This window comes from Pseudomonas sp. TAE6080, from assembly GCF_018732265.1.
GTDB lineage: Bacteria > Pseudomonadota > Gammaproteobacteria > Pseudomonadales > Pseudomonadaceae > Aquipseudomonas > Aquipseudomonas brenneri.
This window is the reverse complement of sequence record NZ_JAHIDY010000017.1, coordinates 1-55,092: the sequence shown is the minus strand read 5'-3', so window position 1 is coordinate 55,092 and position 55,092 is coordinate 1. Positions and strand designations below refer to the sequence as shown.

The following is a 55,092-nucleotide window of genomic DNA, read 5'->3' as shown; positions in this document are numbered from 1 at the left end:
GTCGTATCGGGCGCGAAGGTGAGCAAACGATGCTCACCACCACACAAGGCGTGAATACCCATCGTGGCGCGATCTGGGCCCTCGGCCTGCTGGTGGCTGCCGTCGCGTTGGACCCCACGTCCCGCAACGCCAGCGCCCTGAGCCTGCGCGCCGCGCGCCTGGCCCTGCTCAATGACCGCTATGCGCCGCAACCGTTGAGCCATGGCATGCAAGTCGCCCAGCGCTACGGCGCGCGCGGCGCCCGGGAAGAAGCGCAATTGGGCTTCCCTGCGGTGCTGCAACGCGGCCTGCCGCAACTGCACGCAAGCCGCGCGCAACAACAAGGCGAGCAGAACGCCCGCCTCGATGCGCTGCTGGCGATCATGACCCAACTGGCCGACACCTGCGTGCTCTACCGTGCCGGCACCGAAGGCCTGCAAGCCATGCAGTTGGGCGCCCAGGCTGTGCTCGATGCAGGCGGCAGCGCCAGCCTGGGCGGGCGCCGCCGGCTCAACGAACTGGACCAACAGCTACTGGCCCTGAATGCCTCCCCCGGTGGCGCCGCCGACCTGTTGGCCACCTGCCTGTTTATCGACCGCATCGAGTCTTGCGACGGAGCGTTTTGATGGAAACCCTATCTTTTGAATTCCCTGCCGGGCAGCGACCCAAAGGCCGTGCGCTGGTGGGTTGCGTCGGTTCCGGCGACCTTGAAGTGCTGCTGGAACCGGGCACTGCGGGCACCCTGGTGATCCAGGTACAAACCTCGGTCAATGGCGCCGAGCAGCGTTGGCACCACCTGTTCCAGAGGATCTTCCAGGAACAGACGCCACCGGCCTTGAACATTCAGATCCACGACTTCGGCGCTACCCCAGGCGTGGTGCGTTTGCGCCTGGAACAAGGTTTCGAGGAGCTGGGCCATGACTGACTTGCTCAACAAACACAGCTTCGTCGAACTCGGCGCGCGTCAGCGGGCCAAGGCCTTGCTCGACAGCGGCAGCTATCGGGAATTGATCGATCCGTTCCAGCGGGTGATGTCGCCGTGGCTGAGCCGCCAGGGCGTGGTCCCGCAAGCCGACGATGGGGTGGTGATCGCCAAGGGCACCCTCGATGGTTTACCCGTGGTGATCGCCGCCATCGAAGGCAACTTCCAGGGTGGCAGCCTCGGTGAAGTGGGCGGCGCGAAAATCGCCGGCGCCCTGGAACTGGCTGCCGAGGACAACCGCAACGGCATTCCCACCCGCGCCGTGCTGCTGCTGGAAACCGGCGGCGTGCGCTTGCAGGAAGCCAACCTTGGGCTGGCGGCGATTGCCGATATCCACGCTGCGATTGTCGACCTGCGCCAGTACCAGCCGGTGATCGGCGTGGTGGCTGGGAGTGTCGGTTGTTTTGGCGGCATGTCCATCGCCGCCGGCCTGTGCAGTTATCTGCTGGTGACCCGCGAAGCCCGCCTGGGCTTGAACGGCCCGCAGGTGATCGAGCAGGAAGCCGGCCTTGAAGAGTACGACTCCCGCGACCGGCCCTTTATCTGGAGCCTGACCGGCGGCGAGCAGCGCTTCAACAGCGGCCTGGCCGACGGCTATGTGGCGGACGATGTGACGCAGATCCGCGAGCAGATCAGTGCCCTGTTGCAACAGGGTTTGCCGGCCACTCAACGCAGTCGCCAGGCCGACTATTACCTGGCGCGCCTGGCTGAACTGGACGCCGCACCGCAGATCGAGCCGGCCACGGTTCGTGACCTGTATCAGGGAGAACGCTCATGAGAGGTTTGCAGTGGTTCAATGCATTGAGCGCTGGCGCAGCGCCGGTGGCGGGTTTGCCGGCGTCGTTGAAAGTGGCGGATGGCGTGCTGGGTGAGCTGGCCGTACGTTTTATCGCTGTGGTGCCGGATGCCGCCAACCGCTTCCCCCGCGCACGCCAGGGTGAGGTGGGGTTGCTGGAAGGCTGGGGCTTGGCCAAGGCGGTGGATGAAGCCATCGCCAGCGGCGATCAACGCCCGATCATTGCCATCGTTGATGTGCCGAGCCAGGCCTATGGCCGTCGCGAAGAAGCGCTGGGCATTCATCAAGCCCTGGCGGCGGCGGCGGACAGTTACGCCCGCGCCCGTCTGGCCGGGCATCCGGTGATCGCATTGCTGGTGGGCAAGGCCATGTCCGGTGCGTTTCTTGCCCATGGCTACCAAGCCAATCGCCTGATTGCCCTGCGCGATCCTGGGGTGATGGTGCACGCCATGGGCAAGGCCTCGGCGGCGCGGGTGACCTTGCGCAGCGTCGAAGAACTGGAAGCCCTGGCCGCCAGCGTGCCGCCCATGGCCTACGACATCGACAGCTACGCCAGCCTCGGTTTGTTGTGGGAAACCTTGACCGTCAGCCAGATTGAACAACCGACCGCCGACGACCTGGCGCGGGTCAGCGATTGCCTGGTGCAGGCGATCAAGGACGTACAGAACAGCGGCGTGCGGGATTTGCGGGGGCGCCTGGGCGCCCTCAACCGTGCGGCGTCCAGCCATGTACGCGAGCTGCTGCGGGAGCAATGGTGAACGCTCACGACTTGCTTTGGGGCATGACCCCGGCGCATCTGCCGGCTGACGCACCGGCCTGGGTGCTGGACGTGATCGGCGCGGGACACCCGGTGGTGGTACGCCGGGCGCAGGCTGAACCGGGCCATGTGGCGGTGGGTGTGCGCGGGCGTTTGCGTGAGCAGCGCTTTGCCGCCGTGATGCCGCTTGCGGCAGTGCGGCGGCGGGTGGTGCCCGAGGCACTGTGCGACGTGATCTCGCCCCGCAATCTGCCGGCGCTGCGGGCACTCGTGCAACTGCGACCAGTGCTGGCGAAGGAGATCTGGGGCGTCACTGGCAGTGCGGGTTTCGAGTTGGCTACGGGTATTGAAGCGCTGCATGCCCAGAGTGATCTGGATTTACTGCTGCGCACCCCCGAGCGTCTTGGGCGGGGCGATGCCGAAGATCTGCTGGCGATTCTGGACACGGCGCCGTGTGCCGTGGATCTGCAACTGCAAACGCCGTATGGCGCGGTGGCCTTGCGGGAATGGGCCGGCCCATCGCAGCGGGTTCTGTTGAAAAATGCCAGCGGCGCGCACCTGGTCGTCGATCCATGGCAGGCGGTGGCATGAGCAGCCTTTTGGTATTCCCGGGGCAGGGCGCCCAGCGCCCGGGCATGCTCCAGCAATTACCCGCCAGCGTCCTCGACGAAGCCAGCGATGCCTTGGCGCACGATGTGCGCCAGCTCGATTCGGCGCAGGCCCTGGCCAGTACCCGCGCCGTGCAACTGTGCCTGCTGATCGCCGGCGTGGCTCATGCCCGTCAGTTGCAACACACGCCGGACTACGTGGCGGGCCTGTCCATCGGCGCTTACCCGGCGGCCGTGATTGCCGGCGCCCTGGCGTTTGCCGATGCACTCAGGCTGGTCAGCCTGCGCGGTGAACTGATGCAGCAGGCTTATCCACAGGGCTACGGCATGACTGCGCTGATCGGCCTGGAGTTATCCACCGTCGAAAGCGTGCTGGCCGAGATCCATGGCCCTGATTCACCGGTGTACCTGGCCAATATCAACGCCGACAACCAGAGCGTGATCGCCGGCAGCGAGGTGGCCATGCAGAAGGTCGCCAACCGTATCAAGGGCAAGGGCGTGGCCAAGCGCCTAGCCGTCAGCGTGCCGTCCCATTGCGCGCTGCTGGAGGTGCCTGCGCAAACACTGGCCGAAGCCTTCGCCAAGATCACGCTCAAGGTGCCGGCCATCACCTACTTGAGCAGCACCCGTGCGCGGCCAATCCGTGATGTTGAACAACTGCGCGATGACCTGGCCTTCAACATGTGCCGCATCGTCGATTGGCGCGGCACCGTGCAAAGTGCTTATGAGCGCGGCGTGCGCCTGCAAATCGAACTGCCTCCCGGTGCGGTACTCACCGGCCTTGCGCGGCGGGTATTTGAACAAGGCACCGTGATTGCCTTCGACGGTGCGCGCCTGGACACCTTGCAGGCCCTGCTGGAACAGGAGGGCCGCCGCCACCGATAAAGCATGACCTTGGCTTTCGAAGCACAAAAACAACAATTTCGATCAAGCATCAAGAGGACAACCAGCATGATTATCTACGGTGTGGCGTTTCTGGCGCTGTGTACCTTGGCGGGCCTGTTTATCGGCGAGCTGTTGGGCAAATGGATGGGCATCCCGGCCAACGTCGGCGGGGTGGGGATCGCGATGTTGCTGCTGATCGGCCTGGGCAGTTACCTGGGCAAGCGTGGCCTGTTTACCGGCAAGTCGGAGCAGGGCGTGAGCTTCTGGGCGGCGGTGTATATCCCGATTGTGGTGGCCATGGCGGCCCAGCAAAACGTCTATGGCGCGATCAGCGGTGGCCCCATGGCAATCCTCGCCGGCACCTGCGCGGTGGTGGTGGCATTTGCCCTGGTACCGGTGTTGGTCCGCATCGGCAACCGTGAGCCGGATGCGGTCGTCACCACCAAGTCGGCAGGGTGAGCGCCATGTACGAATCCTTGATGAAAGTCATCACCGGTTACGGTCTGATCAGTGGTTTTGCGGTGATCGGCCTGACCATGTGGGTGTCCTACTGGATCAGCGATACCTTCACCAAAGGCCGCCTGCATGGGTCGGCTATCGCGATCCTGCTGGGGCTGGTTCTGTCCTATGTGGGGGGGGCGTTTACCGGCGGGTCCAAGGGCGTGGTGGATATCCCGCTGCTGTCGGGCATCGGTCTGCTGGGCGGGGCGATGCTGCGGGACTTCGCCATCGTCGCCACGGCGTTTGGGGTGAGTGTCGATGAGCTCAAGCGTGCTGGATATGTGGGGGTGCTGGCGCTGTTTGTCGGGGTCGGCTCATCGTTTATCGCGGGCGTCGGTGTGGCCATGGCCTTTGGTTATACCGATGCAGTGAGCCTGACTACCATCGGTGCTGGCGCCGTGACCTATATCGTCGGGCCGGTGACCGGGGCGGCGATTGGTGCCAGTTCCGAAGTGATGGCGCTGTCCATTGCGGCGGGGTTGATCAAGGCCATTCTGGTGATGGTGATGACGCCATTCGTGGCGCCGCTGATTGGCCTGAACAGCCCGCGCAGTGCGGTGATCTTTGGCGGGTTGATGGGTACTTCCAGCGGCGTGGCGGGCGGGTTGGCGGCGACCGATCCGAAGCTGGTGCCTTATGGCTGCCTGACGGCGGCGTTTTATACGGCGCTGGGGTGTTTGCTGGGGCCTTCGTTGCTGTTTTTGCTGATGCGGGGGTTGGTGGGCTGATTCGCTAATCTCGATTGAATGATCGGGCCTCATCGCAGGCAAGCCAGCTCCCACATTTTGATTTGTGAACACATTCAAATGTGGGAGCTGGCTTGCCTGCGATGGCGGTCTTTCAGACGGCCACCTGCCGATTGGCATACATCCGACATTCCGCCAACAACGCCAGCAGGTTCGGATCGCGCTCCTTGGCCTTCAAGAACACCACGCCAATGTGCTGCTGCAGCCGGTAGCGCGCCTGCAATGGAATCAGCTTCACCCGGTTCTCATACACCGCCGCAATCCTTCCCGGCAGCAATGCATATCCCACCCCCGAGCTGACCATGCTCAGCAAGGTGAAGATGTCGTTGACCTGCATCGCCACCTTCGGCTCGAAACCCGCCTGCTTGAACACCCGTGCGCCATCCTGGTGAGTGGCGAAGCCTTGGGTCAGGGTGATGAAGGTGGCGTCGCGCACCTGTGCCAGGTCGATTTCCTGTTCGCGGTCCAAGGGTGAGTCGGCGGGCGTGGCGAGGAAGATATCGTCGGAAAACAACTGGATCTGCGCGCAGTCCGGCTCGATGGCGTGTTCGTCGAGGGAGATCAGGATGGCGTCGACTTCCATGTTCTTGAGCTTGTACATCAGGTCGACGTTGGAGCCCAGGATCAGGTCGATATTGAGCTCGCTGCGGCGGATTTTCAGGCCCATGATCAGTTGCGGCACGGTCTTGACCGTCAGCGAATACAGGGCGCCGAGCTTGAAGCGTTCGGCGGAGAAACCAGCGGCTTCGCGGGTCAGGCGCACGCTATCGACCACGTCTTGTACCAGCTTTTGTGCGCGTTCTTCGAGTACGTAGGCGCTTTCCAGCGGGGTGAGGTTGCGGCCTTCGTGCTTGAACAATGGGCAGCGCAGGGCGTTTTCCAGGGAATGGATGGCCCGGTGCACGCTGACATTGCTGGTCTGCAACTCGGCGGCGGCGCGGGCCAGGTTGCCGGTGCGCATGAAGGCCAGGAAGATTTCCAGTTTCTTGAGGGTGAACTCTTCATCGATCTGCATGGCGATGACTCTTATTCGAATGCGTTCGATTGTGCCCTTAAAGCATCGCAAGCGTCATAACAGCCTTGCACTATCACGTGGCAGGCATGAGCCTTGTGGGCCAGCGCAGTGGTTTTTGGAGGTGGGCAACACATGTATCACGGTGAGCGATTCAACGCCTGGAGCCATTTGCTCGGCGCAGTGGCAGCCTTTATTGGCGCAGTGTGGATGCTGGTGGTGGCGAGCATGGACGGCAGCCCGTGGAAGATCGTCAGTGTGGCGATCTATGGTTTTACGCTGCTGGTGCTGTACAGCGCCTCGACGGTGTATCACAGCGTGCGCGGGCGCAAAAAAGAAATCATGCAGAAGGTCGATCACTTTTCGATCTACCTGCTGATCGCCGGCAGCTACACCCCGTTTTGCCTGGTGACCCTGAACGGTCCATGGGGTTGGACGTTGTTCGGGATTGTCTGGGGCCTGGCGGTGATCGGGATCCTGCAGGAGATCAAGCCGCGCTCCGAGGCGCGCATTTTGTCGATTGTGATCTATGCGGTGATGGGCTGGATCGTGCTGGTGGCGGTCAAACCGTTGATTGCCGCGTTGGGTACGGACGGTTTTATCTGGCTGGCGTCGGGTGGGGTGTTGTACACGGTGGGGATTATCTTTTTTGCCCTGGAGCATCGGCTGCGGCACTCCCATGGGATCTGGCATTTGTTCGTGATCGGCGGCAGCCTGCTGCACTTTGTGGCGATCATGCGCTATGTGCTCTGACAGACCACATGGAGCTGGCTTTTGTGTGGGAGCTGGCTCCTACAGGGTTCTGCGGTGTTTTAGAGGCGGTCTAGCTGCTCCTGGGCACGGCTGCCAAAGATCTCCAGCAGGCTGGCCAACATATGCGGCGGCGGTTCATCCGCGCGGGTCAGCGCATACAAGGTGATGGGCAGCGGCGGGGCCAAAGGGCGGATGCAGGTGCTGTCGGTGGCGGCGCCCAGTGCAGTGAAGGGGTCGATTACCGCCAGGCCGGCGCCGGACTCCACCATGGCCCGGGCCAGGGAGTAGGTCTGGACTGAAATGCGCACGCGCGGCGGCGGTTCGACGGCTTCCAGGTAACTGTCGAGTCGCGCCGACAGCGGGTCGGCGCTGGACAGGCCAATCAACGGTGCGCCCGCCAGGGCCATCAGGGGCAAGGGCTTGCCCAATTCAGCCTGTGCCCAGTAACCCCGTGGCGCCAGCGCGACCAACACGCCATGGGCCAAGGCCTGGGCCTTGAGCCCTGGATGGTCCGGGGACTTGAGCGTCAGCGCCACATCCATCTCGCGCATCAACAGGTTTTGCACCAGTTCGCGGCTGTGGGCGCTGGACAGTTCGCAGGCAATGTCCGGGTAGCGTTGGGTCCACTCGCCAATCGCCGGTGGCAACAATGACAAGGCCAGGGCCGGTGTGGCGCCGATGCGCAGGCTTTGGCCGGGCGCGCGCCGCAGGTTCTGGGCCAGGCGTCGCACGCCTTGCAGGCTTTCGCTGACCTTATCGACTTCGCGCTCTAGGGCCAGGGCTTCCGGGGTGGGCTGCAGTTTGCCGCGTATGCGCAGGAACAGCGGGAAGCCCAGTTGCAGTTCGGCGTGTTGCAGCACCTTGGTCACCGCCGGTTGCGAGACGTGCAGCAACTGCGCGGCGGCGCTGACGGAGCCGGTCTGGCGGATGGCCTGGAAGATTTCGATATGACGCAAGCGCATGACGAGTCCATAACCTTTGTTTATAGGTGGCCCATCTTTATTCATTGTCCGGCGCCTGTCACCTGCCCCTAGTCTTGGACGCTCATAACAAGCATCGAGAACGCACATGGCTCAGCAGGTTTGCATCATTGGCGGTGGGGTCATCGGTCTGGCGAGCGCCTATGCCCTGGTGCGCGCCGGCATGGACGTGACGGTGGTCGAGGCCCGCGACAGCCTGGGCAGCGAGACCAGTTTTGCCAATGGCGGCCAACTGTCCTATCGCTACGTCGCGCCGCTGGCGGACAAAGGCGTGCCGCTGCAAGCCATTGGCTGGTTGCTGCGCGGTGACTCGCCGTTGAAGCTGCGGCCCCGCCTGGACCCGGCGCAATGGCGCTGGATGGCCTCGTTCCTCGGCGCCTGCCGGGCTTCGGTGAACAAGCGCAATGCCAGCCACTTGCTGCGCCTGGCCACCTTGAGTCAGGGCATCTTGCAGCAATGGCGCGAAGAGGATGGGCTGGACGGCTTCGACTGGCAGCGCAACGGCAAGCTGGTGACGTTTCGCAGCCATCACACCTTCGAGCATGCCCGGGGCAAGGTCATGGACCGCCTGCAACAGCAGGTGTTGTCCGCTGCCGAGTGCACACGGCTGGAGCCGACCCTGGGTGCCCAGGATTTTGTTGGCGGGATCTACACGCCCAATGAAGAAGTGGCGGACTGTCATGCGTTTTGCCAACAATTAGCCGCGCGCCTGGAAGCGTCGGGCCGCTGCCGGTTTTTGCTGGGCCGCAAGGTCACCGGTATCCGCCATGCCAACGGCACGGTGCAGGCGATTGAGTTGGGCGGCGAGGTCATGCCGGTGGAGCACCTGGTGCTGGCAGCGGGGGTGCGCAGCCCCGAACTGGCCTTGCCGGGCATCGCCTTGCCGTTGTACCCGCTCAAGGGCTACAGCTTGAGCGTGCCGATCGGCGAGCAGCATGCAGCGCCAAGGATCAGCATCACCGACTATGACCGCAAGATTGTGTACGCACGTATCGGCGAGCAGTTGCGGGTGGCGGCAATGGTCGACATCGTCGGCTTTGATACGGGCCTTGAGCCCAAGCGCCTGGCCCTGATCAAGCGCCAGGCCAGTGAGACGTTCCCCCTGGCCGGCGATTACAGCCAAGCCATCGAGTGGGCCGGCATGCGCCCGGCCACCCCCAGCGGCGTGCCGCTGATTGGCGCCAGTGTGTACCGCAACCTGTGGCTCAACCTCGGTCACGGCGCCCTGGGTTTCACCCTGGCTTGTGGCAGCGGCCAGGTGTTGGCGGAACTGATCGGCCAGCACAGACCTTCCATTGATATGCAGGGCCTTGCGCCCCGCGCCGCTTAGGACATTGCAATGACCATCACCCGGATCAACAGCAACAGTCGCCTGTCGGGCGCCGTGACCTTCCAGGACCTGGTATTTCTCTCCGGCCAGGTGCCGGGCGAAGGCCAGGACGTCACCACCCAGACCCGAGAGGTGCTGGCCAAAATTGATGCGCTACTGGCCGAGGCTGGCAGCGACAAGGATCATCTGCTCAACGCAACCATTTACCTGAAGAACATCCAGGATGGCTTTGCGCCAATGAATGATGTCTGGTCCGCCTGGCTCACGCCCGGCCAGGCACCGACCCGCACCACCCTGCAGGCGGAACTGGCACGCCCGAGCGTGCTGGTGGAAATCAGCGTCATTGCTGTACGTCGTCCATAACAAGAAAACCAACGGAGAATAACAATGCACAAAATCACGTTGATCGGCACTGCACTGGGGCTGTTGTTGACGGCCCAGGCCCAGGCCAATGAAGCGCCGCTGACGGGCACCCTGGCCAAGGTCGCCAATGCCAAGAGCATCACCCTTGGATACCGCGATGCGTCGGTGCCGTTTTCCTATGTCGGTGACCACACCGGCAAGCCCATGGGTTACTCGGTGGACCTGGCGAGCAAGATCGTCGAGCGCATCCAGCAGAAGACTGGCGTGCCCCAGCTCAACGTGAAGTACAACCTGGTCACCTCCCAGACCCGCATTCCGTTGGTGATCAACGGCACCGTGGACCTTGAGTGCGGCTCCACCGGGGTCACGGCCGAGCGGCAGAAGCAGGTGGCGTTTTCCTATGGCTTTATCTACGTGAAGGGCCAGTTGCTCACGGCCAACGACAGCGGCATCCAACGCTTTGCCGACCTGCGTGGCAAGAATGTGGTGACCACCGCGGGTACCACCAACGAACGGTTCCTCAAGAGCTACAACCACGAGCACAAGTTGGATATGTCGGTAATCAGCGCCAAGGACCATGGTGAAGCGTTCCAGATGCTGCAATCGGGCCGCGCCGTGGCGTTCTATATGGATGACGCGTTGCTCTACGGCGAGCGCGCCAAGGCCAAGGACCCGCACAAATGGGTGGTGGTAGGCGAGGAGCAGTCGCGGGAAATCTACAGCTGCATGGTGCGCAAGGATGACCCGCAGTTTCTGGCGGTGGTCAACGAGACCCTGGGCGAGCTGTACAGCTCGGGGGAAATCAATGGGATTTACCAGCGCTGGTTTGAACAGCCGATTCCGCCGAAGGGCTTGAACCTGGAGTTTCCGATGACCAGTGAGCTGAAGGCGATCATTGCCAAGCCGGTGAGTGATCCGGTGGAATAAACAGGCGAGCACCCGATCAACACTGTAGGAGCTGGCTTGCCGGCGATGAGGCCCGCCAGTCTTGCGCAGACCTTGATGCCGCCATCGCAGGCAAGCCAGCTCCTACAGTTTGATTGGGTTTGCAAGGTGGGGTTAGAAGTCGCCCCAGAGTTGTTGAGCGACGGATAGCGCGACTACCGGTGCAGTCTCGGTGCGCAACACCCGCGGGCCCAGTCGTGCGGCGTGGAAACCTGCGTGTTGTGCGGTTTCTACTTCGCCATCGGTCAAGCCACCCTCCGGCCCGATCAAGAACGCCAGGCTCGACGGCTTGGCATGGCTCACCAGCGGTTCGGCCACCGGGTGCAGCACCAGCTTCAGATCGGCCTCGACCTGTTTCAGCCAGTCGGCCAGCAACAGCGGTGGGTGAATCACCGGCACCGTGGAGCGGCCGCATTGCTCGCAGGCGCTGATTGAGACCTGGCGCCAGTGCAGCAGGCGTTTGTCGGCACGTTCGTCCTTGAGGCGCACTTCGCAGCGCTCGCTGAAGATCGGCGTGATGGCGTTGACCCCAAGCTCGGTGGCCTTCTGGATCGCCCAGTCCATACGCTCGCCACGGGACAGCCCCTGGCCCAGGTGAATGTGCAGCGGCGATTCGATCTGGCCGGCGAAGGCTTCGGTCAGTTGCACGGTCACGCGTTTTTTCCCGACTTCCAGCAGGCTACCGCGAAACTCCTGGCCGGAGCCGTCGAACAGTTGCACGGCATCGCCTTCGTTCATGCGCAGCACGCGGCTGATGTAATGCGCCTGGGCTTCGGGCAACTCGTGGTCGCCAAGGCTTAGCGGGGTATCGGTGAAAAAGCGCGACAGTCTCATGGGTGTTCTCTGCAAATAATGTGTGTATTGCTATACGGCTGAGGTCAGCCAGGGTCGCGAAAGCCTGGGTGAAAGTCTTTCGGTACTGCCACGCTGACTTTGCTGTTGGTGGCGATATCAATGCCTTGCGTCGCCACTTCGGCCAGGAAGTCGATCTGCTCCGGGGTAATCACGTACGGCGGCAGGAAATACACCACGCTACCCAGGGGCCGCAGCAAGGCCCCGCGTTCCAGGGCGTGTTCGAATACTTTCAGGCCGCGCCGTTCCTGCCACGGGTAGGCCGTCTTGGTGGCCTTGTCCTGCACCATCTCGATGGCCAGCACCATGCCGGTCTGGCGCACTTCTGACACATGGGGGTGGTCCACCAGGTGCGCGGTGGCCGTGGCCATGCGTTGGGCCAGGGCCTGGTTGTTCTCGATGACGTTGTCTTCTTCGAAGATATCCAGGGTCGCCAGGGCCGCTGCACATGCCAGTGGGTTGCCGGTATAGCTGTGGGAATGCAGGAAGGCGCGCAGGGTCGGGTAGTCGTCGTAGAAGGCGCTGTACACATCTTCGGTGGTGACCACGGCCGCCAGTGGCAGGTAGCCGCCAGTCAGGGCCTTGGACAGGCACAGGAAGTCCGGGCGGATGCCCGCTTGCTCACAGGCGAACATGCTGCCGGTACGGCCAAAGCCCACGGCGATTTCGTCGTGGATCAGGTGTACGCCATACCGGTCGCAGGCTTCGCGCAGCAGCTTGAGGTACACCGGGTGGTACATGCGCATGCCACCGGCGCCCTGGATCAGCGGTTCGACGATCACGGCGGCGACGCTGTCGTGGTTGTCCGCCAGGGTCTGTTCCATGGCCTGGAACATGTTGCGCGAGTGTTCTTCCCAGCTCATGCCTTCGGGGCGCAGGTAGCAGTCCGGGCTTGGCACCTTGATGGTGTCCAGCAGCAAGGCCTTGTAGGTCTCGGTGAACAATGGCACATCGCCTACCGACATCGCGGCGATGGTTTCGCCGTGGTAGCTGTTAGTCAGGGTGACGAAACGCTTTTTGTTCGGCTGGCCGCGGTTGAGCCAATAGTGAAAGCTCATCTTCAGCGCGACTTCGATGCACGACGAGCCATTGTCGGCGTAGAAACACCGGGTCAGGCCTTCGGGTGTGATCTTCACCAGGCGCTCGGACAGCTCGATTACCGGCTGGTGGCTGAAGCCGGCGAGGATCACGTGTTCCAGTTGGTCCACCTGGTCCTTGATGCGCTGGTTGATGCGCGGGTTGGCGTGGCCGAATACGTTGACCCACCAGGAACTGACGGCATCGAGGTAGCGCTTGCCTTCGAAGTCTTCCAGCCACACGCCTTCACCGCGCTTGATCGGCACCAGTGGCAGTTGCTGGTGGTCTTTCATCTGGGTGCAGGGATGCCACAGCACCGCAAGGTCGCGCTGCATCCACTGGTTATTCAAGCCCATCTTTTAGTCTCCTCGAAGCGCTGCCACGGCCTGCGCAGGCAAAACAATCGCGCAAGCCTATGCAATGGCGGGCTGTGTCACAACCCATGAACGGTGAATTGGCAGTAAATGCAGGACGGTCTGTCACGTTTCTGCTGAATAGTCCTTAATCCCTGGTTAATTTAGTGTTCATAGTCTCAAGATCGGATTAATCGATCTTTCGAAGCGAAATTTTCCGCTTTATATCGATAGATAAATCGCTAGTCTTGGGCACAGTTCTTACGGGATTTGGGTAATGCAGCTACGAAACTCATCGACCCGCTACGGCTGGGTCAGCATTGTTATTCACTGGAGCGTGGCGCTGGTGGTGTTTGGTTTGTTCGCGTTGGGCCTGTGGATGGTCGGTCTCGACTATTACAGCGCCTGGCGTAAAGACGCACCGGATTTGCACAAGAGCATTGGCCTCACGCTGTTTGCCGTCATGTTGGTGCGTATTGTCTGGCGTCTGCTCAGCCCGCCGCCGCCAGCGTTGGCCAGTTATAGCCGCATGACGCGGATTGGCGCGGCATTTGGCCATGCTTTCCTGTATCTCGGGCTGTTTGCCGTGATGATTGCTGGCTACCTGATTTCCACCGCAGACGGTGTCGGGATCCCGGTGTTTGGTTTGTTTGAAATTCCTGCCGTGGTTTCCGGTCTACCGGACCAGGCAGACGTAGCTGGCCTGGTGCATTTGTACCTGGCCTGGGTACTGGTGGTGTTTGCCGGCCTGCATGGCGTGGCTGCCTTGAAACACCACTTTATTGATCGTGATGCGACCCTGGTGCGTATGCTGGGGCGCAAAGCCTGATGTTCAACCTCGACTCACAAGGAATAGAAAGCATGTTGAAAAAGACTCTCGCCGCTCTGGCACTCGGTTCTGCTCTGCTGTCTGCTGGTCAGGTGATGGCCGCTGATTACAAGATCGACAAGGAAGGCCAGCACGCCTTCGTCGATTGGAAAATCAGCCATTTGGGCTACAGCTTCATCCACGGTACGTTCAAAGACTTCGACGGTACCTTTAGCTGGGATGCCGCCAAGCCTGAAGCCAGCAAGATCGCGGTCGACCTGAAAACCAACAGCCTGTGGTCCAACCACGCTGAACGTGACAAGCATATCGCCAGCAAAGATTTCCTGGACGTTGCCAAGTTCCCTGAGTCCAAGTTCGTGTCGACCTCGGTTAAGTCCACCGGCGAAAAAACCGCTGACGTGACCGGCGACCTGACCCTTCACGGTGTGACCAAGCCTGTGACCTTCAAGGCCGTTTTCAACGGTGAAGGCAAGGACCCATGGGGCGGCGAACGTGCTGGCTTCAACGCCAAGACCACGCTGAACCTGAATGACTTCGGCATCAAAGGCCCAGGCCCGTCTTCCCAGACCCTGGACCTGGACATCTCGATCGAAGGTGTGAAGCAGAAGTAATTGTTGCGGGCATAAAAAACCGGATCGAGAGATCCGGTTTTTTTTAGCCTGGAACGCGGTCAATGTGGGAGCAGGCAAGCCAGCTCCCACAGTTGATCGATGCCCAGTCCATAAAAAATGCCCCGGATCTTTCGAACCGGGGCATTTTTCGTGGCGCTATGAAAATCAGCGGTTGCGAGTCAGCAACGCAGGTTTTTCACCACGAGGACGGCCTGGCAGTTGATCCAACTGTTCAGGTGTCAGGATCCGATCACTTTTCGATTCTTTGTGAATGATCTTCGGTGCAGGGCCGCCGCGCGGGTTCTGCACGGCCGGCTCTGACAGGCGCGGCTGCTCATCACGAGCCGGGCGACGGTTACGCGACTCTTCGCGACGGGCCTGGCCATCACGCGGTGCGCCGTTACGCGGACCACTGCGCTTGGCAGGTGGCGTGCCGGTGGTGCCACCGCTGTTGTTGCGCGGACCATTCTGGCGACCCTGTGGCTGGCCACCGGTGCGCGGAGTGCCTGCGCCAGCACCCGGTGCCGGGGCACCTGGACGACGACCACGGCCCTGGGCCGGCTTGGCCTGGGGCACGTAGTCAACGCGGTTACCGAAGTTATCCACATCGTCGTCGAGGAACTCGTCCGGTGCGCGGTCAGCGGCAGCACGTGGCGGCTGGCTCGGCTGGCGCTGTTCACGGGCTGGGGTGCCTTCGCGGGGCTTTTGCTCACGGGCTGGACGTTCGCCACGGCCGTTGGTTGGCGCTTTTTCCTTGCCGCCCTTGTCCTTGCCTTTGTCGCGACGACCACCGCCACCACCGCCGCCGTTCGGGCCATCGCCCTTTGGACCGCGTGGGTTGCGTGGGTTACGCACGTCCGGACGCTCGCGCACTTCCGGTTTTTCGGCTTCCACGGTGCTGGAATCGAAGCCCATCAGGTCGCCGTCGGCGATTTTCTGCTTGGTCATGCGCTCGATGCTTTTCAGCAGTTTTTCTTCATCCGGCGCGACCAGGGAAATGGCCTCGCCCGAACGACCGGCACGGCCAGTACGGCCGATACGGTGCACGTAGTCTTCATCGACGTTAGGCAGCTCGAAGTTGACCACGTGTGGCAGTTGGTCGATATCCAGGCCGCGTGCGGCGATATCGGTGGCAACCAGGATGCGTACGGAGCCGGCCTTGAAGTCGGCCAGGGCCTTGGTGCGCGCGTTCTGGCTCTTGTTGCCGTGGATGGCGACGGCGGTCAGGCCGTGCTTGTCCAGGTACTCGGCCAGGCGGTTGGCGCCGTGCTTGGTGCGGGTGAACACCAGGACCTGTTCCCAGGCGCCAGCGGTGATCAGGTGCGCCAACAGCGAGCGCTTGTGGCTGGCTGGCAGGCGGAACACCCGTTGCTCGATACGCTCGACCGTGGTGTTGGGCGGCGTGACTTCGATGCGCTCGGGGTTGTGCAGCAGCTTGCCGGCCAGGGCGGTGATGTCGTTGGAGAACGTTGCCGAGAACAGCAGGTTCTGACGCTTGGCCGGCAGGCGTGCGAGGACTTTCTTCACGTCATGGACAAAGCCCATGTCGAGCATACGGTCGGCTTCGTCCAGCACGAGGATTTCCACGTGGGACAGATCGACGCTGCCTTGGCCGCACAGGTCGAGCAAACGACCAGGGCAGGCGACAAGCACGTCAACACCACGGGACATGGCCTGGACCTGTGGGTTCATGCCGACGCCGCCGAAGATGCAGGCGCTGACGAACTTCAGGTCGCGGGCATACAGCTTGAAGCTGTCATGCACTTGGGCTGCGAGTTCGCGGGTGGGGGTCAGGACCAGTACGCGCGGTTGGCGCGGGCCGTGACGCTGGGATTTGTCCGGGTGACCGTTGGGGAACAACCGCTCCAGAATCGGGAGGGCGAAGCCACCGGTTTTACCAGTACCTGTCTGTGCCGCGACCATCAGGTCGCGACCTTGCAACACGGCGGGAATGGCCCGCTGTTGCACCGGAGTAGGCTCGGTATAACCCGCTGCCTCGATGGCGCGGACTAAAGCCTCGGAGAGACCGAGGGAAGCAAAGGACATGAGTAATCCTGTTTTAGTTAGGGCTTGGCCCAAAGGGATAATCTTGCCGGGCGCGAATGGCGCTTAGGGGAGCGCAATCCCGTCCGGTCCTGCTGCGTCTGGCGGGCACTCCACCGGCTCGCGCGGGCTGAAAAGCTGCGCTGTAGCGGGGTTGGGTGCCTTTTTCAAGACCTCAGCGGCCGGGCGTAAGCCTGGCGGAAAGGCCGGAGTATAACAGAGCAATCACTGCGCGCTGCTTTCCTGCTGCTCAACGGTGTCGTCCAGCCGCGCTGACGGGGCTATTTGTGCGTGTGAACCGGCATATTTTGCGCTCAAGGCCGCGTAGGCGGGCTCTTGCTTGAAGCGCTTGAGTTCGGCGGCAAAGCGCTGGACCAGCAAGTCCATGCCTGCGCCACGGCGTACGGCGAGGAATTGCTTCTGGCTGCTGATCACCGGCGGCGCCTGGGTGACCTGGTTTTCCAGGCCCAACGCCTTGAGCACATGTTGGCCGACCCGGCGGTCGGTGATCACCAGGTCAATCCGACCACGGGCCAATTTACCGAAGTTGGCTTCATGGCTGGGGGCCGGCTCACGGGTGAATCCCGTGGACTCGCTGAATTCACGGCCATACAGGTAGCCCGGCGAGGTGCCGATGGTCAGCCCCTTGAGGTCATCCAGGGTCTGGAACGGATGCGGGCGCTGGTTGGCGTAGAACATCACAAACTCAACCTGGGACAGCGGTTCGCTGGGGTAAAGCAGCGCGGCGTCCCGCTCATGGCTGTGAAAGATATCCAGCGCGCCATCGGCCAGGCCCTGGTCGAGCATGGCCAGGCAACGCTTCCAGGGCAGGAACTGCCATTGCACCTCGATCCCCAGGCGCTGGAACACGATGACCGTGGTCTCGTAGTCGAGCCCGCGCATCTGGCCGTTTTCTTCGTAGACGTAAGGCGCCCAGGGTTCGGTGACAATGCGTAATTTCTCGCCGTGGGCGGTCAGGCTCAGGCAAGTAAAAAGAACGGCGGTCAACAACTGGAGAATGACGGGCATACCCTGAGGTTACGACTGTCTCAGGTTAAAGAGAAGCTCTGGATCGGGGATCTTCAGGCAGCAAACCTGAACTTTTATTGTGCTGCCGACCCGCAAGGATTCCGGGCCGGCAGTACACGGGGCAGCCTCAGCGTGGCAGCTTGAGGTTGTTCCAGATCGCCAGGCTCGGGTCAGCCTGGTTCAGGGTGTAGAAGTGCAGCCCGGGTGCGCCACCTTGCAGCAGGGTCTCGCACATTTCACTGATGACCTGCTCGCCGAAGGCCTGGATGCTTTTGACGTCATCGCCATAAGCTTCCAGTTGCTTGCGCACCCAGCGTGGGATTTCTGCACCGCAAGCGTCAGAGAAACGCGCCAGCTTGCTGTAGTTGGTGATCGGCATGATGCCCGGCACGATCGGGATATTCACGCCCAGGGCCTGCACGCGCTCGACGAAGTAGAAGTAGCTGTCGGCGTTGAAGAAGTACTGGGTGATCGCACTGTTGGCGCCGGCATTGGCTTTGCGTACGAAGTTGTTGAGATCGTCTTCGAAGTTGCGCGCCTGGGGGTGCATTTCCGGGTAGGCGGCCACTTCGATGTGGAAATGGTCACCGGTCTCTTCCCGAATGAAGCTCACCAGGTCATTGGCGTAACGCAGCTCGCCGCTGGCGATACCCATGCCGGACGGCAGGTCACCGCGCAGGGCGACGATGCGCTTGATGCCGGCAGCCTTGTATTGGGTCAGCAGGCCGCGCAGGTCGTCCTTGCTGTCGCCCACGCACGACAGGTGCGGAGCGGCAGGCACTTTGACTTCGCTTTCGAGCTGCAGCACGGTGTTGATCGTGCGATCACGGGTCGAGCCGCCTGCGCCGTAGGTGCAGGAGAAAAAATCGGGGTTGTAGCTGGCCAACTGCTTGGCAGTCGCCATTAGTTTTTCATGCCCAGCATCGGTCTTGGTCGGGAAGAACTCGAAGCTGTAGCGACGGTCTTGGGACATGGTAATACCCTTGAAAACTCATAAAACCGGAAGACATACACCGTCAATGTGGGAGCGGGCTTGCTCGCGAATGCGGTGTGCCAGTCGTTACTGCTTTGACTGACACTGCGCATTCGCGAGCAAGCCCGCTCCCACACAAGCCCGCTCCAGCAGGGAGAGAGCCGGCTGCTTAGTAGCGGTAGGCGTGCGGCTTGAACGGACCTTCAACCGTCACGCCGATGTAGTCGGCCTGGGTCTTGGTCAGTTGAGTCACGACGCCGCCGAAGCCGCGGACCATTTCCAGGGCCACTTCTTCGTCGAGTTTCTTCGGCAGTACTTCCACGGTCAGGCGCTCGGCTTTCTGGGCGGGCGACAGGTCGGCGTATTTCTGGCCGAACAGGAAGATCTGCGCCAGTACCTGGTTGGCGAACGAGCCATCCATGATGCGGCTTGGGTGGCCAGTGGCGTTGCCCAGGTTAACCAGGCGGCCTTCGGCCAGCAGGATCAGGTAGTCGTCGTTCTGCGGGTCGAAATCACCGGCACCGGTACGGTGAACCTTGTGCACCTGAGGTTTGACTTCTTCCCATGCCCAGTTCTTGCGCATGAAAGCGGTGTCGATTTCGTTGTCGAAGTGACCGATGTTGCACACCACGGCGCGCTTTTTCAGGGCCTTGAGCATGTTGGCATCGCACACATTCACGTTACCGGTGGTGGTCACGATCAGGTCGATCTTGCCCAGCAGGGCCTTGTCGATGCTGGCTTCGGTGCCGTCGTTCTGGCCGTCGATGAACGGCGAAACCACTTCGAAACCGTCCATGCACGCTTGCATGGCGCAGATTGGGTCAACTTCGGAAACCTTGACGATCATGCCTTCCTGGCGCAGGGACTGGGACGAACCCTTGCCCACGTCACCGTAGCCGATCACCAGGGCTTGCTTGCCCGACAGCAGGTGGTCGGTGCCGCGCTTGATCGCATCGTTGAGGCTGTGACGGCAGCCGTACTTGTTGTCGTTCTTGCTCTTGGTCACCGAGTCGTTGACGTTGATGGCCGGGATTTTCAGCTCGCCCTTGGCCAGCATGTCCAGCAGACGGTGTACACCGGTGGTGGTTTCTTCGGTCACACCGTGGACGCGGTCCAGGATGGCCGGGTATTTCTTGTGCAGCAGCTCGGTCAGGTCGCCGCCGTCGTCGAGGATCATGTTGGCATCCCAAGGCGCGCCATCTTTCAAGATGGTTTGCTCCAGGCACCACTCGTACTCTTCTTCGGTCTCGCCTTTCCAGGCGAAGACCGGGATGCCGGCAGCAGCGATAGCCGCCGCGGCCTGGTCTTGAGTCGAGAAGATGTTGCAGGACGACCAACGCACTTCGGCACCCAGGGCAACCAGGGTTTCGATCAGTACGGCAGTCTGGATGGTCATGTGGATGCAGCCGAGAATCTTCGCGCCCTTGAGCGGCTGTTCAGCGGCGTACTTGCGGCGCAGGCCCATCAGGGCTGGCATTTCGGATTCGGCGATAAAGGTTTCGCGACGGCCCCAGGCAGCGAGGGACATATCGGCGACTTTGTAGTCGGTAAAACCTGCAGGCGTGTTGACAGCGCTCATGAAGAGCCTCCATTCGTAGTGTGCGAATGGGCGCCGTTGTGCGTTTAGTATCCAACCAGGACAACCCGGCTGGGCAACGCCCCATCCGAGCCTGACAGGCCAGGGCCTGCTGCAGCGCCCCTCGGACAGGTGGCGGGAGAACGGTATCAATCACAGATGACCGTTTTGAAACGGTGGCGATTATAGCCGCCTGCGCCCGACTTCCCAAGCCTTTCTGTCGGGCTCATGAAGATCGCTCATGGCTGTGATAGGCAATGGCTCATAGAGCTTGGGCCGGCGCTCTGCCATGATGTTGCCCATCATTTCGCAAGACGCTTTGGAGTGAACATGAACTTCCACACCCGCAAATGGGTAAAACCCGAAGACCTCAACCCCAACGGCACCCTGTTCGGTGGCAGCCTGTTGCGCTGGATCGACGAAGAAGCGGCGATCTATGCGATTGTCCAACTGGGTAACCAGCGGGTGGTGACCAAGTACATCTCCGAGATCAACTTTGTCAGCGCTTCGCGCCAGGGCGACATCATCGAACTGGGGATCACCGCCACCGAATTTGGTCGCACCTCCATCACCCTGACCTGTGAAGTGCGCAACAAGATCACGCGCAAGAGCATCCTGACCGTGGAAAAAATGGTCTTCGTCAACCTCGGCGAGGACGGCCTGCCGGCGCCCCATGGTCGTACCGAGATCAAGTATGTGAAAGACCAGTTCCAGGATGACAGCGAGTAACGATCCGCCGTGTAGCGGTGGTCATTGAACGCTCTTGAGGGCGCACGGGTCGTACCTGAAATCGCCCCCTCGTTCAGGTACGCCCATGGCCACGCAAAAAGACGGCAAGACTCCCAACCTGTCGCAGGAAGAACAGCACGACGTGGACAAAAACCAGCCACCCCGGGCGGCGGTGTTGCATGAAATCATCCGTACCCAGGGCGACCAGGAGCTGGAGCGCAGCGTAGCGGCGTTGTGGTGGTCTGCGCTGGCGGCCGGCTTGACCATGGGCCTGTCCTTGATGGCCATGGGGTTGCTCAACTCACGCCTGCCGGACGGCGAGGGCTTCAAGGTGATTGCCAGCCTTGGCTACTGCGCAGGCTTTCTCGCGGTGATCCTCGCGCGCCAGCAACTGTTCACCGAAAACACCCTGACCGCCGTGCTGCCGGTAATGAGCAAACCGACTCTGGGCAATGCCGGGCGCTTGTTGCGGTTGTGGACAGTGGTGCTGGTGGGCAACCTCTGCGGCACCTTGCTGGTGGCCTATGTGATGTTGCACTTGCCGATTTTTGATGCAAAGACCGACCTGGCCTTTCTCGACATCGGGCGCAAGGTCATGGAGAACGACACCGGCCAGATGTTCGCCAAGGGCATTGTCTCCGGTTGGATGATCGCCACCATGGTGTGGATGATCCCGTCCATGGAAAGCGCCAAGATGTGGATCATTATCCTGATCACCTACCTGATGGCGCTGGGCGACTTTACCCACATTGTGGTCGGCTCGGCGGAGGTGTCCTACCTGGTATTTGCCGGCGAGCTGCCGTGGAAGGACTTCTGGCTGGTATTCGCCGGCCCGACCCTGGCCGGCAACATCATCGGCGGCAGTTTTATCTTCGCGCTGATCAGCCATGCGCAGATTCGCAGCGAAAGCAGCTTGCCGGGCAAAAAGGCTGCGGATCCCAGGCATCCGCAGCCGATCGACAAGGATCAGTGACGCCAGGGTGTAGAGGGTGCGCCAGCGCGGTATTTGGTATAAATATGGGCTGACACATCACGAATCACTTATAGGAGGTTCCATTGCTTGCGACAGTCTTGGTACTGGTAGCGGCACTGTTGCATGCGACGTGGAACACCTTGATCAAATTCAGCGGCGAACGCCTGTTGGTGATCGCCTGCATGGACAGCGTTGCGCTGTTGTTTGTTCTGCTGGCGGTGGGGTTTGTGTCGCTGCCGCCCCTGGAAATCTGGCCGTGGATCATCGCTTCGGCCTTGTTCGAGTTGCTCTACCGTTACCTGTTGATCCAGGCCTATCGCGTCGGTGACCTGGGGCTGGTGTACCCGTTGATGCGTGGTTTATCACCGCTGGTGGTGCTGGCGCTGACCCTGGTGTTTGCCGGGGAAGTGCTCAGTACCCAGCAGATTGTCGGCATCCTGCTGATCCCGTTCGGCATGCTGTGCCTGTTGTGGCAGGGCGGTGGCGGGGATCGGTTGCCCTGGTCGATGTTGCCGGTGGTGGCGCTGATCGGCCTGTGCATCGGCTGCTATACCTTTCTCGACGGGCAGGCGCTGCGGCGCTGGTCGCACCCGTTGGACTACCTGGTATGGCTGACACTGCTCAGCGCCTGGCCCTTCCCGCTGTTGGCCATGGTGCGCAAACGTGCCGCGTTCAGCCTGTTCTGGCGAACCCAGTGGCGATTGGGGCTGAGCGTGGGGTTGTGCGTGTTGTTGAGCTACGCTCTGGTGCTTTGGGCCATGCAGTTGGGCTCGATTGCCGAGGCCGCCGCGCTGCGGGAAGTCAGCGTGATCCTGGTGGTGTTGTTCGGCATGCGTTACCTGAAAGAACCTTTCGGCCGCTCCCGGCTCTTAGCCTGTGGGTTGGTGTTGATTGGCATGCTCGTGATGAAACTCTAACCAGCGGATAAAACTAAAAAAGGAATGAGTGATGACTGTCGCTTTCTGGTGTGTGTTGATCGCAATTTTTCTGCCGTACCTGTGTACCGGCGTGGCCAAATTCAGTGGTGGCAAATTCGGGCCCCGGCAGAACCATGACCCCCGGGCCTTCCTGGAAACCCTGGAAGGCTTTGCCAAGCGTGCCCATAGCGCGCAGCTCAACAGCTTTGAAGTGACCCCGGCGTTTGCCGCCGCAGTGATCATTGCCCACATGGCAGGCAATGCGGAACTGGTGACCATCAACGTACTGGCGGTGCTGTTTATCACCAGTCGCCTGCTGTACATCATCTGCTACCTGGCAGACTGGGCGATCTTGCGCTCGCTGGTGTGGTTCGTGGGCATGGCGTTGATTGCGAGCTTCTTCTTCGTCTCGATGTAAGGTCCACCGCAGATCCAGTGTGGGAGCGGGCTTGCTCGCTCCCACATTCGCTCCTCAGCTTCCTGTCGGGGCGTCTGGCACTTTGGGTAGCGCTGCGCCCTTGGGCCACAGCATCCAGATCTGGCCCTGTTGCTTCATATTCCCGGCCAGCTCGCCTGCGGCATCTCCCGTGCCCCAGAACAGGTCCGCACGTACCTCACCGACAATTGCACCCCCCGTGTCCTGGGCCGCTACCGGTCGTACCACCGGCGAGCCGTCGGGCCGGGTTGTCGACAGCCACAACAGGCTGCCCAGCGGGATGACCTTGCGGTCCACTGCCACGCTGTAACCTGCGGTCAGCGGCACGTTCAGCGAGCCACGTGGGCCTTCATTGCTGTCGGGCCGGGTGCTGAAAAAGACGTAGCTGGGGTTGCTCGCCAGCAACTCGGGGATGCGCTCCGGGTGCGCCTTGGCCCAGGCACTGATCGCGCCCATGCTGACTTCTTCTTTCTTCAGCTCGCCTTGCTCCACCAGCCAGCGGCCGATAGGGCGATAGGGGAAACCGTTCTGGTCGGCGTAACCCACGCGCAGTTGGCGACCATCAGCCAGTTGGATGCGGCCAGAGCCCTGGATTTGCAGGAATTGCAGGTCCATCGGCTGGGTCAGCCAGGCAATCGGCTTGGCGCTGGAGCCTTGCTGGTTGATGGTGCCAGCATCGTCATAAGGCTTGAGTACCCGGCCTTCCAGGCGCCCACGCAGGCGTTTGCCCTTGAGTTCCGGGTAGATGCTTTCGAGGTTGACGATGATCAGGTCGTCCGGCACCCCAAACACGGGGACATGGGCGGTTTTAGTTTCGGTGAGGCTGCCTGGATAGACGGGTTCGTAGTAGCCAGTGATCAGGCCATTGGGCGTATCGTCCGCCGAGCGCAGGCCGTAGACGTCCAACTGTTGCTTGAGGAAGCTGCGGATGTCGCCGGCATTGCCCTGCACATTGGCCGCTGCAGCGCAGGTGGTGCCCCACACCGGATCGTTCTTCAGGCGTTGGCAGGCACTGCGCCAGGACTCGAAACCGGCTTGCAGGTCGCTGTCCGAAACCACGGGCAGGGCTTCCCAGGTGGCGCTGACATAGGTCGCCACGGCGTGAGGTTTTTCGGGCGCAGGCTTGGGGGCCGGAGTGTTGCCGCCATCGCATCCGGCGAGCAGCGCGATCATTGGCAGAGCCCACACCAGTCGGCGGCTCCAGGGGGTGAGGAGGTTATTCATGCAAGTAATTTCCAAGGCGATTGCCCGAGCCGGTCGCGGCGCAAGCATCCATATTATTAATAGGGCTATTGGTCTTTGCGGGCGGGGCGAGGATACTGGCCGCCGTTTCCCGTGACCCAGAGCCACCATGACTTTTAAAAAACTGACTGTTGTATTGCTGGCCTGCCTGACGCTGACCGCCTGCGGTGGTGTTGATCCGAATTCGCCGTTGGGCCAGCGCAAGGCTATCTTCAAGCAGATGCTCAAGACCGGCGAAGACCTGGGTGGCATGCTGCGTGGCCGTATCCCGTTCGACGGGGCGAAATTTGCCGAGGGCGCCGTCAAGCTTGACGCCCTGTCCCATGAGCCGTGGAAGCACTTTCCAACGGTGCGCGAAGAAGATCACACCAGTGCCAAGGACGATGTATGGCAGAAACAGGCCCAGTTCCAGGAACTGGCGCGCAACCTTGAGGCGGCCACCGGTGAATTGGTGATCGCCAGCCAGGTGCAGCCTTACAAGGCCAGTAACCTGGGGCCGGCCGTGCAGAAAGTCGAAGATGCCTGCAGCGCCTGTCATAAGCAGTTTCGCGACCATTGAGACTGATCGGCCAAGAAGACTGTATGCGTCTTACTTGTCCAGATCGTCGAGGGCTTCCTGCAACTCTTTGCGCGACTCGGCGAGCTTATCCTTACGCTTGTTGATCTTCTCGGAGTCGCCCTTTTTCATGGCCTTGTCGAGGTCGGCCTGACGGCGGCTGACTTCGTGCTTGGCATCCAGCACCTTGTTTTCGCGTTCCTTTTTCAGGGAGGCGTCGGTGCAGTGGGCGGTGACTTCGCTCAAGGCCTTTTCCAGGCCGGCTTGTTGCTCACTGTTGCCGTGGGCCTTGGCCTGTTCGATTTGCAGGCTGATGGCCTGGCGCTTGGCGGCGCAGCCGGTCAGCTGCGGGGCTGTCTCGGCAGCCAGCAATGGCGTGCTGAGGGCGCTGGTGAGGGTCAATAGGGCAAGCGGTGCAAGAAACTTCATGGAAACTCCAAAATAAACAAGATCGTTGTCAGGTGGGCAGGATGATTTCTGCCGGCACCGGTTAATGTAGTTGGCCCGGGACTAAAAGCCGTCGATCCCGGCAGCCCGTAGCGTTTCACTCATGGCCAGCACCTGAGGGTCGTGAAAAAAGGCGCTCAATTGTGCTGCACGTCCCGGACCGATTCCCGCTTCGGCCTGCCACGCTTGCGCGTCTCGGGCGGCCAGGGCCTGCCAGTCGCCTGCCAGGTTATTGCGTGCGCTGGGTGGTACACCCAGGGCCTTCAACCATTGAGCAAACGGTCGCTGGCGCGCAGTGCGCAAGCTGGCCTGCAGGCGCGCACTGCTGCGGTCACCGAACCCGTCAATGGTAGCAAGCTCTGTCTCATCAAGGTTCAACCAATCCACTAAACCACTGATTTGGCCGGCCTGGATCAAGTTGCTCCAGGTCTCGCGGCCGATGTGTGGCAGGTCCAGGCCCTGCTTGCCACTGAGCCAGGTCAAGCGGGCGAGTAACTGTTCTTCGCAGCCTGGGGCCAGTTGCCAGCAACTCAGGTGATGGAAATCGCTCGCGACAGGTACCGTGACATCAACACGGGGGTGGCTGCGCAGGATGACCTGGTCGAGCCTTGGGATCACCTGGCCAGCAAGGCTGATGGATACCTGGTCTCCAGGGCGGATATCCAGTGCCTGCCAGCGCTTCAGGGAGCCGACACTGACGCGCTTGATCTGTCGGTCGTCAAGCAACACCGGGTCGAGTTCCAGGATCGGTGTGATACGGCCGGTGCGGCCAATCTTGAAGCGGACCTGGCGCACATGGGCCAAGGCTTTGACGGCCGGATATTTCCAGGCGACGGCCCAATACGGTGTACTTGGTTGCCAGCGCTGGGCCGGGGCGCGCTGGCTTTGGTGCAGAACCACGCCATCGGTGGCGAATGGCAATGGCTGCCCATGCCAGAAGGCACGCCAGTGCCGGGCTTGTTCGAAGTCCTCGATGGGCTGGCTGTAGCGTTGGCTGTCGATAAACCCCCAGTGTGTGAGGCTGTCCAGTTGCTGCTTGAGGTCTGCCGGCCCTTGCGGCCAGGCCCAGACAAACAGGCCGATACCGGCGGCGTCGGCGTCACTGAGTTGTTGGCGGTTCATCAGCCCGGAGATTTTGCTGCGGGCATTCATGCCGCCCGTCTCCCCTTGTATGTGTGCGTCGAGGCGCCAATACAGTTCACCCTGCAAGAGCAGGTCGATGGCCTCGGGCAGCTGTTGCACGATACCGGGAATCCTGCGGGCCGAGGCGGTCCAGTCCTGGCCCAGCAGGCCATCACCGCGGCTGATGACCTGAGTCAGGCGGCCCGCACGATAGACCAGGGTAACGGCCACGCCATCGACCTTGGGTTGTATCCACAGGTCGCTGCGTGTACGGATCCAGTCATCCACGGCGCGGTCGTTGAGCAGTTTTTCAAGGCCGGTGTGCGGGATGGGATGGGCGAGGCTGCCCCGTGAGCTGGACAGGGGGTTGTCGGCTGGTGACGGCGCCTGTGCAAAGCAACCCCGCCATTGCTCCAGGCGCATGCGGGCCTGGTCGTAGAGTTCGTCGCTGATCAGCGATTGGCCGAGCCGGTGGTAGCTGTCGTCCCACAGGCCGATTTGCCGTTGCAGGGTGTTTATTTCGTCTTTGGCCTTGTCGGCTGGCCAGTCCGGGCAGCCCTGCGCCCAAGTGACGAAAGGGAAGAGCATCAACAGCAGGTAGGTCAGCAGGCGTGGCGTCATCATGAGCATCCTTGCTCTGAAGGGGCGCCCAGCCTAAAGCAAGCAAACGCCCATAAAAAAGCCCCGCAGGCGCGAGGCTTTTTACCGGGTGTTTCTGCTTACTTGAACAGACCGCCCAGGGCTTTCACGGTGTCGTTGCTATCAGCCTTGGCCTGCTGCTTTTGCGAGGCTTCGTCGAGCTTGCCTTGGGACTCACCGACTTTTTTGCAACCTTTGTTTACTTGGTCCAGTGCAGCCTGCATGGCCTTCACTTTCAGGTCTTCGCCATTGGCTTTGGCGGCATCGACCTTGGCTTGCAGTTCCTGGCTCTGTTTTTCGCAGTTGCCGGACGCGCCGCCCAGTTGGGAGGTCAGGGCGCCCGTCAGGCCGCTCAGGTCAGCAGCGTGTACTGGCAGGACGAACAGGCTGAGCAGAATGGCGGCAGGGGCGAAAGTTGCAATACGCATGAAAAACCTCAATGTTCGATTGCCTGCGCACTTGGCAATCCCGAGCAGGCGCAGTGCAGTATCCAATGTGGTTAAGGGCTCGGGAGGGGGCGGATTCTAGTGGGCCATCATTTGGCCTGCAAGGGTTGGATCCAATTAATGTGAGCTCGCGCCTACAACAAAGGCAATAAAAAGCCCTGCCGGGCAAACCGGGCAGGGCTTTGGGTGTTGCGTGCAGCGATTACAGGCCGGCGGCGGTCCGCAGGTCGTCAGCGCGGTCGGTTTTTTCCCAGGTGAACGTGGTGAAGGTGTCGTCGCCGACGGTCTTCTGTTCAGGGGTACGGCCGAAGTGGCCGTAGGCCGCGGTCTCCTGGTACATCGGGTGCAGCAGGTCGAGCATGGTGGTGATTGCGTATGGACGCAGGTCGAAGATCTCACGCACCAGCTTGACGATCTTGTCGTCGCTGATCTTGCCGGTACCGAAGGTATTCAGCGAGATCGACGTAGGCTGGGCCACACCGATGGCGTAGGACACCTGAATCTCGCAACGCTCGGCCAGGCCGGCCGCGACGATGTTCTTGGCCACATAACGACCAGCGTAGGCCGCCGAGCGGTCAACCTTGGAGGGATCCTTGCCGGAGAATGCGCCGCCGCCGTGACGGGCCATGCCGCCGTAGCTGTCGACGATGATCTTGCGGCCGGTCAGACCGCAGTCGCCCACTGGGCCACCAATGATGAACTGGCCGGTCGGGTTGATGTGGAACTGGGTGTCCTTGGTCAGCAGTTCGGCAGGCAGCACGTGCTTGACGATCAGCTCCATCACGCCTTCGCGCAGGTCTTTGTAGGAGACTTCCGGGTTGTGCTGGGTCGACAGCACCACGGCGTCGATGCCCACCACTTTGCCGCCTTCGTAACGGCAGGTCACCTGGGACTTGGCATCCGGGCGCAGCCAAGGCAGCAGGCCGGACTTGCGGGCTTCGGCCTGGCGCTTGACCAGTTGGTGGGAGAAGGTGATTGGCGCCGGCATCAGCACGTCGGTTTCGTTGCTGGCGTAGCCGAACATCAGGCCCTGGTCGCCAGCGCCCTGATCTTCCGGCTTGGCACGGTCGACACCCTGGTTGATGTCAGGCGACTGCTTGCCGATGATGTTCATCACGCCGCAGGTCGCGCCGTCGAAGCCAACGTCGGAACTGGTGTAGCCGATGTCGGTGATCACGTCACGGACGATCTGCTCCAGGTCGACCCAGGCCGAAGTGGTGACTTCACCGGCGATGATTGCTACGCCCGTTTTCACCAGCGTCTCGCACGCCACGCGGGCGAACTTGTCTTCAGCAATGATGGCGTCCAGCACCGCATCAGAAATCTGGTCGGCGATTTTGTCCGGATGCCCTTCAGACACGGACTCGGAGGTGAAAAGGGAATATTCGCTCATCTCGATGTTTTCCTGATATTTACCGATGGTGAGTGTCGCCAGATGGCCGCTGAAAGTGGCGGACCTGAATCTGGAAACCATTACGTAAGCCTACATAGAGGCTTTCCCCGGGAACGAGTCCCGCAGCGGTGGCCCAACGGGCCAGATCGTCCTGTTCAAACCCCAACCATAGATCACCGCAGGCCTCCCTGGCCCAACTCTGGTTGTGGCTGCATAAATCGGTGACCAACAGGCTGCCGCCCGGTTGCAGCAAACCGGCCATTTGCTTGAGGGCCTCGGCCGGGGCAGCGAAATGGTGCAGGACCATGTTCAGCACCACGCAATCGGCTTGCAGCCCTACATCATCCAAGGCATCGGCCAATCGCAGGCTGACGTTGCCCAAGTGTTCGCGCTCGCAGAGCTGGCGTGCCAGTTCCAGCATGGCCGGGCTGTTGTCCAGCGCCGTGACCTGGTGAAAGCGCCGTGCCAGCTCGGGCAGGAACCCACCGTCGCCCGGGCCGACTTCCAGCGCCGTGGCGCCTGCGTCGAAGCCCAGTTTGTCGAGCAGCGCCAACACGCTTTCGCGGTATTGCGCCAACCCGGCAATCAGGTCCTGCTGGGCGCGAAACTTGTCCGCCACCCGTGAGAAAAAGTCCTGGCTGGCGGCGGCGCGTTGCCCGTGGACCTGGGCGATGCGCGACTGCACATCAGCCGGCAGTGCCAGGTTATCCACCTCTTCCAGCAGCGCGGCGTGCAGCTTGCCACCCAGCAAATCGGTGTGGGGCAGGGCGCGACGATAAAAAATCGCATTGCCTTCACGGCGCGTAGCCACCAGATCGGCCTGGGCCAGCACTTTCAAGTGATGGCTCATGCCGGATTGGCCAATGGCAAAGATCCGCGCCAGTTCCAGCACGCCAAACGAGTCGTTGGCCAGGGCGCGCAGTACATTCAGGCGCAGCGGATCACCGCCGGCCTTGCACAGGGCCGCCAGCTCATCGCAGTCGTCGGGGCGAATGGAAGGCGCAGGTAAGTTCATAAGGCCAGCAGTCTAGTGATGAGGTGAAATCCTCGCAAGGCCAATATCAAAAAGTTTTGATATTGGTCGATAATCGGTGGTTATAAGCAGGCGCTATAACCTTTAGACGAACGGCGGGAAGTGTTCTTGCCGTCAATGCAGTCCAAACCACAGGAAAAACCTACATAAGTCGGTATCTGTCATTGCCCCTGAGGCCTTGGCTGAGGGAAAATGCCGATCCTTTTTTCCGTTTCTTTTACAAACCCCAGGAGATCAGCGATGCCCAGCCGTCGTGAGCGTGCCAACGCCATTCGTGCCCTCAGCATGGATGCCGTGCAAAAAGCCAACAGCGGCCATCCCGGTGCCCCGATGGGCATGGCGGATATCGCCGAGGTACTTTGGCGTGACTACCTGAAACACAACCCGAGCAATCCATCGTTCGCCGACCGTGACCGCTTTGTGCTGTCCAACGGTCATGGTTCGATGTTGATCTACTCGCTGCTGCACCTGACGGGCTATGACGTCACCATCGACGACCTCAAGAGCTTCCGTCAGTTGCACAGCCGCACCCCGGGCCACCCGGAATTCGGCTATACCCCAGGCGTCGAGACCACCACCGGTCCCCTGGGCCAAGGCCTGGCCAATGCCGTGGGTTTTGCCCTGGCAGAAAAAGTCCTGGCGGCGCAGTTCAACCGTCCTGGCCATAACGTTGTCGATCATCACACCTACGTGTTCCTGGGTGATGGCTGCATGATGGAAGGCATTTCCCACGAAGTCAGCTCCCTGGCCGGCACCCTGGGCCTGGGCAAGCTGATCGCTTTCTACGATGACAACGGCATTTCCATCGACGGCGAAGTCGAAGGCTGGTTCACCGACGACACGCCAAAGCGTTTCGAAGCCTACAACTGGCAGGTGATCCGCAACGTCGACGGCCACGATCCGGAAGAGATCAAGACCGCCATCGACACCGCGCGCAAGAGCGAGCAGCCGACCCTGATCTGCTGCAAGACCACCATCGGCTTCGGTTCGCCGAACAAGCAAGGCAAGGAAGACTGCCACGGCGCCCCACTGGGTGACGCGGAAATCGCCCTGACCCGCGAAGCGCTGAAGTGGAACCATGGCCCGTTCGAAATCCCGGCTGATATCTACGCCGAGTGGGACGCCAAGGAAGCCGGCCGCGCTGCGGAAGCCGAGTGGGACCAGCGCTTTGAAGCCTACGCCGCTGAATTCCCGGCATTGGCCATTGAGCTCAAGAGCCGCCTCAACGGTGACCTGCCGCTGGACTTCTCGGCCAAGGCCGACGAGTACATCGCCGAAGTGGCCGCCAAAGGCGAAACCATTGCCAGCCGCAAAGCCAGCCAGAATGCCCTGAATGCCTACGGCCCGCTGTTGCCTGAACTGTTTGGCGGTTCGGCTGACCTGGCCGGTTCCAACCTGACCCTGTGGAAAGGTTGCAAGGGTGTCTCGGCTGAAGACGCCAGCGGCAACTACATGTACTACGGCGTGCGCGAGTTCGGCATGAGCGCCATCATGAACGGCGTTTCCCTGCACGGCGGCCTGGTGCCTTACGGCGCGACCTTCCTGATGTTCATGGAATATGCGCGCAACGCAGTGCGTATGGCTGCGCTGATGAAGAAGCGTGTGATCCATGTCTACACCCACGACTCCATCGGTCTGGGCGAAGACGGCCCGACGCACCAGCCGGTCGAGCAACTGACCAGCCTGCGTACCACGCCGAACCTGGATTGCTGGCGCCCATCGGACGCGGTCGAGTCGGCCGTGGCCTGGAAGCACGCCATTGAGCGCAAGGATGGCCCTTCGGCGCTGATCTTCTCCCGTCAGAACCTGCAGCATCAGGTGCGTACCGACGCGCAGATCGCCGCTATCAGCCGTGGCGGCTACGTGCTCAAGGACTGCATCGGCGAGCCGGAGCTGATCCTGATCTCCACCGGTTCCGAAGTGGGCCTGACCGTTCAGGCTTACGACAAACTGACTGCCCAAGGCCGTAACGTGCGCGTTGTGTCCATGCCGTGCACCAGCGTGTTCGAAGCCCAGGACGCCGACTACAAGCAATCGGTCCTGCCGTTGCAGGTCAGCGCGCGTATCGCCATCGAAGCGGCTCACGCCGACTACTGGTACAAGTACGTGGGCCTGGAAGGCCGCGTGATCGGCATGACCACCTACGGTGAGTCGGCGCCGGCGCCAGCGTTGTTCGAAGAGTTCGGTTTCACCCTGGAAAACATCCTGGGTCAGGCTGAAGAGCTGCTGGAAGACTAAGGCTGTAGATTGGGGTGGTTGTACTGACGCCTTCGCGAGCAAGCCCGCTCCCACATTTGGAATGCATTTCAACTGTGGGAGCGGGCTTGCTCGCGAAGGCGGCGGTACATTCACCGCATCACCCAAGGTAATCGAGAACCCCATGCCTCAACCGCGTCCCTACAAAGTTGCACTCAACGGCTACGGCCGCATTGGTCGTTGCGTCTTGCGTGCTCTGTTCGAGCGAGGGGCGGCGGCCGGGTTTGAAATTGTTGCGATCAACGATCTGGCCGACATGGCCAGCATCGAATACCTGACACGCTTTGACTCCACCCACGGCCGGTTCCCCGGCGAAGTGCGGGTCGACGGCGATTGTCTGCATATCAATGGCAGCTGCGTGAAGGTCTTGCGCAGTGCTACCCCCGAAGGCATCGACTGGAAAGCATTGGGCGTCGATCTGGTGCTGGAATGCTCCGGTGTCTATCACACCCGTGCCGATGGCCAGCGTTTCCTCGATGCTGGCGCACCGCGCGTGCTGTTTTCCCAGCCGATGGCCAGTGAGGCGGATGTTGACGCCACCATCGTCTACGGCGTCAACCAGGACTGCCTGAGCGGTGATGAGTTGCTGGTGTCCAACGCCTCCTGCACCACCAACTGCGGTGTGCCGTTGTTGCGCCTGCTGGACCAGGCGATTGGCCTGGAATATGTGTCGATCACCACCATTCACTCGGCAATGAACGATCAGCCGGTGATCGACGCCTATCACCATGAAGACTTGCGCCGCACCCGTTCGGCGTTTCAGTCGGTGATTCCGGTGTCCACCGGCCTGGCCCGCGGTATCGAACGCCTGCTGCCGGAACTTGCCGGGCGAATCCAGGCCAAAGCAGTGCGCGTGCCGACGGTGAACGTGTCGTGCCTGGATATCACGATGCAGACCGTCAGTGATACCGACGCTGGCGAGGTCAACCGGATCCTGCGCGAGGCCGCCACCAGCGGCCCGCTCAAAGGTCTGTTGGCCTACACCGAACTGCCGCACGCCAGTTGTGATTTCAACCATGACCCGCATTCGGCGATTGTCGATGCCAGCCAGACCCGCGTTTCCGGCCCCAGGCTGGTGAACATCCTGGCCTGGTTCGACAACGAATGGGGCTTTGCCAACCGCATGCTCGACGTAGCAGAGCACTATCTGCACATCGCCACTCAACAACCTCAACAGTAATTCAGGAACTGCGACCCATGACCGTGTTGAAGATGACCGACCTCGATCTGCAAGGTAAGCGCGTACTGATCCGCGAAGACCTCAACGTCCCAGTCAAGGACGGTGTTGTCACCAGCGATGCGCGAATCCTGGCCTCGCTGCCGACCATCAAGCTGGCCCTGGAAAAAGGCGCGGCTGTAATGGTCTGCTCCCACCTGGGTCGTCCGACCGAAGGTGAGTTCTCCGCCGAAAACAGCCTCAAGCCGGTAGCCGACTACCTGAGCAAGGCCCTGGGCCGCGAAGTACCGCTGGTGGCTGACTACCTGGGCGGCGTCGAGGTCAAGGCCGGCGACATCGTACTGTTCGAAAATGTACGCTTCAACAAGGGCGAGAAAAAGAACAGCGACGAACTGGCTCAGCAATATGCTGCGCTGTGCGACGTGTTCGTGATGGACGCTTTTGGCACCGCGCACCGCGCCGAGGGTTCGACCCATGGCGTGGCCAAGTTCGCCAAGGTTGCCGCTGCTGGCCCGTTACTGGCTGCCGAGTTGGATGCACTGGGCAAGGCCCTGGGCGCACCGGCCCAGCCAATGGCCGCCATCGTGGCCGGCTCCAAGGTGTCGACCAAGCTGGACGTGCTTAACAGCCTGAGCCAGATCTGCAACCAGTTGATCGTTGGCGGCGGCATTGCCAACACCTTCCTGGCGGCTGCTGGCCATCCGGTAGGCAAGTCCCTGTACGAGCCGGATCTGCTGGACACCGCCCGTGCCATCGCCGCCAAGGTCAGCGTGCCACTGCCAGTGGATGTGGTGGTGGCCAAGGAATTCGCCGAAAGCGCCGAAGCCACCGTCAAGCTGATCGCAGACGTGGCGGCTGACGACATGATCCTGGATATCGGCCCGCAAACTGCCGCGAACTTCGCTGAACTGCTGAAAGCCTCCCAGACCATTCTGTGGAACGGCCCGGTCGGCGTGTTTGAGTTCGACCAGTTCGGCAATGGCACCAAAGTGCTGGCCAAGGCGATTGCCGAAAGCTCGGCATTCTCGATTGCCGGCGGTGGCGACACCCTGGCGGCCATCGATAAATATGGCGTAGCTGAGCAGATCTCCTACATTTCTACCGGTGGTGGCGCGTTCCTTGAGTTTGTCGAAGGCAAGGTCCTGCCAGCTGTTGAAGTGCTGGAAAGTCGAGCCAAGGGCTGAGACCCAGGGTCTGGAAAAGGAGCATTCCCATGATCAAGCCATTCGCGCTGGTGATTGCCGCAGGCCTGTTGGCCGGCTGCGGCAGTGCGCCCAAGGCGGCGCCCGAGACACAAGGTGCTGCGCCGGACAAGGGTTGCTACCAGTCCGACTGGCAGGCCGAGACCATGCCGGTGATCAACAAGCGCATAGGACCTGACAGGCTGGAGAAGTACGACTCCCCGCCCAAAGGTAAGGAACAGGGTTGCCCTTGATGGGTCTGATTCACTAACCGACAGCAGTGGCGGCCCCTGGCCGCCGTTCGAGGATTGGCAATGAAAGGCGTTATCGCCCTGGCAGCACTGGCTCTATTGGCCGGTTGTGCCAACCTGAACATGTTCAACAAGGCAGAGCCACAGCCAGAGACATGGACCACCTGGGTGTGTGACAGCCAGGCCCAGGTGAACTGGCGGTTTGTCGGTGCGGACCACAACCAGGTGGATGTACGCCTTGGCGGCTCCGACCAGGTGTATCGCCTCAAGCAAGAGGTGGCGGCTTCCGGCACGCTGTATAGCAATGACCAGTTGGCGTTTCACACAAAAGGTGAGGAAGGCCTGGTTTACTGGGTCGCCACTGACGATTTGATCGGCCGGGGCTGCAAGGCCCAGTAATACAGAACACTGAAGATCTCATGTAGGAGCGGTTCCAACCGCACCCTGCAATAACGATTCAGCAGGCCAAGGCCCAACCCCTTGATCTGCAATAACTTGAATAGCAGCCGCCGCTACGGCAGGCTTGCACGATTAACGACCCTCGACCGGGAGAGAGACACAATGGCACTTATCAGCATGCGTCAAATGCTGGACCACGCAGCCGAGTTCGGCTACGGCGTTCCAGCCTTTAACGTCAACAACCTTGAGCAGATGCGCGCCATCATGGAAGCCGCTGACAAGACCGACTCCCCAGTGATCGTCCAGGCTTCGGCTGGTGCCCGCAAATACGCTGGTGCACCGTTCCTGCGTCACCTGATCCTGGCTGCGATCGAAGAGTTCCCGCACATCCCGGTGTGCATGCACCAGGACCACGGCACCAGCCCTGACGTGTGCCAGCGCTCCATCCAACTGGGCTTCAGCTCGGTGATGATGGACGGCTCCCTGGGCGAAGACGGCAAGACGCCGACCGACTACGACTACAACGTGCGCGTCACCCAACAAACCGTGGCCCTGGCTCACGCCTGTGGTGTTTCGGTAGAAGGCGAGCTGGGCTGCCTGGGTTCGTTGGAAACCGGCATGGCCGGTGAAGAAGACGGCATCGGCGCCGAAGGCGTGCTGGATCACAGCCAGATGCTGACCGACCCGGAAGAAGCCGCTGACTTTGTCAAGCGTACCCAGGTCGATGCCCTGGCCATCGCCATCGGTACCAGCCACGGCGCCTACAAGTTCACCAAGCCACCTACCGGCGACGTGCTGGCGATCGACCGCATCAAGGAAATCCACAAGCGCATCCCCAACACCCACCTGGTGATGCACGGATCTTCCTCGGTACCGCAAGAGTGGCTGGCGATCATCAACCAGTACGGCGGCGACATCAAAGAAACCTACGGCGTCCCGGTTGAAGAAATCGTCGAAGGCATCAAGCACGGCGTGCGCAAGGTCAACATCGACACCGACCTGCGCCTGGCCTCCACCGGTGCAATGCGCCGCCTGATGGCCACCAACCCGAGCGAGTTCGACCCGCGTAAATTCTTCGGCGCCACTGTTACGGCGATGCGTGATGTGTGTATCGCGCGTTACGAAGCGTTCGGCACTGCCGGCAATGCTTCGAAGATCAAGCCTGTGTCGTTGGAAGCGATGTACCAGCGGTATTTGAAAGGTGAGTTGAACGCCAAGGTCAACTAAGTCCAGGCACTCATAAAAAACCCGCAGTGATGCGGGTTTTTTATGGCAGGTTATATTCCAAACGCTGAAAACTAATGTGGGAGCGGGCTTGCTCGCGATTGCGGTGTGTCAGTCAGCACATGTATTGGCTGACCCACCGCAATCGCGAGCAAGCCCGCTCCCACATTTGATTTGTGGTGCTTATTGATCAACCAGCACTTTGGGGTTCGAGTTGCCCCAGACTGTGTAGAGATCGGCCAACAACGCCCCATTGATATCCTCTACCTCGGCCTGGCTCGTCTGCACATTCCCCTGCTTGCCAAACAACACCACTTCATCGCCGCTCTTCACGGTCGGCACATCGGTGACGTCGACCATCAAGGTGTTCATCGACACTTTGCCCACCACCGGCACCCGATGCCCATTGATCAGCACGATGCCTTTGTTGGTGAACGCTCGACGATAACCATCGGAATAGCCCACGGTGATGTTCGCCAGTTTCGAGTCCCGCGCCAGGGTGTAGGTGCGGTCGTAGCCGACGGTGTTGCCCTTGGGGTAGCTGTTGACCGAGGCCACGTGGGACTTGAACTGCATCACGCGCTTGTACTCGGTAAACGACGGCACGGTGTCGCCGAACAGCAGGCCGCCAGGGCGCACCATGTCCAGGCGCGACTCGGGCACTTCCAGGGTGGCGAAGGAGTTGGCGGCGTGCAGGGTGATTTTGCTGCGGTCCAGTTGGGCCACGTTGATCAGCCAGTTGGCCTGTTCGTTGAAGGCCTTGAGGCCGGCGCGTACGTCGGCGGCGTCTTCGACGGCGAAGTGGGTCATGATTGCCTTCACTTCCAGGTTCGGTACTTTGGTGATGGCGACCGCATCGCGCCGGCCCTGGGCGGTGGTCATTTCCACGCCGTTACGGCTCATGCCGCTGGAGTTCAGGCCCAGGTGCACCACCAGCGGGCGGCCATGATGCTCGGCGATCAGGCTGGCGCGCACGGCGAAGTCGAGGTTGCCCACCAGCTCTTCCATGTTGTACGGCAGCGCGGCTTCCAGCTCGCTCAACGCGGCGGTGCGTACACGGATCAGTTGGCCCTTGAAGCCGCTTTCACGTACCACGCGTGCTTCTTCATTGCTGGCCACACCTACGCAAGGCACGCCCAGCTTGATGACCGATGGCATCAGCAGGCCGATACCGTGGCCGTAGGCGTCAGCCTTGAGTACGGCGCAGATTTTCGACTTGTCGGCGAGGCTGGCTTGCAGGGTGCGGATGTTGTGTTCGAAAGCGGCTTTGCTGATCTCGACCCAGGCGTTGCTGTCCTGGATGTTGACCTGGGCCACGCCGTCGGTCATCGACAACGGCGGGGCGGCGAAGGCCGGGTTTTGCAGCATGACCATACCCATGGACAGGGCGAGTAGGGTGCGAGTGAAGGGCATTGTGAGTCTCCATGACTTTCTTATAGGGCAGCATTACGCGTGCGCGGCGTCATACTCGAATTGTCCTACAAGAAAGTCGAGACCCTGGGTCGCGGTTCTGTCCTAAAGCGTCGTGGGAATGATCAGACTGTCAGTTGTGATCGATATCCAGCTTGGCAAATGTCACTTTGCCGCCTTCCTGACTGTCGCCACTGTTGTCTTGCACATACACCCCGGCCTTGAAGTACAGCGGCTTTTTGCCCCAGGCGGCACCGATGCGTTCGTTCCATTGCCCGCTGGCTGCTTCGACGCTCAACAGGCCAGCCTTGTTCAGGTGGATAACGTAGGTGAAGTTTTTCTCCAGAGGCACATTCTCGGCCACGATAATTACCCGGCCGTCGCTGTCATCCGGGCGCATGCGCACCTTGGCGACGATGTTGCCGGTCTGGGTTTTTTCCTTGAACTGGTATTCGACCTTGATCAGTGGTTTCTGGCTGTCATAGGCGTGAATCTGACCGATCACGATCTTGCCCGAGGACGGCACCTGGTTGATTGCCAGGGTGGCGCGCAGGTAGTTGTCGGCTTCGGGGTAGGTCCAGTTGCGTAGCCGGCCATCGGCATAGGTTTCGCGCAGTTCGCTGCGCGGGTAGATGGCGTTTTCGGTACGGGTGCCGGTGACGGGGGTCCAGAATTGCACGCTGCTGCCTTCGGCCTGGAAGTATTTGCCGTTGAAACCGCTGAGCAGTCTGGGGGTGTCGATGGTGGCTGGCGGGGAGCCAACAGGGATGCTCAGGTTCCAGGTGGACAGATCAATCATTGAGTGCGCCTTTACTGTACGAAAGAGGGGTCAAAAGGCCTTGGCCCGCGGATTAGCGCGTTATTTATAAGCGGCTGGTCATCGTTTGTTAATAATTTTAAGGCGGTTTATTGGCGTCAATGGACTGTCAAAAAGCCATGCTTCCCGTACTACGTGGGCTGCAGGTGCTTACCGTTAGTCGGTTGCCCAGCCTTTGGCGCAATGATGGCCCTGTCGCGCCTTCTGCTTTAGGGGATCCAGGGCTAGAGTGACTCCACATTGTTTGTCCGGTTTTGTCTCAAAAATGACCGGAATGAATCCTCAAGGAAGAGAAGCAGCATGGAATGCGCTCCAACCCCGTCCGACGGCTGTTCAGTGCTCCTGGTGGTCGATGACTACCCGGAAAACCTGATCAGCATGCGTGCACTACTGCAGCGCGAGGACTGGCTGGTGGTGACGGCGGCCTCCGGTGAGGAAGCCTTGGGGTTGCTGCTCGAACGTGACGTCGACCTGGTACTGCTGGATGTCAGGATGCCGGGCATGGACGGCTTCGAAGTAGCGCGGTTGATGCGCGGCAGCCAGCGCACCCGCATGACGCCGATTATTTTCTTGAGTGCCAACGAACAATCGCCCGCCGCCGTGCTAGAAGGCTATGCCAGCGGCGCCATCGACTACCTGTTCAAACCGTTCGACCCGCAGATCCTCAAGCCCAAGGTCCAGGCCTTGCTGGAGCATCAGCGCAATCGGCGCGCCTTGCAGCGTTTGAGCCATGACCTGGAACTGGCCCGGGCCTTTAATGCCTCGGTACTCGACAACGCCGCCGAGGGCATCCTGGTGGTGGCCGAAGACGGGGTGATCAGCTACGCCAACCCGGCCATTTCGCGACTGCTCAATGCCACGGTGGACGAGCTGCAAGGCCAGGCGTTTCTTGGCTTTTTGCAGAAGCCCCATATGCCTGACTGGTTTGGCAGCGAGCTGTACGCCGGTTACCGCCGTGGCGAAACCTGGCGCCTGCATGATGCGATCCTGCGTACCGCCCCCGGGCAGCAACTGCCGGTGGCGATGTCCTGTGCACCGTTGCCCCAGGAGCAGAAGGCCATGGTGGTGACCGTGCAGGACATGTCGCAAGTGCGGCACCTGCATCAGCAGTTGGAGTTCCAGGCGGTCACCGACCCGCTCACCGGCTTGCTCAATCGCCGGGGCTTCTACCAGACCGTAGAGACGGCCCTGTTGCGCAACGAGCGCAGCGAGCATGCCACGGTGTTGCTGTACATGGACCTGGACGGCTTCAAGCGGGTCAATGATTCGGTGGGGCACGATGCCGGCGACCGGGTACTGCGCTGGGTCTCTGAGCAGTTGGAGCTATGCCTGCGCAGTTGTGACATTCTCGGCCGCCTGGGGGGCGATGAGTTCGTCGCGTTGCTGGAATTGGAATACCCGGAACAGGCCGCGAAGCTCGCTGAACAGTTGATCGAGCGGGTGTCGATCTGCCAGCAAGTGGACGGCCTGGAGGTGATGCTGGGGGTCAGTATCGGCATTGCCATCTTCCCCGATTGCGGCCGCGACCTGAGCGGCCTGTTGCGTGCCGCCGATATCGCTATGTACGAAGCCAAGCGGGCAGGGCGTCAGCAATATCGTTATTACGATCAGGAAATGAACGGCCGTGCCCGCTCGCGCCTGATGCTTGAAAGCAGTGTGCGCGAGGCCATCGCCAAGAAGCAGGTCACGTTGGTGTACCAGCCCCAGGTGTCCCTGGTGGATGGGCACTTGCGCGGTGTCGAGGCCTTGTTGCGTTGGCAGCACCCGAGTGTCGGCGATGTACCGCCGGGGCTGTTCCTGCCCTTGCTGGAAGAGGCACGCCTGATCAGTCAGCTCAGCAGTTGGATCTATCAGCAAGTGGCGCAGCAACGCCAGGCCTGGGCGCAGGTCATGAGCGACGACTGGGTGCTGAGCGTGAGCCTGAGCAGCAGCCAGTTCAATATGCCCAACCTGGTGACTCAGCTGCAGCAGGCACTGGAGCGACATGGGTTGCACGGGCGGCAACTGGAAGTGGAAATTGCTGAACAAAGCCTGATGCACAATATTGAAGAATCCACCAAGCAGCTCAAGCAGCTGCGGCGCCTGGGAGTGCGCATAGCCCTGGATGACTTCGGCTCGGGCACCTGCTCCCTGGCGCATTTGCGCGACCTGGAGTTCGATACGCTCAAGCTCGATCCCGGCCTGGTCACCCGCGTGCTCGACTCGCCACGGGAGGCGGCGCTAGCCCGCAGTATTATCGAGTTGTGCGGGCACTTCGGGTTGCTGGTGATCGCCGAAGGGGTGGAAACCCTTGAGCAATGCCACTGGCTGCAGGCCAATGGTTGCCAATTCATTCAGGGGCCTTTGGTCGCCCTGCCGCTGATGGCCGAGGATATTTCCCAGTGGCCGCAGCCGTTTGCGCTACGCGCAGGCCCTTGCTGAATTCGCTACACTGACGGCCTCAAGCCCCTGCCGTTCGAACCCATGACTGCGCTGAAATACCTCCAGGCCTATCCCGCCGCCCTGCAAGAGCAAGTGCGCCAATTGATCGCCAAGGATCAGTTGGGCCACTACTTGAACCAGCGTTACCCCGAGCGCCATGCGGTGCAAAGCGACAAGGCGCTGTACAGCTACGCCCTGGCCTTGAAGCAGGAACACCTGCGCAACGCGCCGGCCATCGACAAGGTGCTGTTCGACAACCGCCTGGACCTGACCCACCGCGCCCTGGGCCTGCACACCACGATCTCCCGGGTGCAGGGTGGCAACCTCAAGTCCAAGAAAGAGATTCGCATCGCTGCGTTGTTCAAGGAGGCCGCGCCTGAGTTCCTGAAAATGATCGTCGTCCACGAGTTGGCGCACTTCAAGGAATCGGATCACAACAAGGCGTTCTACAAACTCTGCGAATACATGCTGCCCGGCTACCACCAGGTGGAGTTTGACCTGCGGGTGTACCTGACCTATCGGGACTTGCAGGGCAAGTCCTAATCACAAGGCGACTGATCATGGATGTGAGCAAGACCAAAAGCAGCTTCTACCGCCGCCTGTATGTGGCGTATCTGATCGACAGCCAACTGGCCAGCAGCGTCCCGGCGCTGACCGAGGCCACTGGCATGCCCCGGCGCACGGCCCAGGACACCATCGCGGCGTTGGCGGACCTGGATATTGTCTGTGAATTCGAACAGGAAGACGGCGCCCGAAATCATGCCGGGCGCTATCGGATTCGCGACTGGGGGGCGATTGACCGGGGCTGGATCGAGCGCCACCTGGTGCAGGTCAAGCAGGTGCTGGGCTATCCCTGAGCTTTTTTGGGGGCTTGCCCGCGATGGGGCCCTCAGGCGCGCCGCATACCAATATGTGGAATGTCGTCCTCAAGATAGACCTCACCCTCGACCTTGAACCCGTATCTTGTGTAGTACCCCTGCAAATGCGCCTGTGCTGAGAGAAAGATCGGCGTCTGCGGCCAGTTATCGTCGATCTGCTTGAGGGTTTCCTCCAGCATCTGGTGGCCCAGGCCGGTGCCCCGTGCAACCCCGGCCACGAGCACGCGGCCGATAACCACGTCACCGCCATGCAGCTCCGGGTCGAGCAGGCGCAGGTAGGCAACCAGTTGGTCATCCTTCCAGCCCATCAGGTGGTGGGTGTCGCCCTCCAGATCCTGGCCGTCGATGTCCTGGTAGACGCATTTCTGCTCCACCACAAAAACCTCCGCCCGCAGGCGTAAAATGGCGTAGAGCTGTTCCTTGCCCAGATCATTGTGGTGCTTGCAAACCCAATCGACTGTCATCGTTCCATCTCGCATAAAGACCTGACTTGGATAGTAATGCCATGACCGGCGACTGTCTCGGGCGGCGACACAAACACCCTGAAAACGACCTTTTTTGTGAGTGGCGTCAATTTGCCATCATTGAGTGCTTTCGCGGCTGGGTTCTTTGTGTAATCTGCTGTACTGCGCGAGCGATAGGCTACAGTCAGAACCTGGACATACTCCCGCCAGGCGTCATCGCCCGCAAGGAACTGCCCGCTGTGCAAGGACATTAAGCATGCTGCGATTGTCTCGTGCCGTTGCTTTGATCGTGTTGCTGTTGCTGGCCCCCACGGTGGCGGCGGAACGTTTGCGCCTGGTGGCGGATGCGTGGCCGCCGTTTACCGATGCCACCCTGATCAATGGCGGCCTGGCCACCGATATCGTCAGTACCGCCCTGGCGCGTGCCGGCTATGCCAGTGATTTTGAACAGGTGCCGTGGGCACGGGCGTTGATGGGGGTGGGGGACGGGCGTTATGACGTACTGGTCAATGCCTGGTATGACGAGGCGCGTACGCAGTTGGGGCAGTTTTCCGCCGAGTACTTGCTCAATCGCTTGCGTTTTATCAAGCGTCGCGACGATCCCATTGAGTACCAGAACTTGCAGCAACTGCATGACTATCCCATCGCCGTAGTGCGCGGCTACGCCTATTCGGCGGATTTCGATGCTGATCCAAAACTGCAAAAAGTCCCGGTGCATAACTTCGCCATGGCCGTGCGCATGTTGGCGGCCAAGCGGGTGCGGCTGACGGTCGAGGATGAATATGTCGCCCGCTACAACCTGGCGCGGGAGTCCTCCAGGGTGCGTAATGCGGTGGAGTTTTTGCCCAAGCCGTTGAGTGAAAACAGCCTGCACATTCTGGTCAGCCTGAAAAACCCCAAGCATAAGCAGATTGTTGCCGGGTTTGATCGGGAGATCAGCAAGATGAAGGCGGATGGCAGTTATGCGCGGTTGCTGAAACAGCATGGGATGTAGTGGTCTTTAGGGCCCTAAGCCGCACTGGTTTCCTTGATCAAATGCGCCGCCAATGTGCGCAACGGCCCCAACTGCCGGCAGATCAACGCCAACTGCGTCTGCACCAGCCTTTGCGCCTCATCGATCTCATCCGGCATCTGCTCCAACTCCAGCGCCAGGGCTTCCTCGGCATCGCTCTGCACCGCAATCGGCTGTTTGTTCGCCAGCCCCGTGGCGATTTCGTCGATGCTTGTGGCGAGGGTTTTGCCCGCGCCTTCGATCAGGTGCTCGCGCACATCGGCCGGCAATTGGGTGTCGCGGTGCGCACCGAGCCCTGACAGGTAGCTGAGCAAGGTGTGGGACAACACCAGGAAGCGGAAGCCCACGTCGGCCTCCTTACGGAAATGCCCCGGCTCCATCAGCATGTTGGCCAGGGTGGTGGACAGCGCGGCGTCGGCGTTGTGCGCATTGCGCCGGGCCAGGCGGTAGGCCAGGTCGTCGCTCTTGCCGGCGGCATATTGCTGCATGATTTGGCGCAGGTAGATGCTGTTGCAGGTCAGGGTGTTGGCCAGCACTTTGTTCAGGCGCCGGCCTTGCCAGTCCGGCAGGAACAGGAACACCGCCAGTCCGGCGATCAGGCTGCCGAGCAAGGTATCGAACAGGCGCGGCAGGAATAGCCCGTAGCCATCGCCCACCTGGTTGAAGCAGAACAGCACCATCAGGGTAATGGCAGCGGTCGCCAGGGTGTAGCGGGTGGTGCGGTTGATAAAGAACACCAGCCCCGCAGCGATGGCGAACATCGATTGCACCAGGGGGCTTGGGAACAGATCGAACAGCGCCCAGGCCACCGTCAGGCCGATGGCCGTGCCGACGATCCGTTGGCCGAGCTTGCGCCGCGTGGCGCCATAGTTGGGCTGGCAGACGAACAGGGTGGTGAGGATGATCCAGTAGCCCTGGGACGGGTGGATCAAATGCACCATGCCGTAGCCGACACTCAGTGCCAGGGGCAGGCGCAGGGCGTGGCGGAACAGCAACGACGTCGGCGTCAGTTGAGTGCGCAGGCGCGTCCACATTTCCTTGAGGTTGCGCGGTGAACGGTCCAGCAGGCTGCTGTCGGTGGCATCGGCCAGGCTGTCGGGGTTGCTGGCATCACTGAGCAGGCGGTCGAGGGTCGACAGGTTGGCCGCCAGCGCGCGCAGCGAACGCAACAGGCCGCGCCAGGCCGGGTTGCTCTGGATGCGTAGGTGTTCCAGGGACGCATTCAGATCGCCCAGGGCCTCGGCGAAGCTGGCGTCATAGACAAACGGCTGACGCAACTGGATCGATTCGGCGAGGGTCTGGCAGGCCTTGCCTTGCTGGCGCAACAGGCGTTGGCAGCGGAACAGCACATCGCTGTGGAAGAAGGCTTCAGCCAGGGCGTTGTAGGGGTAGTGGGAGGAGCTGGCGCGTTCGTGGATGTCCTGGGCCAGGAAGTACAGCTTGAGGTAGCGGCTGACCTTGGAGCCCGGCCGGCCGTTACCGACGCGGTGCAGGATGATTTCCTTGGCCGCATTGAGCGCCGCCACCACCCGGCCATTTTGCTGGGCCAGTTCCAGGCGCCGTGCTTCCACATCCAACTGGCGAATGGGTTCGAACAGCGAAGACTTGAGCTTGAGGTAACGCCCCAGTTCGCGAAACAGCCGGGCCAGGCTCTGCTGCACCGGCTGGTTGGAAAACAGCGCCTGCCACAGCACCGACAGCGCGCCATACCAGGCGGCACCGGCCACCAGCAGCAAGGGCTCGTGCCAGAAGTCGGTGACGGCGCCGCCGCGCTGGTCCACACCGATCATGGTGTAGACCGACAGAATCAAGGTGGCCGAGGCGATCGCCCCATAGCGCTCGCCCAGGGCGCCGAGCATGGTCAGGCAGAAACTCGCCAGGGCGATGGCGATGGCAAAGATCCACGGGTAGGGAAACAGCAACTCCACTGATAGCGCCGCCACGCTGAAACATACCAGCGTCACCGCCAGGGCGTTGAGGCGGCCTTGCCAGCTGTCATCGGTCTCGGCCAGGGCGCTGGCGATAATCCCCAGGAACAGCGGGATCAGCAGCGACATCTCATCCTGATACCAGCACAACGCCATGCTGCCGGTGAGGGCGATAAACACCCGTACGCTGTAACTGAACTTATCCAGTGCCCAAAGGCGCCGCATTGACTGCTTGAACGAGGTCGAGGACATGAAGTCTGGGGTCTTCCGGGACGATGCCGCTAAATTGAGCCAGTAATGACGTCAGGGCAAGCGCGGCGATCACATTCATAAGCAAAAAATGTTTTGGCACACCCCAAGCAAAATGTGGGAGCGGGCTTGCTCGCGAATGCGGTGTGCCAGCCGCCGGATCAGTTGACTGGTACACCGCATTCGCGAGCAAGCCCGCTCCCACAGGTGATCGCATTGCAGTTCAGGCGTATTGCGCCGCCGCATAACCCGAAGCCCAGGCCCATTGGAAGTTGAACCCGCCCAGGTGCCCGGTCACGTCCAGCACTTCGCCGATAAAGTACAGGCCGGGGCTTTTCAGCGACTCCATGGTCTTGGACGACACTTCCCGCGTGTCCACCCCGCCCAGGGTGACTTCGGCGGTGCGGTAGCCTTCGGTACCGGCCGGGACCAACTGCCAACTGCCCAGCTTGCTGGCGATGTCCGCCAGTTCGGCGTGGGTGTACTGCTTCATCGGCTTGGACACAAACCACGTCTCGGCCAGCAGGTTGGCCATCTTCTTGGTGAAGATCTCGCCGAGCAGGGTCTTGAGTTCGCTGTTGGGGCGTTCGGCCTGCTGCTGTTGCAGCCAGGCGTGGGCATCGTGGTCGGGCAACAGGTTGATCTCAACGGTGTCGCCGGGTTCCCAGTAAGACGAAATCTGCAAGATTGCCGGCCCGCTCAGGCCGCGATGGGTAAACAGAATGTTCTCGCGAAAGCTCTGGTCGTTGCAGCTCACCAGGCAATCGACCGAGGTGCCGGACAACTCGCCGCACAAGTCCTTGAGCTGATCGGTGATGGTAAACGGCACCAGGCCCGCGCGGGTCGGCAGCAGTTCATGGCCGAACTGCTTGGCCACCTGGTAACCAAAACCGGTGGCGCCCAGTGTCGGAATCGACAGCCCGCCGGTGGCGATCACCAGGGATTCACAGCGCAGCTCGCCCAGCGTGGTCTGCAACTGGTAGCCGCTGTCGAGCCTGGCGATCTCCTGGATCGAGGTGTCCAGGTGCAGGCTCACGCCGGTCTGGATGCACTCGTCGAGCAGCATGCCGAGGATGTCGCTGGATTTGTTATCGCAGAACAACTGGCCGAGTTTTTTCTCGTGGTACGGCACGCCGTGCTTGGCCACCAGCCCGATGAAATCCCATTGGGTGTAGCGGGCCAGGGCGGATTTGCAGAAGTGCGTGTTATGCGACAGGAAGTTGGCTGGCTCGGTGTACATGTTGGTGAAATTGCAGCGGCCACCGCCCGACATCAGGATCTTCTTGCCGGCCTTGTTCGCATGGTCGATCAGCATCACCTTGCGCCCACGCCCGGCGGCAGTCAGTGCACACATCAAGCCTGCGGCGCCAGCGCCAATGATCACAACTTCGGTCGAGCGCAAAACGGTGTCCTCACAAAAACTTGATCTGAAATGCAATCAAATGTGGGAGCTGGCTTGCCTGCGATGCAGCCGACTCGGTCTGACAGGCAGGCCGGGTTGATGCTATCGCAGGCAAGCCAGCTCCCACATTGATTGGGTTTGCACAGTGCTTATGCGGTGTTCTTACAGGATGCGCACACGCAACGAACGACCCTTGATCTTGCCGTCATTCAAGCGCTGCAGCGCCTGCTTGGCGACGCCACGCTCCACGGCCACATAGGCCTGGAAATCAAAGATCGCAATCTTGCCGACCTGGGCGCCCGGGATCCCGGCTTCGCCGGTCAGTGCACCCAGGATATCGCCGGGGCGAACCTTGTCTTTACGACCGGCAGCAATGCACAGGGTGCTCATCACCGGCAGCAGCGGCGCGCCGCCCTGGGATTTGAGGTTGCTCAGTTGGTCCCAGTTCAACGGGGCCTTTTGCAGCAACTCGATGGCCTGGGCGCGGTGCGCTTCGGACGGTGCTACCAGGCTGACGGCGATCCCGGTCTCACCGGCACGCCCTGTACGGCCGACGCGGTGAATGTGGATTTCCGAGTCGCGGGCCAGTTCGACGTTGATCACCATGTCCAGTGCATCAATGTCCAGGCCGCGGGCGGCGACGTCGGTGGCAACCAACACCGATGTGCTGCGGTTGGCGAACATCGCCAGCACCTGGTCACGGTCACGCTGCTCCAGGTCGCCATGCAGGCCGACCGCGGAAATGCCCTTGGAGGTCAGGTGATCCACGGTTTCCTGCACTTGCTGCTTGGTAAAGCAGAAGGCCACGCAGGAGGCCGGACGGAAGTGCGACAGCACTTTGGTCACCGCGTCCATGCGCTCGTCCGGGGAGATTTCGTAGAACCGCTGCTCGATCTGCTCGTCGGAGTGGAACGCTTCGGCCTTGACCTGCTGCGGCGCGCGCATGAATTTGGAGGCCAGTTGCTTGATGCTCACCGGGTAGGTGGCCGAGAACAGCAGGGTCTGGCGACGGGCCGGGGTCTTGCTGATGATGTCTTCGATGGCGTCGTAGAAACCCATGTCGAGCATGCGGTCGGCTTCGTCGAGGATCAGCGTGTTCAGGCCGTCCAGCACCAGCGAACCCTTGCGCAGGTGTTGCTGGATGCGGCCCGGGGTGCCGACGATGATGTGTGCGCCGTGTTCCAGGGAGGCGATCTGCGGGCCGAGGGACACGCCACCGCACAGGGTCAGCACCTTGATATTGTCTTCGGCACGGGCCAGGCGGCGGATTTCCTTGGCCACCTGGTCCGCCAGCTCGCGGGTCGGGCACATCACCAGGGCCTGGCAACCGAAGTAGCGCGGGTTGATTGGGTTCAACAGGCCGATGCCGAAGGCCGCGGTCTTGCCGCTGCCGGTCTTGGCCTGGGCGATCAGGTCCAGCCCCTTGAGGATCACCGGCAAGCTTTGCGCCTGGATCTGCGTCATCTCGACATAACCCAGCGAGTCGAGGTTAGCCAGCATGGCGGCGGAGAGCGGCAAAGTATTAAAAGCGGTGGCGATGGTGGTCACGGGACTGGCTCTGCAAAAACAAAATGTCGCGCAGTGTACCAGCCTCGTGGGAATTTCCCTGCAAGTTCTAGACGAGACGCCGCTTAATGCTCGATGTCGTGCTCGCGGCTGACCACCCGTTTGCCGTCTTTTGGCGACAATTGCAGGAAGATCGCCGCCGCCAGCATCGCCATGATGCCCACGGTGAGGAAGGTCAACTGGAACGCCCCGAGCACGGTACTGACCCCATCGTTGCCGGCTTCGGCGGTGAACCCACCCAGCAGGGCGCCGGCGCAGGCCACCCCCAGGCTCAGGGACAGTTGCGCCACCACCGACAGCAAACTGTTGCCGCTGCTGGCCTGGGCGTCGTCGAGGTCGATCAGGGTCACGGTGTTCATCGCGGTAAATTGCAGGGAGTTGATCGCCCCCAGCACTGCGAGCATCGCCAGCAGCAGCGGGTAGGGCGTCTGTTCGCTGACCAGGCCCATGCTCGCCAGCATCAGGCCCAGCGCCAACGTGTTACCGGTCAGCACAATGCGATAGCCCAGGCGTTCGATCAGCGGCCGGGCAACCGACTTGGCGACCATGGCTGCCGCCGCCAGGGGCAGCATGCTCATGCCGGCCTGGGATGGCGAGTACCCCAGGGCGATCTGCAACAGCAGCGGCACAAGGAATGGCAGCGCACCGCTGCCCAGGCGCGCGAACAGGTTGCCGAGAATGCCCACGGCAAAGGTCCGGGTCTTGAACAGCACCGGCGAGAACAGCGGGTTCTCGATATGCCCGGCGCGCAGCCAGTAGGCCGCCAGGCATGCCATGCCGCCGAACAGCAGCAACATCACGCGCAAGTGTGGCAGGTGCAACTCGCCCAAGCCTTCCATGGCAATGGTGATCAGCACCATCGCCGCGCCAAACAGCAAAAAGCCCAGGCTGTCGAAGCGTGTGCGCTCGCTGCCGCGCAGGTCGGGAATGAATTTCCATACGGCGTAGCAGCCGATCATGCCCACCGGCAGGTTGATCAAAAAGATCCAGTGCCAGGTCAGGTACTGCACCATCCAGCCGCCCATGGTCGGGCCGAGCAAAGGGCCGAGCAGGCCGGGAATGGTGATGAAGCCCATGATCCGCACCAGCTCCGAACGCGGGTAGGCGCGCAGCACCACCAGCCTTCCCACCGGTAGCATCAGCGCGCCGCCCAGGCCCTGGATCACCCGCGCGCCGATCAGCATGCTCAGGCTGCTGGACAAGGCGCACAGCAGCGAACCGATGCTGAACAGCATGATCGCGCCGAAGAAAATTTTCTTGGTGCCGAAACGGTCGGCGATCCAGCCCGAGGCCGGGATCAGCAAGGCCACGGTCAGCATGTAGGCGATGATCACGCCTTGCATGCGCAAAGGGTTCTCCGCCAGGTCCTCGGCCATGGCGGGCAAAGCCGTGTTGAGAATCGTCCCGTCGAGTGACTGCATGAAGAAGGCAATCGCTACCACCCAGGGCAACCAGCGGGCGGTCTTGGCATCGAGCACGACACGATTCGGCATGAGAACCCTTTTATTAGCAGGCTATGTGTTGCCGATTATGCGCCATCAATAAGCGGTTTTCCCACTGGCGGTTCGTCTATATCTGACACTGCTACATCTTTGCCCACCAGGAAATCAATCAGCGCCCGATGCACTGCAAACGCCGCCTCGCGGGACTCCAGGTCGAGCAGATGGCCGGTGTGCTCGGCCGTGGCAAAGCTGCTGCGCCCCACATATTGCTTGAACAGTTGGGCTTCATCGGCCGGCGTATATTCGTCCAGCGTGCCGTTGAGAAAGTGCACAGGGCTTTCGATCTGGCGCAATTGCGGCAGGTAGTTGCCATCGCCCAGCGCCAGCACCTGATGAATATGAAAGCGCGCCTGGCGGTACTCGGTGGTGGCCATGGTCGACAGGTGCCGATGGTTATTGCGCTTGAGCCGGCTGGAGAGGAACTTGCCGACGGTTTCGTTAAGCAGGTGGCCGACGGCGGACTTGTCATCGGCCTCGATCAGCACTCGCACGCGCTCCACGTATTCGAGCATCGCCTGGTTGAGATTGGGCGCCAGGGCCATCACTACCGAGCTTTCGATGGAGGGCGGGTTGCGCGCCAGGGTCAGCAGGGTCGAGATGCCGCCCCAGGAGGCCGACACCAGATGGTTGACCTCAAAGCGCTCCACCAGCGCCCGCAGGATTTCGACTTCGTCGTCCTTGGTCACCAGGTCCAGATCGGTGTTGTGGGGGCGTGAATAGCCAGAGAACGGTAGATCGAACATCAACACATTGAAATGCTCGGCCAGGCATTTGCTAGTGCGGGCGAATGAGCGGGTGGTGGACAGCGCGCCGTTGACCAGCAGTACGGTCTTGCGTTGTGGATCGTTGCCCAGTTGCTCTACGTGAACGTTGTAGTGCTTGAACAACTTTTCAATGACAAAACTTCCTTGGTACATGTCAACGCTCCGGCTCGCCCTATCCCGGGCGAGGTCATGCATCATTTGCGAACAAATGGATTAAGAGTGGCGGGATGCCACTAACGTTTATATCGAGGTTTTCGGCAGGCGACAACAGCCCCGCAACCAGCGGGCTGTTGTAAAGGAAGGTTCATCAACACACAGGGAGTTCCCCTGTAGGAGCGAGCTTGCTCGCGAAAATCGCGAACGATAACGCGGGCATCCTGATCGAACGCGGCACGTCGCAGCGCCACCCGGAGAACGCCCCGCACCTACAACGTCAGGGTCAACCGTTTTACCAGCGCGCCCGGCAACAAGTTGGATGAGGTACTGCGCTCGCTATAGGTACTGGCCGACAGCAGCAACTCGCGTTCGGCGGTCAGCGCTTCCAACTGCGAACCCAGCAGGTGATACACACTGTCATCAAAACGCATGGTGCTGACCGGCGCCTTGATCTCACCGTCCTCTACCCAGAACGTGGCGAAGCGGGTCATGCCGGTCAGGCGCGCCGCCGGCTGGTCGGAGTAGTTCAGGTACCACAGGTTGCTGATATACAGGCCGGTGCCCAATTGCTTGAGGATATCGGCCTGGGCCAGGTCGCCTGCGGCCATTTCAAAGGCACTGGGAGACTCGTCGCCGTCGGCACCGTTGGTGCTCAAGCCATATTCGGCAGCGCTGCGCGAGTTGACCAGGCGCCCTTCGGCATGGCCGGCGCTGATCAGGGTCACATCGCTGCGCGGGTAGCCGTCGCGCGAGAATGCCGGGCTCAACGATGCGCTGACCTGTTCCGCCATGCTCACCAGTGGGTTCAGGGCCTGATCACCGGCATACAAACGCTGCAACGGGCTGCCTTTGCTGGCGATGGCCTGGGCGGAGAAACCACCCCAGGCGAGCATGCTGACAATTTCTTCCAGGGCCGCTGGTGCCAGGTAGGCGCGGTACTGGCCGGGCGCCAAGGTGTGCAATGGCCGGCCCAGATACTCAAGCTGCTCGCGGGCTTGCTGGAAGCGCTGGGCAAACGCCGTGCTGTCCCAGGCATCCCCGGCGTAGCTGGCTTTTACCGCTTCGCCATTGGCATGGAACAGGCTGAAATCGAAGTTGAAACTATTGGCCTGATGCCAGCCAAAAGCCCCGGACGAACTGGCGAATCCACGGCTGATCGGCCCGGCGGCATAGAAACCTACCAGGTCCACACCTTGGGCGGCCTGGCTGATTTCGGCCAGGACCTGATCCAGGTCCGGCAGTGGCCGGGCCTGTTCATTCTGGCTTTTCCAGGCGTTGTGGTTGAGCAGCAGATAAGGATCCTGCGGCAGCAATGGCAAGGTTTCACGCAGTTGTTGCAGGCCCTCGGCCAGGCGCTGGCGATCCAGCTCCGGCGCCCCGGCCAAGGTGATACCGAGGTCGGCGTGGCGCCCGTCATGAATCAGCTTGAGGTTCACGCTGGCTTGTTGCACCTGCCCGGCCTGCCGCACCCGGGCATGGTTCAAGCGCACGAACTCGGAAGACTCCGCCGCATAGCCCAGATGAAACTGTTCCCCGTCGGTGATGGCCTGCTTGAGCCACTCCACCAGATCCTTGAAAGCCTGCATCAGGCATCTCCCCCAAACACATCCACATCATTGAACACACACGCCGGCGACGCATGGCCAACGCGGATCACCTGGTTGGGCTCGCCCTTGCCGCAGTTCGGCGTACCCAGCACCTGGAAAGTACTGGCATCGCCCACGGCACTGAGCTTGCGCCAGAACTGCGCGGAAATCGCCCGGTAGTTGGGGTTTTTCACCACGCCCTTGAGTTCGCCATTTTCGATCAACTGGCCCCATTCGCAGCCGAACTGGAACTTGTTGCGCGCATCGTCAATGGACCAGGAACGGTTGGTCGACATCAAGATACCGTGCTCGATGCCGCCGATCAGTTGCGCCAGGCTCTGGTCGCCAGCCTCGATATTGAGGTTGGCCATACGGTCGATCGGCGCGCGGTTCCAACTGCAGGCGCGACTGTTGGCAACGCCGCCCATGCCTGAACGGTATTGCGACAGCGCACCGCCCAATGGCTTGAGCAGCAGGCCTTCACGGATCAGGAACTGCTTGCTGGCGGCAGTGCCGTCATCGTCATGGCCATAGCTGGCCAGTTGTTCGGGAATGTCCGGGTCGAAGGTCACGTTCAGCAGGTTTGAGCCGTATTGCAGGTGACCGAAGTCGCTGGCCTTGACGAAGCTGGTGCCGGCGTAATTGCGCTCGTCACCGAGGATCCGGTCCAGCTCCAGCGGGTGGCCGATGGACTCGTGGATCTGCAGGATCATCTGGTCGGGCATCAGCAGCAGGTCGCGCGGGCCGGTGGGGGTATTGGGCGCCAGCAATAGTTGCAGCGCCTGATCGGCAATCCGTGGCGCGGCGCCGACCAGGCCGAAGCGGCTGATCACGTCCGCGCCGCCTTGCTGGCCAAAGTTGGTGCCACCCAGGGTGCGGGTCTGGCTGTCGTTGCCGTCGTAGGCCGTGACATTGACGCCGGGGAACACAAAACGCTGGGCCTGGCGCAACTCGGCGCCGGCACTGTTGAGGTAGATCTGCTCGACCAGGGTGGTGCCCAGGCTGACTTCCCAGTTCACCAGGCGCTCGTCCTTGGGCACGGCGGCTGACTCGGCACCGAGCAATTGGTAGCAGTCGCTCAGGGATGCAAAAGGTTGGTCGAGGTTTGGCGACAGGTAATCGGCGATGTCGCTGGACACTGGCTGGTCGCGCAGGTCGAGCAGTGCGTGGGGCTTGATCCGCCGGGCTTGTTGCTCAGCGCGCTCAAGGGCGGCTTGCAGGCCGGGCAGGGAAATGTCGTGGGTGGCGGCGTAGGCCTCGACACCGTTGAGGCGCACGGTGAGCATGGCACCTTCGTCGCGACTCAGGTGCGGCGGCTCGGCGACGTTCTTGCGCACCGACAGGTACTGGCCAGACTCGCGCACGTAACGCAGCGAGAAGAACTCGGCGTAGGTGCGCAGGGCGGCGAAATGTTTTTTGAGTTGCGGGTGGGCGTCGAACATGGGGCCTTCCTTGTGGGCAGCGGTGGCCCGGAGGCCCTCATCGCTGTAGGAGCGAGCTTGCTCGCGAAGGTCGCGAACGATGGCGCGGGCATTCTGGATAAATGCCGCGCTCTTGGGTTTTTCGCGAGCAAGCTCGCTCCTACAGGGTTAGACCGGGCAACCCTTGGCGCGCAGGATCGCGTCAAAACGATCAGGGTCCAGGGTGCCGGCTTCGATAGCCGCCAGTGTAGCCTGCTCGCGCGCCAGCAGGTCGTGGCAGCGCACCAGCAGTTCCGGCAGTTCGCTACGGGATGCGGCAACCACGCCGTCGCCATCGCCGATCATCAAGTCGCCAGGCGCGACCAGCATGCCAGCACACGAGATCGGCACGTTGATCTCACCGCCGCCGTCCGTACTCGGGCCACGGTGCACGCCGCCGATGGCGTAGGCCGGCAGTTCACCGGTCTGCCATTCGTCGAGGTCGCGCAGGGCGCCGTTGATCACCACGCCGACAATGCCGGCCTTGAGGGCCATGGCGCGCATGATGCCGCCGAACACCGCGCGTGTCAGGTCGGCGCTGCCGTCGATCACCAGCACATCGCCCGGGCGGGCCATTTGCATGGCCTTGAGGATCATCAGGTTGTCACCGGGGCGCACACGCACGGTCAGCGCGCTGCCGAGCATCGGCGCATTGCCGTGGAACGCCTTGAGGCCCAGGCCGCCGACGTTACGGCCCAGGCAGTCGCTGACGGCCGCGGCCGGGATCTTGCTGAATTCCTTCAGCCATTTTGGGTCCAGCGGTTCAACGTTTGGATTGATCAGGAAGCCGGTAGGCCATTTGCTCGAAGAAACGACATCAAACATGAGAAAGCCTCGTGGCCAGGCAAAAGCCGGCGTGTCGGTAGGGAGGTGAAACGTTTGCGCGAGGGACTAGATTAGGCCGGCGCGGGGGGTGGGATCAAGGGTGAGGCGGTGTAGGAAGAGTCTGGGAAGGTGTGTGTAGGCTGGACGGGCCTCATCGCGGGCAAGCCCGCTCCCACATTTTGATTTGTGAACACATTCAAATGGACTGCCCCCAAGAAGTTGGACACCAATCCAATTTCTTGGGGTGTTCA

Annotated in this window: 54 protein-coding genes and 1 riboswitch (1 of these 55 only partly in view); of the genes, 29 read left to right on the top strand and 25 right to left on the bottom strand. The window is 61.4% G+C overall.

Going from position 1 to position 55,092, the window contains the following annotated elements:
- The 8 genes from KL786_RS14645 to madM all read left to right on the top strand — a co-directional run.
- Positions 1–605, top strand: the 3' portion of a protein-coding gene (locus KL786_RS14645) for a triphosphoribosyl-dephospho-CoA synthase (RefSeq protein ID WP_215518069.1). Its footprint begins 253 nt before the window's first position; the window shows 605 of its 858 coding nt (coding positions 254–858); the start codon falls outside the window, past its left edge; the stop codon is at positions 603–605.
- Positions 605–904: a malonate decarboxylase subunit delta gene (locus KL786_RS14640; RefSeq protein ID WP_215518068.1), complete on the top strand. Its 300-nt coding sequence runs from the start codon at positions 605–607 to the stop codon at positions 902–904. The genes KL786_RS14645 and KL786_RS14640 overlap by 1 nt, the downstream gene beginning before the upstream one ends.
- Positions 897–1,739, top strand: a complete 843-nt coding sequence (locus tag KL786_RS14635; RefSeq protein ID WP_215518067.1) for a biotin-independent malonate decarboxylase subunit beta — start codon at positions 897–899, stop codon at positions 1,737–1,739. The genes KL786_RS14640 and KL786_RS14635 overlap by 8 nt, the downstream gene beginning before the upstream one ends.
- Entirely contained in the window at positions 1,736–2,515 is a 780-nt protein-coding gene (gene mdcE, locus KL786_RS14630) for a biotin-independent malonate decarboxylase subunit gamma (RefSeq protein ID WP_215518066.1), read from the top strand. The genes KL786_RS14635 and mdcE overlap by 4 nt, the downstream gene beginning before the upstream one ends.
- Positions 2,509–3,105: a malonate decarboxylase holo-ACP synthase gene (locus KL786_RS14625; RefSeq protein WP_215518065.1), complete on the top strand. Its 597-nt coding sequence runs from the start codon at positions 2,509–2,511 to the stop codon at positions 3,103–3,105. The genes mdcE and KL786_RS14625 overlap by 7 nt, the downstream gene beginning before the upstream one ends.
- Complete coding sequence (gene mdcH / locus KL786_RS14620; RefSeq protein WP_215518064.1) at positions 3,102–4,007, top strand: malonate decarboxylase subunit epsilon; 906 nt, start codon at positions 3,102–3,104, stop codon at positions 4,005–4,007. Before KL786_RS14625 ends, mdcH begins: the two co-directional genes overlap by 4 nt.
- A gap of 66 nt (positions 4,008–4,073) precedes the next feature.
- Positions 4,074–4,466, top strand: a complete 393-nt coding sequence (gene madL, locus KL786_RS14615; protein WP_032858764.1) for a malonate transporter subunit MadL — start codon at positions 4,074–4,076, stop codon at positions 4,464–4,466.
- 5 nt (positions 4,467–4,471) lie between these two features.
- Positions 4,472–5,236: a malonate transporter subunit MadM gene (madM, locus tag KL786_RS14610; protein ID WP_065942732.1), complete on the top strand. Its 765-nt coding sequence runs from the start codon at positions 4,472–4,474 to the stop codon at positions 5,234–5,236.
- Between the two features lie 112 nt (positions 5,237–5,348).
- Here madM and KL786_RS14605 read toward each other — a convergent pair whose 3' ends face one another.
- Positions 5,349–6,269, bottom strand: coding sequence for a LysR family transcriptional regulator (locus tag KL786_RS14605; protein WP_215518063.1), 921 nt, complete (start codon positions 6,267–6,269; stop codon positions 5,349–5,351).
- Positions 6,270–6,401: 132 nt separating this feature from the next.
- Here KL786_RS14605 and trhA point away from each other — a divergent pair, with 132 nt between their 5' ends.
- On the top strand, positions 6,402–7,019 hold the full coding sequence (trhA, locus tag KL786_RS14600; RefSeq protein ID WP_032858758.1) for a PAQR family membrane homeostasis protein TrhA: 618 nt from the start codon (positions 6,402–6,404) through the stop codon (positions 7,017–7,019).
- 59 nt (positions 7,020–7,078) lie between these two features.
- Here trhA and KL786_RS14595 read toward each other — a convergent pair whose 3' ends face one another.
- Positions 7,079–7,981, bottom strand: a complete 903-nt coding sequence (locus KL786_RS14595) for a LysR family transcriptional regulator (protein ID WP_215518062.1) — start codon at positions 7,979–7,981, stop codon at positions 7,079–7,081.
- 106 nt (positions 7,982–8,087) lie between these two features.
- Here KL786_RS14595 and KL786_RS14590 point away from each other — a divergent pair, with 106 nt between their 5' ends.
- From KL786_RS14590 to KL786_RS14580, 3 genes are read left to right on the top strand one after another with little or no spacing between them, the layout of a single operon-like run.
- The gene (locus KL786_RS14590; RefSeq protein WP_215518061.1) at positions 8,088–9,329 is read left to right on the top strand and encodes a D-amino acid dehydrogenase; all 1,242 of its coding nucleotides are present in this window, start codon (positions 8,088–8,090) and stop codon (positions 9,327–9,329) included.
- A 9-nt stretch (positions 9,330–9,338) separates the two neighbouring features.
- Positions 9,339–9,692 (top strand): RidA family protein, encoded by a 354-nt coding sequence (locus tag KL786_RS14585; protein ID WP_215518060.1) that lies wholly within the window; start codon positions 9,339–9,341, stop codon positions 9,690–9,692.
- Between the two features lie 24 nt (positions 9,693–9,716).
- Entirely contained in the window at positions 9,717–10,619 is a 903-nt protein-coding gene (locus KL786_RS14580) for a transporter substrate-binding domain-containing protein (RefSeq protein WP_032858750.1), read from the top strand.
- Positions 10,620–10,751: 132 nt separating this feature from the next.
- Here KL786_RS14580 and KL786_RS14575 read toward each other — a convergent pair whose 3' ends face one another.
- Both KL786_RS14575 and KL786_RS14570 read right to left on the bottom strand, forming a co-directional pair.
- Positions 10,752–11,471 (bottom strand): 16S rRNA (uracil(1498)-N(3))-methyltransferase, encoded by a 720-nt coding sequence (locus tag KL786_RS14575; RefSeq protein ID WP_215518059.1) that lies wholly within the window; start codon positions 11,469–11,471, stop codon positions 10,752–10,754.
- A 44-nt stretch (positions 11,472–11,515) separates the two neighbouring features.
- Positions 11,516–12,922: an adenosylmethionine--8-amino-7-oxononanoate transaminase gene (locus KL786_RS14570; RefSeq protein WP_215518058.1), complete on the bottom strand. Its 1,407-nt coding sequence runs from the start codon at positions 12,920–12,922 to the stop codon at positions 11,516–11,518.
- A 274-nt stretch (positions 12,923–13,196) separates the two neighbouring features.
- On the opposite strand from KL786_RS14570, the gene KL786_RS14565 reads away from it, so the two are divergent.
- Complete coding sequence (locus tag KL786_RS14565) at positions 13,197–13,748, top strand: cytochrome b (RefSeq protein WP_032858744.1); 552 nt, start codon at positions 13,197–13,199, stop codon at positions 13,746–13,748.
- 32 nt (positions 13,749–13,780) lie between these two features.
- Positions 13,781–14,359 (top strand): YceI family protein, encoded by a 579-nt coding sequence (locus KL786_RS14560; protein WP_215518057.1) that lies wholly within the window; start codon positions 13,781–13,783, stop codon positions 14,357–14,359.
- Positions 14,360–14,524: 165 nt separating this feature from the next.
- Here the strand turns inward: KL786_RS14560 and rhlE2 are convergent, their stop codons facing one another.
- From rhlE2 to ahcY, 4 genes are all read right to left on the bottom strand, one after another.
- Positions 14,525–16,405, bottom strand: coding sequence for an RNA helicase RhlE2 (gene rhlE2 / locus KL786_RS14555; protein WP_215518056.1), 1,881 nt, complete (start codon positions 16,403–16,405; stop codon positions 14,525–14,527).
- 222 nt (positions 16,406–16,627) lie between these two features.
- Positions 16,628–17,431, bottom strand: a complete 804-nt coding sequence (locus tag KL786_RS14550) for a substrate-binding periplasmic protein (protein WP_154843071.1) — start codon at positions 17,429–17,431, stop codon at positions 16,628–16,630.
- Positions 17,432–17,558: 127 nt separating this feature from the next.
- Positions 17,559–18,404, bottom strand: a complete 846-nt coding sequence (gene metF, locus KL786_RS14545) for a methylenetetrahydrofolate reductase [NAD(P)H] (RefSeq protein WP_215518055.1) — start codon at positions 18,402–18,404, stop codon at positions 17,559–17,561.
- A 169-nt stretch (positions 18,405–18,573) separates the two neighbouring features.
- Positions 18,574–19,983: an adenosylhomocysteinase gene (gene ahcY, locus KL786_RS14540; RefSeq protein ID WP_032858735.1), complete on the bottom strand. Its 1,410-nt coding sequence runs from the start codon at positions 19,981–19,983 to the stop codon at positions 18,574–18,576.
- 21 nt (positions 19,984–20,004) lie between these two features.
- A riboswitch (S-adenosyl-L-homocysteine riboswitch) is annotated at positions 20,005–20,112 on the bottom strand.
- A gap of 198 nt (positions 20,113–20,310) precedes the next feature.
- Here ahcY and KL786_RS14535 point away from each other — a divergent pair.
- From KL786_RS14535 to KL786_RS14520, 4 genes are all read left to right on the top strand, one after another.
- Positions 20,311–20,709: an acyl-CoA thioesterase gene (locus tag KL786_RS14535; protein WP_029297383.1), complete on the top strand. Its 399-nt coding sequence runs from the start codon at positions 20,311–20,313 to the stop codon at positions 20,707–20,709.
- An 85-nt stretch (positions 20,710–20,794) separates the two neighbouring features.
- A complete protein-coding gene (locus KL786_RS14530; protein WP_215518054.1) occupies positions 20,795–21,682 on the top strand; it encodes a formate/nitrite transporter family protein in 888 nt (295 codons plus the stop codon).
- 83 nt (positions 21,683–21,765) lie between these two features.
- Positions 21,766–22,599 carry an EamA family transporter gene (locus KL786_RS14525; RefSeq protein WP_032858733.1) on the top strand — a complete coding sequence of 278 codons (834 nt, stop codon included), beginning with the start codon at positions 21,766–21,768 and terminating at the stop codon, positions 22,597–22,599.
- A 31-nt stretch (positions 22,600–22,630) separates the two neighbouring features.
- On the top strand, positions 22,631–23,017 hold the full coding sequence (locus tag KL786_RS14520; RefSeq protein WP_215518053.1) for an MAPEG family protein: 387 nt from the start codon (positions 22,631–22,633) through the stop codon (positions 23,015–23,017).
- A gap of 54 nt (positions 23,018–23,071) precedes the next feature.
- Here KL786_RS14520 and mltA read toward each other — a convergent pair whose 3' ends face one another.
- Positions 23,072–24,259, bottom strand: coding sequence for a murein transglycosylase A (gene mltA, locus KL786_RS14515; protein ID WP_215518052.1), 1,188 nt, complete (start codon positions 24,257–24,259; stop codon positions 23,072–23,074).
- Positions 24,260–24,386: 127 nt separating this feature from the next.
- Between mltA and KL786_RS14510 the strand changes: the two genes are divergently transcribed.
- Positions 24,387–24,836 (top strand): c-type cytochrome, encoded by a 450-nt coding sequence (locus KL786_RS14510; protein WP_090292295.1) that lies wholly within the window; start codon positions 24,387–24,389, stop codon positions 24,834–24,836.
- A 30-nt stretch (positions 24,837–24,866) separates the two neighbouring features.
- Here the strand turns inward: KL786_RS14510 and KL786_RS14505 are convergent, their stop codons facing one another.
- The 5 genes from KL786_RS14505 to KL786_RS14485 all read right to left on the bottom strand — a co-directional run bounded on the left by KL786_RS14505 (position 24,867) and on the right by KL786_RS14485 (position 29,895).
- Complete coding sequence (locus tag KL786_RS14505) at positions 24,867–25,262, bottom strand: DUF1090 domain-containing protein (RefSeq protein WP_215518051.1); 396 nt, start codon at positions 25,260–25,262, stop codon at positions 24,867–24,869.
- Positions 25,263–25,343: 81 nt separating this feature from the next.
- Positions 25,344–27,023 (bottom strand): NAD-dependent DNA ligase LigB, encoded by a 1,680-nt coding sequence (ligB, locus tag KL786_RS14500; protein WP_458729842.1) that lies wholly within the window; start codon positions 27,021–27,023, stop codon positions 25,344–25,346.
- Between the two features lie 98 nt (positions 27,024–27,121).
- Positions 27,122–27,469: a DUF1090 family protein gene (locus tag KL786_RS14495; protein ID WP_215518049.1), complete on the bottom strand. Its 348-nt coding sequence runs from the start codon at positions 27,467–27,469 to the stop codon at positions 27,122–27,124.
- A 220-nt stretch (positions 27,470–27,689) separates the two neighbouring features.
- Entirely contained in the window at positions 27,690–28,880 is a 1,191-nt protein-coding gene (gene metK / locus KL786_RS14490) for a methionine adenosyltransferase (RefSeq protein ID WP_029297363.1), read from the bottom strand.
- A gap of 19 nt (positions 28,881–28,899) precedes the next feature.
- Positions 28,900–29,895, bottom strand: a complete 996-nt coding sequence (locus KL786_RS14485) for an ArsR/SmtB family transcription factor (protein ID WP_215518048.1) — start codon at positions 29,893–29,895, stop codon at positions 28,900–28,902.
- A gap of 258 nt (positions 29,896–30,153) precedes the next feature.
- On the opposite strand from KL786_RS14485, the gene tkt reads away from it, so the two are divergent.
- The 6 genes from tkt (at position 30,154) to fba (ending at position 36,404) form a co-directional block, all read left to right on the top strand.
- Positions 30,154–32,151, top strand: a complete 1,998-nt coding sequence (gene tkt / locus KL786_RS14480; protein ID WP_215518047.1) for a transketolase — start codon at positions 30,154–30,156, stop codon at positions 32,149–32,151.
- A 142-nt stretch (positions 32,152–32,293) separates the two neighbouring features.
- On the top strand, positions 32,294–33,349 hold the full coding sequence (epd, locus tag KL786_RS14475; RefSeq protein ID WP_215518046.1) for an erythrose-4-phosphate dehydrogenase: 1,056 nt from the start codon (positions 32,294–32,296) through the stop codon (positions 33,347–33,349).
- Positions 33,350–33,366: 17 nt separating this feature from the next.
- Positions 33,367–34,530 carry a phosphoglycerate kinase gene (locus tag KL786_RS14470; protein WP_029297354.1) on the top strand — a complete coding sequence of 388 codons (1,164 nt, stop codon included), beginning with the start codon at positions 33,367–33,369 and terminating at the stop codon, positions 34,528–34,530.
- Positions 34,531–34,559: 29 nt separating this feature from the next.
- Positions 34,560–34,781, top strand: a complete 222-nt coding sequence (locus KL786_RS14465) for a hypothetical protein (RefSeq protein ID WP_032858717.1) — start codon at positions 34,560–34,562, stop codon at positions 34,779–34,781.
- 60 nt (positions 34,782–34,841) lie between these two features.
- Positions 34,842–35,177, top strand: coding sequence for an MliC family protein (locus KL786_RS14460; RefSeq protein WP_215518045.1), 336 nt, complete (start codon positions 34,842–34,844; stop codon positions 35,175–35,177).
- 162 nt (positions 35,178–35,339) lie between these two features.
- A complete protein-coding gene (gene fba, locus KL786_RS14455) occupies positions 35,340–36,404 on the top strand; it encodes a class II fructose-bisphosphate aldolase (protein WP_029297347.1) in 1,065 nt (354 codons plus the stop codon).
- Positions 36,405–36,584: 180 nt separating this feature from the next.
- Here the strand turns inward: fba and alr are convergent, their stop codons facing one another.
- Complete coding sequence (gene alr, locus KL786_RS14450; RefSeq protein ID WP_065942724.1) at positions 36,585–37,814, bottom strand: alanine racemase; 1,230 nt, start codon at positions 37,812–37,814, stop codon at positions 36,585–36,587.
- A 130-nt stretch (positions 37,815–37,944) separates the two neighbouring features.
- Positions 37,945–38,610 (bottom strand): polysaccharide lyase family 7 protein, encoded by a 666-nt coding sequence (locus tag KL786_RS14445; RefSeq protein ID WP_215518044.1) that lies wholly within the window; start codon positions 38,608–38,610, stop codon positions 37,945–37,947.
- 318 nt (positions 38,611–38,928) lie between these two features.
- Here KL786_RS14445 and KL786_RS14440 point away from each other — a divergent pair, with 318 nt between their 5' ends.
- The 3 genes from KL786_RS14440 to KL786_RS14430 are packed head-to-tail and all read left to right on the top strand — an operon-like array spanning position 38,929 to position 41,906.
- Positions 38,929–41,049 (top strand): putative bifunctional diguanylate cyclase/phosphodiesterase, encoded by a 2,121-nt coding sequence (locus tag KL786_RS14440; protein WP_215518043.1) that lies wholly within the window; start codon positions 38,929–38,931, stop codon positions 41,047–41,049.
- A gap of 42 nt (positions 41,050–41,091) precedes the next feature.
- Positions 41,092–41,592, top strand: a complete 501-nt coding sequence (locus KL786_RS14435; protein WP_032858710.1) for a M48 metallopeptidase family protein — start codon at positions 41,092–41,094, stop codon at positions 41,590–41,592.
- 17 nt (positions 41,593–41,609) lie between these two features.
- Positions 41,610–41,906, top strand: coding sequence for a winged helix-turn-helix domain-containing protein (locus tag KL786_RS14430; RefSeq protein ID WP_215518042.1), 297 nt, complete (start codon positions 41,610–41,612; stop codon positions 41,904–41,906).
- A 32-nt stretch (positions 41,907–41,938) separates the two neighbouring features.
- Here the strand turns inward: KL786_RS14430 and KL786_RS14425 are convergent, their stop codons facing one another.
- Entirely contained in the window at positions 41,939–42,391 is a 453-nt protein-coding gene (locus KL786_RS14425) for a GNAT family N-acetyltransferase (RefSeq protein WP_215518041.1), read from the bottom strand.
- Between the two features lie 256 nt (positions 42,392–42,647).
- On the opposite strand from KL786_RS14425, the gene KL786_RS14420 reads away from it, so the two are divergent.
- Entirely contained in the window at positions 42,648–43,385 is a 738-nt protein-coding gene (locus KL786_RS14420; protein ID WP_215518040.1) for a substrate-binding periplasmic protein, read from the top strand.
- Positions 43,386–43,399: 14 nt separating this feature from the next.
- Here KL786_RS14420 and yccS read toward each other — a convergent pair whose 3' ends face one another.
- The 8 genes from yccS to KL786_RS14380 form a co-directional block, all read right to left on the bottom strand.
- Complete coding sequence (gene yccS / locus KL786_RS14415; protein WP_215518039.1) at positions 43,400–45,583, bottom strand: YccS family putative transporter; 2,184 nt, start codon at positions 45,581–45,583, stop codon at positions 43,400–43,402.
- 220 nt (positions 45,584–45,803) lie between these two features.
- The gene (locus tag KL786_RS14410) at positions 45,804–46,982 is read right to left on the bottom strand and encodes a BaiN/RdsA family NAD(P)/FAD-dependent oxidoreductase (protein WP_215518038.1); all 1,179 of its coding nucleotides are present in this window, start codon (positions 46,980–46,982) and stop codon (positions 45,804–45,806) included.
- Between the two features lie 162 nt (positions 46,983–47,144).
- Positions 47,145–48,482: an ATP-dependent RNA helicase DbpA gene (gene dbpA / locus KL786_RS14405; RefSeq protein ID WP_229689197.1), complete on the bottom strand. Its 1,338-nt coding sequence runs from the start codon at positions 48,480–48,482 to the stop codon at positions 47,145–47,147.
- 131 nt (positions 48,483–48,613) lie between these two features.
- The gene (gene mdtD, locus KL786_RS14400) at positions 48,614–50,041 is read right to left on the bottom strand and encodes a multidrug transporter subunit MdtD (RefSeq protein ID WP_215518037.1); all 1,428 of its coding nucleotides are present in this window, start codon (positions 50,039–50,041) and stop codon (positions 48,614–48,616) included.
- A gap of 35 nt (positions 50,042–50,076) precedes the next feature.
- Positions 50,077–50,967, bottom strand: coding sequence for an alpha/beta fold hydrolase (locus KL786_RS14395; RefSeq protein ID WP_215518036.1), 891 nt, complete (start codon positions 50,965–50,967; stop codon positions 50,077–50,079).
- A gap of 272 nt (positions 50,968–51,239) precedes the next feature.
- A complete protein-coding gene (locus KL786_RS14390; RefSeq protein ID WP_215518035.1) occupies positions 51,240–52,556 on the bottom strand; it encodes a TldD/PmbA family protein in 1,317 nt (438 codons plus the stop codon).
- Complete coding sequence (locus KL786_RS14385; RefSeq protein ID WP_215518034.1) at positions 52,556–53,998, bottom strand: TldD/PmbA family protein; 1,443 nt, start codon at positions 53,996–53,998, stop codon at positions 52,556–52,558. The genes KL786_RS14390 and KL786_RS14385 overlap by 1 nt, the downstream gene beginning before the upstream one ends.
- 147 nt (positions 53,999–54,145) lie before the next feature.
- Positions 54,146–54,841 carry an RraA family protein gene (locus tag KL786_RS14380; protein ID WP_032858688.1) on the bottom strand — a complete coding sequence of 232 codons (696 nt, stop codon included), beginning with the start codon at positions 54,839–54,841 and terminating at the stop codon, positions 54,146–54,148.
- Positions 54,842–55,092: the final 251 nt, after the last annotated feature.

Excerpts from the sequence above, each read along its gene's own strand:
- KL786_RS14590 (WP_215518061.1), top strand. The coding sequence starts at position 8,088 with ATGGCTCAGCAGGTTTGCATCATTGGCGGTGGGGTCATCGGTCTGGCG.
- fba (WP_029297347.1), top strand. The coding sequence starts at position 35,340 with ATGGCACTTATCAGCATGCGTCAAATGCTGGACCACGCAGCCGAGTTC.
- dbpA (WP_229689197.1), bottom strand. The coding sequence starts at position 48,482 with ATGCTGGCTAACCTCGACTCGCTGGGTTATGTCGAGATGACGCAGATC.
- KL786_RS14550 (WP_154843071.1), bottom strand. The coding sequence starts at position 17,431 with ATGCCCGTCATTCTCCAGTTGTTGACCGCCGTTCTTTTTACTTGCCTG.
- yccS (WP_215518039.1), bottom strand. The coding sequence starts at position 45,583 with ATGTCCTCGACCTCGTTCAAGCAGTCAATGCGGCGCCTTTGGGCACTG.
- KL786_RS14520 (WP_215518053.1), top strand. The coding sequence starts at position 22,631 with ATGACTGTCGCTTTCTGGTGTGTGTTGATCGCAATTTTTCTGCCGTAC.
- KL786_RS14445 (WP_215518044.1), bottom strand. The coding sequence starts at position 38,610 with ATGATTGATCTGTCCACCTGGAACCTGAGCATCCCTGTTGGCTCCCCG.
- KL786_RS14465 (WP_032858717.1), top strand. The coding sequence starts at position 34,560 with ATGATCAAGCCATTCGCGCTGGTGATTGCCGCAGGCCTGTTGGCCGGC.
- KL786_RS14495 (WP_215518049.1), bottom strand. The coding sequence starts at position 27,469 with ATGCGTATTGCAACTTTCGCCCCTGCCGCCATTCTGCTCAGCCTGTTC.
- alr (WP_065942724.1), bottom strand. The coding sequence starts at position 37,814 with ATGCCCTTCACTCGCACCCTACTCGCCCTGTCCATGGGTATGGTCATG.
- KL786_RS14570 (WP_215518058.1), bottom strand. The coding sequence starts at position 12,922 with ATGGGCTTGAATAACCAGTGGATGCAGCGCGACCTTGCGGTGCTGTGG.
- KL786_RS14635 (WP_215518067.1), top strand. The coding sequence starts at position 897 with ATGACTGACTTGCTCAACAAACACAGCTTCGTCGAACTCGGCGCGCGT.
- KL786_RS14440 (WP_215518043.1), top strand. The coding sequence starts at position 38,929 with ATGGAATGCGCTCCAACCCCGTCCGACGGCTGTTCAGTGCTCCTGGTG.
- KL786_RS14640 (WP_215518068.1), top strand. The coding sequence starts at position 605 with ATGGAAACCCTATCTTTTGAATTCCCTGCCGGGCAGCGACCCAAAGGC.
- mltA (WP_215518052.1), bottom strand. The coding sequence starts at position 24,259 with ATGAATAACCTCCTCACCCCCTGGAGCCGCCGACTGGTGTGGGCTCTG.
- metF (WP_215518055.1), bottom strand. The coding sequence starts at position 18,404 with ATGTCCCAAGACCGTCGCTACAGCTTCGAGTTCTTCCCGACCAAGACC.
- KL786_RS14625 (WP_215518065.1), top strand. The coding sequence starts at position 2,509 with ATGGTGAACGCTCACGACTTGCTTTGGGGCATGACCCCGGCGCATCTG.
- KL786_RS14605 (WP_215518063.1), bottom strand. The coding sequence starts at position 6,269 with ATGCAGATCGATGAAGAGTTCACCCTCAAGAAACTGGAAATCTTCCTG.
- KL786_RS14395 (WP_215518036.1), bottom strand. The coding sequence starts at position 50,967 with ATGTACCAAGGAAGTTTTGTCATTGAAAAGTTGTTCAAGCACTACAAC.
- madL (WP_032858764.1), top strand. The coding sequence starts at position 4,074 with ATGATTATCTACGGTGTGGCGTTTCTGGCGCTGTGTACCTTGGCGGGC.
- KL786_RS14530 (WP_215518054.1), top strand. The coding sequence starts at position 20,795 with ATGGCCACGCAAAAAGACGGCAAGACTCCCAACCTGTCGCAGGAAGAA.
- trhA (WP_032858758.1), top strand. The coding sequence starts at position 6,402 with ATGTATCACGGTGAGCGATTCAACGCCTGGAGCCATTTGCTCGGCGCA.
- KL786_RS14585 (WP_215518060.1), top strand. The coding sequence starts at position 9,339 with ATGACCATCACCCGGATCAACAGCAACAGTCGCCTGTCGGGCGCCGTG.
- KL786_RS14380 (WP_032858688.1), bottom strand. The coding sequence starts at position 54,841 with ATGTTTGATGTCGTTTCTTCGAGCAAATGGCCTACCGGCTTCCTGATC.
- KL786_RS14505 (WP_215518051.1), bottom strand. The coding sequence starts at position 25,262 with ATGAAGTTTCTTGCACCGCTTGCCCTATTGACCCTCACCAGCGCCCTC.
- madM (WP_065942732.1), top strand. The coding sequence starts at position 4,472 with ATGTACGAATCCTTGATGAAAGTCATCACCGGTTACGGTCTGATCAGT.
- KL786_RS14385 (WP_215518034.1), bottom strand. The coding sequence starts at position 53,998 with ATGTTCGACGCCCACCCGCAACTCAAAAAACATTTCGCCGCCCTGCGC.
- rhlE2 (WP_215518056.1), bottom strand. The coding sequence starts at position 16,405 with ATGTCCTTTGCTTCCCTCGGTCTCTCCGAGGCTTTAGTCCGCGCCATC.
- epd (WP_215518046.1), top strand. The coding sequence starts at position 32,294 with ATGCCTCAACCGCGTCCCTACAAAGTTGCACTCAACGGCTACGGCCGC.
- ligB (WP_458729842.1), bottom strand. The coding sequence starts at position 27,023 with ATGACGCCACGCCTGCTGACCTACCTGCTGTTGATGCTCTTCCCTTTC.
- KL786_RS14435 (WP_032858710.1), top strand. The coding sequence starts at position 41,092 with ATGACTGCGCTGAAATACCTCCAGGCCTATCCCGCCGCCCTGCAAGAG.
- KL786_RS14430 (WP_215518042.1), top strand. The coding sequence starts at position 41,610 with ATGGATGTGAGCAAGACCAAAAGCAGCTTCTACCGCCGCCTGTATGTG.
- tkt (WP_215518047.1), top strand. The coding sequence starts at position 30,154 with ATGCCCAGCCGTCGTGAGCGTGCCAACGCCATTCGTGCCCTCAGCATG.
- KL786_RS14535 (WP_029297383.1), top strand. The coding sequence starts at position 20,311 with ATGAACTTCCACACCCGCAAATGGGTAAAACCCGAAGACCTCAACCCC.
- KL786_RS14510 (WP_090292295.1), top strand. The coding sequence starts at position 24,387 with ATGACTTTTAAAAAACTGACTGTTGTATTGCTGGCCTGCCTGACGCTG.
- KL786_RS14560 (WP_215518057.1), top strand. The coding sequence starts at position 13,781 with ATGTTGAAAAAGACTCTCGCCGCTCTGGCACTCGGTTCTGCTCTGCTG.
- KL786_RS14425 (WP_215518041.1), bottom strand. The coding sequence starts at position 42,391 with ATGACAGTCGATTGGGTTTGCAAGCACCACAATGATCTGGGCAAGGAA.
- mdtD (WP_215518037.1), bottom strand. The coding sequence starts at position 50,041 with ATGCCGAATCGTGTCGTGCTCGATGCCAAGACCGCCCGCTGGTTGCCC.
- ahcY (WP_032858735.1), bottom strand. The coding sequence starts at position 19,983 with ATGAGCGCTGTCAACACGCCTGCAGGTTTTACCGACTACAAAGTCGCC.
- KL786_RS14595 (WP_215518062.1), bottom strand. The coding sequence starts at position 7,981 with ATGCGCTTGCGTCATATCGAAATCTTCCAGGCCATCCGCCAGACCGGC.
- KL786_RS14390 (WP_215518035.1), bottom strand. The coding sequence starts at position 52,556 with ATGCAGGCTTTCAAGGATCTGGTGGAGTGGCTCAAGCAGGCCATCACC.
- KL786_RS14420 (WP_215518040.1), top strand. The coding sequence starts at position 42,648 with ATGCTGCGATTGTCTCGTGCCGTTGCTTTGATCGTGTTGCTGTTGCTG.
- mdcH (WP_215518064.1), top strand. The coding sequence starts at position 3,102 with ATGAGCAGCCTTTTGGTATTCCCGGGGCAGGGCGCCCAGCGCCCGGGC.
- KL786_RS14565 (WP_032858744.1), top strand. The coding sequence starts at position 13,197 with ATGCAGCTACGAAACTCATCGACCCGCTACGGCTGGGTCAGCATTGTT.
- metK (WP_029297363.1), bottom strand. The coding sequence starts at position 28,880 with ATGAGCGAATATTCCCTTTTCACCTCCGAGTCCGTGTCTGAAGGGCAT.
- KL786_RS14580 (WP_032858750.1), top strand. The coding sequence starts at position 9,717 with ATGCACAAAATCACGTTGATCGGCACTGCACTGGGGCTGTTGTTGACG.
- KL786_RS14575 (WP_215518059.1), bottom strand. The coding sequence starts at position 11,471 with ATGAGACTGTCGCGCTTTTTCACCGATACCCCGCTAAGCCTTGGCGAC.
- KL786_RS14485 (WP_215518048.1), bottom strand. The coding sequence starts at position 29,895 with ATGAACTTACCTGCGCCTTCCATTCGCCCCGACGACTGCGATGAGCTG.
- KL786_RS14460 (WP_215518045.1), top strand. The coding sequence starts at position 34,842 with ATGAAAGGCGTTATCGCCCTGGCAGCACTGGCTCTATTGGCCGGTTGT.
- mdcE (WP_215518066.1), top strand. The coding sequence starts at position 1,736 with ATGAGAGGTTTGCAGTGGTTCAATGCATTGAGCGCTGGCGCAGCGCCG.
- KL786_RS14470 (WP_029297354.1), top strand. The coding sequence starts at position 33,367 with ATGACCGTGTTGAAGATGACCGACCTCGATCTGCAAGGTAAGCGCGTA.